The 57,671-nt window shown below is 34.1% G+C and carries 54 protein-coding genes (2 of these 54 running past the window's edge); 36 read left to right on the plus strand and 18 right to left on the minus strand.

Annotation, left to right across the window (positions count from 1 at the left end):
- From FOL89_RS09655 to FOL89_RS09680, 6 genes are all read right to left on the minus strand, one after another.
- Positions 1–337, minus strand: partial view of an SMODS-associated NUDIX domain-containing protein gene (locus FOL89_RS09655; protein ID WP_144282602.1) — the 5' portion only. It extends 431 nt beyond the left edge of the window; only the first 337 of its 768 coding nucleotides appear in the window; it begins with the start codon at positions 335–337; its stop codon lies beyond the left edge, outside the window.
- Positions 338–978: 641 nt separating this feature from the next.
- Positions 979–3,153 (minus strand): VapE domain-containing protein, encoded by a 2,175-nt coding sequence (locus FOL89_RS09660; RefSeq protein ID WP_144282603.1) that lies wholly within the window; start codon positions 3,151–3,153, stop codon positions 979–981.
- A 94-nt stretch (positions 3,154–3,247) separates the two neighbouring features.
- Positions 3,248–3,529 carry a helix-turn-helix domain-containing protein gene (locus FOL89_RS09665; RefSeq protein ID WP_144282604.1) on the minus strand — a complete coding sequence of 94 codons (282 nt, stop codon included), beginning with the start codon at positions 3,527–3,529 and terminating at the stop codon, positions 3,248–3,250.
- Positions 3,530–3,618: 89 nt separating this feature from the next.
- Positions 3,619–4,527, minus strand: coding sequence for a hypothetical protein (locus FOL89_RS09670; protein ID WP_144282605.1), 909 nt, complete (start codon positions 4,525–4,527; stop codon positions 3,619–3,621).
- 238 nt (positions 4,528–4,765) lie between these two features.
- Positions 4,766–5,983, minus strand: coding sequence for a site-specific integrase (locus tag FOL89_RS09675; RefSeq protein WP_144282606.1), 1,218 nt, complete (start codon positions 5,981–5,983; stop codon positions 4,766–4,768).
- Positions 5,984–6,314: 331 nt separating this feature from the next.
- Positions 6,315–6,413: a single-stranded DNA-binding protein gene (locus FOL89_RS09680; RefSeq protein ID WP_373708988.1), complete on the minus strand. Its 99-nt coding sequence runs from the start codon at positions 6,411–6,413 to the stop codon at positions 6,315–6,317.
- 358 nt (positions 6,414–6,771) lie between these two features.
- On the opposite strand from FOL89_RS09680, the gene FOL89_RS17560 reads away from it, so the two are divergent.
- The 3 genes from FOL89_RS17560 to FOL89_RS09690 all read left to right on the plus strand — a co-directional run bounded on the left by FOL89_RS17560 (position 6,772) and on the right by FOL89_RS09690 (position 8,108).
- Positions 6,772–6,939, plus strand: a complete 168-nt coding sequence (locus FOL89_RS17560) for a hypothetical protein (protein ID WP_185146956.1) — start codon at positions 6,772–6,774, stop codon at positions 6,937–6,939.
- 114 nt (positions 6,940–7,053) lie between these two features.
- Complete coding sequence (locus FOL89_RS09685; protein WP_144282607.1) at positions 7,054–7,344, plus strand: DUF6922 domain-containing protein; 291 nt, start codon at positions 7,054–7,056, stop codon at positions 7,342–7,344.
- Positions 7,341–8,108, plus strand: coding sequence for a nucleotidyl transferase AbiEii/AbiGii toxin family protein (locus tag FOL89_RS09690; RefSeq protein ID WP_144282608.1), 768 nt, complete (start codon positions 7,341–7,343; stop codon positions 8,106–8,108). Before FOL89_RS09685 ends, FOL89_RS09690 begins: the two co-directional genes overlap by 4 nt.
- On the opposite strand, the gene FOL89_RS09695 is transcribed toward FOL89_RS09690, so the two are convergent.
- Genes FOL89_RS09695 through FOL89_RS09725 form a run of 7 tightly spaced genes read right to left on the minus strand, consistent with a single transcriptional unit; the run spans position 8,100 to position 12,064 of the window.
- On the minus strand, positions 8,100–8,945 hold the full coding sequence (locus FOL89_RS09695) for a toprim domain-containing protein (protein ID WP_144282609.1): 846 nt from the start codon (positions 8,943–8,945) through the stop codon (positions 8,100–8,102). The genes FOL89_RS09690 and FOL89_RS09695 overlap by 9 nt on opposite strands.
- Before the next feature lie 59 nt (positions 8,946–9,004).
- Positions 9,005–9,307, minus strand: coding sequence for a hypothetical protein (locus tag FOL89_RS09700; RefSeq protein ID WP_144282610.1), 303 nt, complete (start codon positions 9,305–9,307; stop codon positions 9,005–9,007).
- A gap of 54 nt (positions 9,308–9,361) precedes the next feature.
- Positions 9,362–10,486, minus strand: coding sequence for a hypothetical protein (locus FOL89_RS09705; protein WP_024564044.1), 1,125 nt, complete (start codon positions 10,484–10,486; stop codon positions 9,362–9,364).
- Between the two features lie 50 nt (positions 10,487–10,536).
- Positions 10,537–10,764, minus strand: a complete 228-nt coding sequence (locus tag FOL89_RS09710; RefSeq protein ID WP_024564043.1) for a hypothetical protein — start codon at positions 10,762–10,764, stop codon at positions 10,537–10,539.
- A 51-nt stretch (positions 10,765–10,815) separates the two neighbouring features.
- Positions 10,816–11,526 carry a ribonuclease H family protein gene (locus FOL89_RS09715; protein ID WP_024564042.1) on the minus strand — a complete coding sequence of 237 codons (711 nt, stop codon included), beginning with the start codon at positions 11,524–11,526 and terminating at the stop codon, positions 10,816–10,818.
- Between the two features lie 2 nt (positions 11,527–11,528).
- Positions 11,529–11,780, minus strand: a complete 252-nt coding sequence (locus tag FOL89_RS09720) for a DUF3853 family protein (protein ID WP_024564041.1) — start codon at positions 11,778–11,780, stop codon at positions 11,529–11,531.
- Positions 11,780–12,064, minus strand: coding sequence for a DUF3853 family protein (locus tag FOL89_RS09725; protein WP_024564040.1), 285 nt, complete (start codon positions 12,062–12,064; stop codon positions 11,780–11,782). The genes FOL89_RS09720 and FOL89_RS09725 overlap by 1 nt, the downstream gene beginning before the upstream one ends.
- A gap of 133 nt (positions 12,065–12,197) precedes the next feature.
- Here FOL89_RS09725 and FOL89_RS09730 point away from each other — a divergent pair, with 133 nt between their 5' ends.
- The 4 genes from FOL89_RS09730 to FOL89_RS09745 all read left to right on the plus strand — a co-directional run bounded on the left by FOL89_RS09730 (position 12,198) and on the right by FOL89_RS09745 (position 14,999).
- The gene (locus tag FOL89_RS09730) at positions 12,198–12,647 is read left to right on the plus strand and encodes a hypothetical protein (RefSeq protein ID WP_123903499.1); all 450 of its coding nucleotides are present in this window, start codon (positions 12,198–12,200) and stop codon (positions 12,645–12,647) included.
- A 2-nt stretch (positions 12,648–12,649) separates the two neighbouring features.
- Positions 12,650–13,339 carry a hypothetical protein gene (locus FOL89_RS09735; protein ID WP_144282611.1) on the plus strand — a complete coding sequence of 230 codons (690 nt, stop codon included), beginning with the start codon at positions 12,650–12,652 and terminating at the stop codon, positions 13,337–13,339.
- 16 nt (positions 13,340–13,355) lie between these two features.
- Positions 13,356–14,621 carry a site-specific integrase gene (locus FOL89_RS09740; RefSeq protein WP_144282612.1) on the plus strand — a complete coding sequence of 422 codons (1,266 nt, stop codon included), beginning with the start codon at positions 13,356–13,358 and terminating at the stop codon, positions 14,619–14,621.
- 114 nt (positions 14,622–14,735) lie between these two features.
- Positions 14,736–14,999, plus strand: a complete 264-nt coding sequence (locus tag FOL89_RS09745; RefSeq protein WP_144282613.1) for a hypothetical protein — start codon at positions 14,736–14,738, stop codon at positions 14,997–14,999.
- Between the two features lie 525 nt (positions 15,000–15,524).
- Here FOL89_RS09745 and FOL89_RS09750 read toward each other — a convergent pair.
- Both FOL89_RS09750 and FOL89_RS09755 read right to left on the minus strand, forming a co-directional pair.
- The gene (locus tag FOL89_RS09750; RefSeq protein WP_144282614.1) at positions 15,525–16,994 is read right to left on the minus strand and encodes a contractile injection system tape measure protein; all 1,470 of its coding nucleotides are present in this window, start codon (positions 16,992–16,994) and stop codon (positions 15,525–15,527) included.
- Positions 16,995–17,012: 18 nt separating this feature from the next.
- Positions 17,013–17,255: a hypothetical protein gene (locus FOL89_RS09755; RefSeq protein WP_144282615.1), complete on the minus strand. Its 243-nt coding sequence runs from the start codon at positions 17,253–17,255 to the stop codon at positions 17,013–17,015.
- Between the two features lie 580 nt (positions 17,256–17,835).
- On the opposite strand from FOL89_RS09755, the gene FOL89_RS09760 reads away from it, so the two are divergent.
- The 15 genes from FOL89_RS09760 to FOL89_RS09825 all read left to right on the plus strand — a co-directional run bounded on the left by FOL89_RS09760 (position 17,836) and on the right by FOL89_RS09825 (position 38,435).
- Positions 17,836–18,423, plus strand: coding sequence for a DUF4255 domain-containing protein (locus FOL89_RS09760; RefSeq protein ID WP_144282616.1), 588 nt, complete (start codon positions 17,836–17,838; stop codon positions 18,421–18,423).
- A gap of 37 nt (positions 18,424–18,460) precedes the next feature.
- Entirely contained in the window at positions 18,461–18,967 is a 507-nt protein-coding gene (locus FOL89_RS09765; protein WP_144282617.1) for a hypothetical protein, read from the plus strand.
- 101 nt (positions 18,968–19,068) lie between these two features.
- On the plus strand, positions 19,069–20,640 hold the full coding sequence (locus FOL89_RS09770) for a phage tail sheath family protein (RefSeq protein WP_144282618.1): 1,572 nt from the start codon (positions 19,069–19,071) through the stop codon (positions 20,638–20,640).
- Between the two features lie 33 nt (positions 20,641–20,673).
- Positions 20,674–21,105: a phage tail protein gene (locus tag FOL89_RS09775; protein ID WP_144282619.1), complete on the plus strand. Its 432-nt coding sequence runs from the start codon at positions 20,674–20,676 to the stop codon at positions 21,103–21,105.
- Between the two features lie 2 nt (positions 21,106–21,107).
- The gene (locus FOL89_RS09780; RefSeq protein WP_144282620.1) at positions 21,108–21,575 is read left to right on the plus strand and encodes a phage tail protein; all 468 of its coding nucleotides are present in this window, start codon (positions 21,108–21,110) and stop codon (positions 21,573–21,575) included.
- Between the two features lie 202 nt (positions 21,576–21,777).
- Positions 21,778–21,939, plus strand: coding sequence for a DUF5908 family protein (locus FOL89_RS17565; protein WP_185146957.1), 162 nt, complete (start codon positions 21,778–21,780; stop codon positions 21,937–21,939).
- Positions 21,939–22,673, plus strand: coding sequence for a CIS tube protein (locus FOL89_RS09785; protein WP_144282621.1), 735 nt, complete (start codon positions 21,939–21,941; stop codon positions 22,671–22,673). The genes FOL89_RS17565 and FOL89_RS09785 overlap by 1 nt, the downstream gene beginning before the upstream one ends.
- 1 nt (position 22,674) lies before the next feature.
- Positions 22,675–24,420 carry a type VI secretion system tip protein VgrG gene (vgrG, locus tag FOL89_RS09790; RefSeq protein WP_144282622.1) on the plus strand — a complete coding sequence of 582 codons (1,746 nt, stop codon included), beginning with the start codon at positions 22,675–22,677 and terminating at the stop codon, positions 24,418–24,420.
- Positions 24,421–24,422: 2 nt separating this feature from the next.
- Positions 24,423–24,713, plus strand: coding sequence for a PAAR domain-containing protein (locus tag FOL89_RS09795; protein ID WP_228430046.1), 291 nt, complete (start codon positions 24,423–24,425; stop codon positions 24,711–24,713).
- A 184-nt stretch (positions 24,714–24,897) separates the two neighbouring features.
- Positions 24,898–25,308, plus strand: a complete 411-nt coding sequence (locus tag FOL89_RS09800) for a GPW/gp25 family protein (RefSeq protein ID WP_143884671.1) — start codon at positions 24,898–24,900, stop codon at positions 25,306–25,308.
- A gap of 89 nt (positions 25,309–25,397) precedes the next feature.
- Entirely contained in the window at positions 25,398–28,481 is a 3,084-nt protein-coding gene (locus FOL89_RS09805) for a baseplate J/gp47 family protein (protein ID WP_144282623.1), read from the plus strand.
- A gap of 24 nt (positions 28,482–28,505) precedes the next feature.
- A complete protein-coding gene (locus tag FOL89_RS09810; RefSeq protein WP_144282624.1) occupies positions 28,506–31,352 on the plus strand; it encodes a hypothetical protein in 2,847 nt (948 codons plus the stop codon).
- A 12-nt stretch (positions 31,353–31,364) separates the two neighbouring features.
- A complete protein-coding gene (locus FOL89_RS09815; protein WP_144282625.1) occupies positions 31,365–34,379 on the plus strand; it encodes a PKD domain-containing protein in 3,015 nt (1,004 codons plus the stop codon).
- 105 nt (positions 34,380–34,484) lie between these two features.
- Positions 34,485–36,785 (plus strand): hypothetical protein, encoded by a 2,301-nt coding sequence (locus tag FOL89_RS09820; RefSeq protein ID WP_144282626.1) that lies wholly within the window; start codon positions 34,485–34,487, stop codon positions 36,783–36,785.
- A gap of 141 nt (positions 36,786–36,926) precedes the next feature.
- On the plus strand, positions 36,927–38,435 hold the full coding sequence (locus FOL89_RS09825) for a hypothetical protein (RefSeq protein WP_144282627.1): 1,509 nt from the start codon (positions 36,927–36,929) through the stop codon (positions 38,433–38,435).
- Between the two features lie 70 nt (positions 38,436–38,505).
- Here FOL89_RS09825 and FOL89_RS09830 read toward each other — a convergent pair whose 3' ends face one another.
- On the minus strand, positions 38,506–39,168 hold the full coding sequence (locus FOL89_RS09830) for a S24 family peptidase (RefSeq protein ID WP_228444891.1): 663 nt from the start codon (positions 39,166–39,168) through the stop codon (positions 38,506–38,508).
- Between the two features lie 1,148 nt (positions 39,169–40,316).
- On the opposite strand from FOL89_RS09830, the gene FOL89_RS17570 reads away from it, so the two are divergent.
- The 6 genes from FOL89_RS17570 to FOL89_RS09855 all read left to right on the plus strand — a co-directional run bounded on the left by FOL89_RS17570 (position 40,317) and on the right by FOL89_RS09855 (position 47,615).
- On the plus strand, positions 40,317–40,475 hold the full coding sequence (locus FOL89_RS17570) for a hypothetical protein (RefSeq protein ID WP_185146958.1): 159 nt from the start codon (positions 40,317–40,319) through the stop codon (positions 40,473–40,475).
- Between the two features lie 62 nt (positions 40,476–40,537).
- Positions 40,538–40,903, plus strand: a complete 366-nt coding sequence (locus FOL89_RS09835) for a hypothetical protein (protein ID WP_144282628.1) — start codon at positions 40,538–40,540, stop codon at positions 40,901–40,903.
- 429 nt (positions 40,904–41,332) lie between these two features.
- Positions 41,333–45,406 carry a phage tail protein gene (locus tag FOL89_RS09840; RefSeq protein WP_144282629.1) on the plus strand — a complete coding sequence of 1,358 codons (4,074 nt, stop codon included), beginning with the start codon at positions 41,333–41,335 and terminating at the stop codon, positions 45,404–45,406.
- Between the two features lie 10 nt (positions 45,407–45,416).
- Positions 45,417–46,097: a hypothetical protein gene (locus FOL89_RS09845; protein WP_144282630.1), complete on the plus strand. Its 681-nt coding sequence runs from the start codon at positions 45,417–45,419 to the stop codon at positions 46,095–46,097.
- A gap of 371 nt (positions 46,098–46,468) precedes the next feature.
- The gene (locus FOL89_RS09850; RefSeq protein ID WP_144282631.1) at positions 46,469–47,215 is read left to right on the plus strand and encodes a hypothetical protein; all 747 of its coding nucleotides are present in this window, start codon (positions 46,469–46,471) and stop codon (positions 47,213–47,215) included.
- A gap of 82 nt (positions 47,216–47,297) precedes the next feature.
- Positions 47,298–47,615 carry a hypothetical protein gene (locus FOL89_RS09855; protein ID WP_144282632.1) on the plus strand — a complete coding sequence of 106 codons (318 nt, stop codon included), beginning with the start codon at positions 47,298–47,300 and terminating at the stop codon, positions 47,613–47,615.
- 31 nt (positions 47,616–47,646) lie between these two features.
- Here the strand turns inward: FOL89_RS09855 and FOL89_RS09860 are convergent, their stop codons facing one another.
- On the minus strand, positions 47,647–48,198 hold the full coding sequence (locus FOL89_RS09860; RefSeq protein WP_144282633.1) for a hypothetical protein: 552 nt from the start codon (positions 48,196–48,198) through the stop codon (positions 47,647–47,649).
- Positions 48,199–48,346: 148 nt separating this feature from the next.
- On the opposite strand from FOL89_RS09860, the gene FOL89_RS09865 reads away from it, so the two are divergent.
- The 8 genes from FOL89_RS09865 to FOL89_RS09900 all read left to right on the plus strand — a co-directional run bounded on the left by FOL89_RS09865 (position 48,347) and on the right by FOL89_RS09900 (position 57,513).
- Positions 48,347–48,757 (plus strand): 5-fold beta-flower protein, encoded by a 411-nt coding sequence (locus FOL89_RS09865; protein WP_144282634.1) that lies wholly within the window; start codon positions 48,347–48,349, stop codon positions 48,755–48,757.
- A 507-nt stretch (positions 48,758–49,264) separates the two neighbouring features.
- Positions 49,265–50,143, plus strand: a complete 879-nt coding sequence (locus FOL89_RS09870; protein ID WP_144282635.1) for a hypothetical protein — start codon at positions 49,265–49,267, stop codon at positions 50,141–50,143.
- An 85-nt stretch (positions 50,144–50,228) separates the two neighbouring features.
- Positions 50,229–50,960, plus strand: coding sequence for a hypothetical protein (locus FOL89_RS09875; RefSeq protein ID WP_144282636.1), 732 nt, complete (start codon positions 50,229–50,231; stop codon positions 50,958–50,960).
- A gap of 611 nt (positions 50,961–51,571) precedes the next feature.
- Positions 51,572–53,467 (plus strand): hypothetical protein, encoded by a 1,896-nt coding sequence (locus FOL89_RS09880; RefSeq protein WP_144282637.1) that lies wholly within the window; start codon positions 51,572–51,574, stop codon positions 53,465–53,467.
- Between the two features lie 457 nt (positions 53,468–53,924).
- A complete protein-coding gene (locus tag FOL89_RS09885; protein ID WP_144282638.1) occupies positions 53,925–54,533 on the plus strand; it encodes a hypothetical protein in 609 nt (202 codons plus the stop codon).
- Positions 54,530–55,093, plus strand: a complete 564-nt coding sequence (locus FOL89_RS09890) for an N-acetylmuramoyl-L-alanine amidase (RefSeq protein WP_144282639.1) — start codon at positions 54,530–54,532, stop codon at positions 55,091–55,093. The genes FOL89_RS09885 and FOL89_RS09890 overlap by 4 nt, the downstream gene beginning before the upstream one ends.
- Positions 55,094–55,204: 111 nt before the next feature.
- Positions 55,205–56,521, plus strand: coding sequence for an ATP-binding protein (locus FOL89_RS09895; protein WP_144282640.1), 1,317 nt, complete (start codon positions 55,205–55,207; stop codon positions 56,519–56,521).
- A 182-nt stretch (positions 56,522–56,703) separates the two neighbouring features.
- Complete coding sequence (locus FOL89_RS09900; protein ID WP_144282641.1) at positions 56,704–57,513, plus strand: glucose 1-dehydrogenase; 810 nt, start codon at positions 56,704–56,706, stop codon at positions 57,511–57,513.
- Here the strand turns inward: FOL89_RS09900 and recO are convergent, their stop codons facing one another.
- Positions 57,514–57,671, minus strand: the 3' end of a protein-coding gene (recO, locus tag FOL89_RS09905; RefSeq protein ID WP_144282642.1) for a DNA repair protein RecO. It continues 529 nt past the right edge of the window; 158 of the gene's 687 nt are visible here — the last part of the coding sequence; its start codon lies beyond the right edge, outside the window — the gene reads right to left on this strand; the stop codon is at positions 57,514–57,516.

Here is a 57,671-nt window from a genome sequence, read left to right on the forward strand (position 1 = left end):
TAGCGTCGTTTTCAATTCCTTTAGTTCCGCAATCAGGTTTATAACCCCAATCATCAAAAGCAGAAAATCCGTTGTATTTTTGGTATACACCACCCACAGGCTGAAACTGCTCCTTGATTCGATTTCCGCGAACAAGAAGAAATTTCGAAGAACCAGGTACTTGTATTCTGATCAGATAACTAATCGAAAATCTGACATCCTGATTTTTAATTTTGGTAAATTTGGACTTAAAATAAATAATGAAGTTCTCTCTGTTTTCAAGAAAACTTTCTGCGGCCTTTTTTATAATAACCTTGCCGACCGTTGGCAAAAAAATAGAAGTTGCAAACTCTCCCATAATTCAATTAATTTTTAAATTACACATTAATAATTTGCTTGAATTACAGTGCTGTACGGAAAGAAAATTTGCAAATACGAATAAAACTTCATATTTTTGCAAAACAAAACAACCGACAGTACTAAAATCATAATGAGGTGACCAGCCTCTAAAATGTACTTTCAAGCATAAGTACAGAATTTAGTAGTCAACAATTACATTTAAAAAATACCAACTTCAAGTGCAAATTGAGGTTGGTTTTTTATTTTCGAGTACAATGATACGAAAAAATAATGACATACGCAAGTTTTATCAAGAGTATTTACTGTACTTAAACTATAAACTATTAATTTTCAATTACTTAAATTTTACAGAACTTCATAAAAAATTTGATTTTTTTAAAGAAAAATAGAAATGGTAGGTAAGGTAACTGAATATTTATTAAACAAAAAGTAATTGATAATTTAGGATTATCGACCAAAGCAAATGCAGTCATCAGAAAGTAAATCAGAAACTGAATACAAAAACACTGCATTGTATAGCAGTGCTTTAATCATCAAAATTCTGAAAGAAAAAATAATATTTTTTTGTTGCCGTTTTTCCTTTACCCTACCTACCCAAACAAACTAAAGTATAATAGTGCATTTTGGAACCTAATTATTTTAAAATCTAAATGAGAACTGTTGAAGGTTTTCAGCTATTGGTTTCTCAACATCACTTTCACGATTTTCAGAGATAACATCATCATAAGACTTTTCAAAAACAGCGTAGGCATATACTCCTGATTTTTTCAAACGAAGGTAGCCGTGTTTTTTCAGGGCTTTGCCCAGTTTGTGAACTGTGCTGTCGGTAATGTTCATTTTAGCTTTTTCTGATAAAACTACAGCTATTTGAGTAGTAGTTAAAAAGTTATTCGCTGTTTCTCTGTCTGCAACATTGAACCAAGTAAGCAGCAATTCCTCTTCCGGACTTCTCAACTGATATTGTTCGTTATTGGTGTTAATTTCTTTAATCTCTTCCTGATTAAACCAATGGCGGAAATTTTCTTTGTAGAGATTTACAGCCTGTGCATAAACTTTGTTAATATCAATATTATGCGTGTATTCTATGTTTTCTACTTCAAAGCAGAGGAAGCGGCGTGAGCCTGTTGTATCATTCAGAAACTGGGCGGTGTTTACGCTTCCTGCAAAACTCGCGCGTCTTGGCATATTTTCATTGTTGTGGCCGTAGGCTTTTCGCATTCTGATATGGGTTTTTGTGATAATTTCTTTTAAGCTGCCGATTTCTGAGCGGTTTAGATTTTCGAGCTCGTCTAGATTGATTAACATACATTCTGCTAAGTGTATCAACGTATCTTTATTGTTGGGATTTATTGTTCCTGAAAAGATATATTCTTTCAATTGTGTAGGCATTAATTTTTCCATCCAGGTTGTTTTACCTAAACCTTGTTTTCCACTAAAAACAATTACTGTTTGGTTGACCTGTTTTTCATCAAGTACACAAGCCACCATAGCTACAAACCATTTCTTAAAGCAAGTACGCCAAAGGTCCTGTTTTGTGGTGGTTACTGTATCGGCTAACATTGTAATATAATCGGTTTCATCTTCATATTTAGGAAGGTTCTCAAAGTACACCTCGAAAGGATCATACATTGCGCAGTAGTCGGAATGCAGTAAATTCCGCAAGGAATTGATACTGCATTTCACTTTTGCTTTCAAAATTTCGCGAAGGATTGAATTTTCTGTGAAGTCGGTCATTGGTTTGTATTTGTAGGCTTTCAGCGTTTTAAATTCCAGTTTCCCTAAAACTTTATTATAGCGGAAATTGTAACGATTGTTTAGGAAGTTCTCCAATTTGTCAATGTATGAAGGTTGTTCTTCTTCTTCATCAGAAAAGTTTCCATCGGAAAGGATTTTCACGGACGATTCACCGGAATTACTTTTATCGCTCGCAGATCGCGCAGATTTTGCAGATTTTTCTTTTGGAATAAACTTATCTGTATTGTGTTCCGCAGTGTTGCTGTATGCACTTTGAACTGCTGTAGTTACTTCCTTTGTGTCGTAACCATAATCTGCCAGAATGTAGCCTAAAGCCATCGATTCTGAAATTCCTTTTCGATTGAGATTGTTGGCCAAAGCAAAAACGAAGTTGTTGCGGTTACCTTCTGTGAATTGGATTTTCTTCTCGGTAAATCTCACACTGTGTTCGTAAATGGTTTCCTGGTTGTTGGTTGTTGGTTTTCGGTTATCGGTCTTTTTTACAGTTTGGGAATCAGTTTGAACAGATTGCTTCGCTCCGCTCGCAAAGACTTCCGCATTTTCGTTCAGGTATAATTCAGGATCGTAGGAAAAGAAACAAAGCCTGGTTATGTCTTTTCCTGATTTGTCTATTTCTACCGACAATAAATCTTCAAAATATCGCTGAAGTTTCAAAAAAGTTTCTTTGTGCTGTTCTTTATCCGTCGAAACTTTCACGAAAATTTTCAGTCCGTTTCCGGAAGGACTGACAAACGAAGCAAATACAAAATCGTCCATTCTGATTTTTGTCTTGCACTGTTGAAGTTTTTCTTTTTCGAGTTTGTCGATATCCAAAACCATTAATCCGTTGTAATTGGTAAGGAATTCCATTTTTCTTCCTCCGTTGAATGTGGCACTTGGTGTGAATGCCGGAAGTGATTTTTTGGCTCTTTCTGCTGCTTCGGTTTTATTATCTGCAAGGGATTTTCTTAAATAAGTGATTGCGTTTTGATATACGCCGGTTTTGATATCGGAAAGGATTTTCAGAATTTCTTTTTGTTCTGTCACTTCGTTGAAGTTTTTAAATATGGTGGATTTCATTTGTTTAGAAGTTAGATTTTAGAAGTTAGATTTTAGAGAAAAGCCCTCACTGAATTTGAGGGCTTAGAGGTTTCAGCGTTTGGAACATTGTCAGTCACTTTTTCGCGAAGGATTTGTTGTAGTGATCCTGCATTGTCTTTTCAACATCTGACAGTTTGTAGTAGATTTTACTGCCTACCTGTGAGAAAGAAATTTTACCTTCATCGCGCCAAGTTTGTGCTGTTCTGCGTGAGATTTTAAGCATTGCGATGAGTTCCTCATTATCCAGGAATACTTCCTGTTTCGGTGCTGACTTTGAATTTAACTTTTCGTTGATTTCTTCGATTTTTGAAATTAGACCATCAAACTGCTCTTTGGATAAGATAATTGCTTCCATAATATTTTTGGGTTTAAGATTATGAAGCAAAGTTGCAGGAACAAAAAAAGTCTTTTGGTCTTTATTTAGTCCACGTGGACTAAATAATTTTAAAAATGTTTGCTAATGTCCACAATATTAGATCCTTTAGGTCGCTTCTCGGGTTTTGAAGGCATCATTATCGTTTTGACAGTCTGTGGACTTATCGGGTTTCCGTCTTTATCTGTGAAATTATTACATATCAACTGCACTATTTCGCTGTTTTCTGCTTCAATGGCAGGACGTGAGTCCACGAAGTATTCTCGTTGCAACTGAATAAAAATATCTACCAACTGATTGACTTTCAGATTAGTTTTTACTTTTTTAAAAAAGTCCACTGTGGACTTTTCTGATAATTCGGTGGACTTTTCTTCTTCCTGTAGTTTTGCCAATGTTTCAATTTCATTGATCAGTTTATCACATTCTTTTGGAAACAGTGGTAATTGAAGGTATTGAACTGTTATGATTGCACGTTCGTATGCAAATTTTTCTCTAGTCAGAAATAATATTTTTTCCCGATCTGTTGAAATACGGTCCACTTCTTTTTGGACTTCATAAAATGAAAAATAACGTTCCTCACTTTCAGCATTGATATATTTTTTGGCAGGTTTGATTTTGTTTTCATCAATATCCTGGGATTCCAATTTTTCTCTTTTGGTTTCAAGACAGGTATAAATTTTTAAAAGTCTGCTTTGGTTTCTGGTGCCCGAAAAGAGTTCGATATTCAATTCTATTAGTTTCTCAAATTTATTGAGCCACAAAAGAGGTTTCTTCACCAAATTACAATGGTGTGCAATAAATGCTGGTATGTTTTTTAAAGGAAGGGAAAAAATTTTGTTTAGAATCTGTTGGCAATAATCTTCCAAACTTTGTTTTGGTATGGCTTCTATATCAAATAAATCGTTAAATGCATCCGTAACTTTTACGGACGAAAATTGCACGAAAGGTGCTGTTTCCTTTAGTTGATATTTTTCCGACATAGCCGAAAATATTATTTAGTTCACAAATTGCTTGATTATTGCAGATTAGAAGCATCAGAGTTATATTTGGCAAAATTTTTCAATTTTTTTTGCGTTTTTATTTACTTTTTCTGTGTTTTTCATCATAATGCTAAATTAGGAAAATGAACGCAAATTTTTTTAGTTGATTTTAATATCTTGATAAAAAAAATATGCTCCGTATTGAAATACAGAGCATTGAGTTATCAACATTTTTTTTCTAATTCATATACTTTTCTACAGCCTCGTCCAATTCCTGGGAAATGATTTTTGCATAAATCTGTGTGGTGCCAATATCCGTGTGATCCATCAGTTTTGAAACGTGTTCAATTCGCATTCCGTTGTTCAGTGCCTGTGTCGCATAAGTGTGTCTCGCAAGGTGGAAAGAAAGAGGAAAAGGAAGTTTCATCTTTTTTCCGATTGCGGAAAGATGCAGTGAGCAAAGCGAAGTGCATCTGCCAACTTCCGCTAATCTGTAAGCATCGTTTTCGAAATAAGGCGAACCGTTTTCAAGCAAAGGAAACACGAAGTGTTTTGGATTGATTTCTTTGGGTTTGTATTTGTTGAGAATTGCCAATGCCGAGTTTCCAAATTTAAAACTGTGCGTTCTGCCTGTTTTTCTGATTTGTTTTCTGATTTTATTTTCCTCAAAATTTACATTTTCCCATGTCAATTCAATAACATCGCTTAATCTCAAACCTCCTGCATTTGCAGAAAATAAAAACATATCCTGTACAATCGGTGCTTTACTCTCTTGATTTACTTCATACTTTTTAAAATCTTCCAACTGGGTTTTGCTGAGGAAACTTCTTTTGCTTGGATCTCTTTTGATACTTATTTTACTGAACGGATAAAGGTTTGCATCTACCAATTCCTCGTTTATGGCTTCTTTGAAGAAAATCGCCAAAATCACCAACGAATATTTAATCGTAGTATTTGAATTTTTTAAGGTATTACTACAATAATTCACATAATCTTTCAGCATTGTCACTGTGATATCATCAAAATCTACATCTTTGGTTTTGGTAAACTCTTCAAATTTTTTCAGACTGCTTTTGTAGGCTTTGTAGGTTCTTGCAGAAACTGTCCCCTTGATTTTTTCGCATCTGTCTTCGGCATAAGCAAAGTAATTCTGTGCTCCTTTCCCCTTTACGGCTTCTTTGAGTTTTCTTGCTGATACAGATTTTGACTTTCTTTCCATATCGGCAACAGTTCCCGAAGCATCTGCTAATTTCTGTAAAAGAAGTGCGTTTGTTCTTGCAGAATTTGGGAAGTTTTTTCTAACCTTTTTCTGTTCGTCATCCCATTGGCTTTCCTTTGCTTTAATTCCTGTTGAAACATACTTCTTCTTTCTGTCCTTAATGAGGATGATGTAAATCGGGCAGTAACCGTTATTGTCGGTTTTGTCGGTTCGAAGAATAAATTTTACTGATGCCATAAGATTTGTGTTTTGAAAAGTTTAAACTAAATTTGAAAACGGGAGCAAGGGAATGAGAGGTCTTGAAAAGTGTTCAAAGTATCTCAGTGCAACCTGATACAAAGGTAGAACTTTTGGTAGAACAAATCGTTATTTTCTTTACTTTTTTTTACTTTAGTTTGCAGAAAGAAAAAACAAAAATCTTTATTTAATAGGCATTACAGAGAAATTCAACCAACAGAATTGAAATATTGTGATAACATTGTATTTGCAAAATGCGGGATGAAGTCTTGAATTGAAAAGCCTAAATATTTAGCCGCATATGCTTTTCAATTCCACTTTTTTTAGTAATTTAGTCATTGGTTGCTACCGAAAAGTTTACGACCTGTTGATCGTTTTTCAAGGTGTTGATTTCTGCATTTTTGGTAATTCTACCTACGATTGTGTTCATAATCTTAAATTTTAAGATGTTAATATTTTGTTAATTTTTGTTTTGTCAAAGGTCAAATGTTGGGAGTGAATTGATTTGGTATCGAGGACACTCGGCATTTTTCTTTTTTTATATTAAGGTAGAAAACAGTATTTTTTGCCGGATTTTTATTGTTTTTCCGTTGATTTCAAAGAACGTCTATGGTTGATTTGATTCGTACAACTGAGGTTCCGGCTTTTTCTTTGCCCATGAACATAGGACGGCACCATCCATACAAAACCCGATTCGGTTCCGCTGGATAAAGGCAGAAAATTCCGAATCGGGCTTGAAATCTTTTTGTCCGAAGGATTAGGAGTGTCTGGAAAAATTATTGGAGCTCGTGGAAAGAATTTTTGTAGATACCCAAAAAGATTTTTTGGTATGGCTGATGCCGTCCTACATTTGCAAACGTAAAAACCCAACCGCAGTAGGGAAATTATTCAATTGGCGTTTTGTCAATGGAAAATTATTGGAATTTATTGGGGAAATCGTTTTTTGGACGTTCTAAAAATTATAGTTTTTTATGCTGATTTATCTTGTATACTCAAAAAAACAATATCCATGAGTCTGGAATAATTTTTGAACCTTATCATAAATATCAAATTTTAATTATATTTGTACTGTGAAACAGAAAGTTAACATAGCGTCTATCTTCCCAAAATACCTATTTTGGGATATGGATTATAGTAAACTAAATTCGGAAACGGATAAGGATATTATAATCCCGAGGGCGATGTATGCAACAACTCTTGAGTCCTTTGAAAACGATATTCTTAAATTGGAAAGTATCTATTCTAAAAAAGATATTCTCAATCACCTAAAAAACACCAAAGAACTTATTAGTAACGAAGTTTGTACAATGGTATCCCAAAGATACAATGTGGCTTCGTTTTCTCGTTTCAAAAAAGTATGAATGCTGTAAGTTCCGAATTAAGAAAAACCATTATTCAATTACAAAACCTTCCTTCTGTATCAAAATTTGCATTGGGAGGCGGAACCAATTTAGCATTGAGTTACGGACACCGTATCTCTATTGATATTGACTTTATTTCTTCTGAAATAATTGGCAAAAAGGCTTTTAATGAAATTATTTCTGAAATACAGGAATATTTTGGAGAAAACTTGGTTAAAGCAATTCTCATCAACCAAGATTTAGGCGACCAGTTTATATTTTTGAGAATGTTTCTCAGTACGGAAAATGAGGTCATTAAGGTTGAATTTCTACAAAATATGAAGTGTCTTTTTGAGCCTGAAAAAATGGAGGAAATCAGACTCGTTCATAAAAATGATATTGGTCTTTTCAAAATGATGAGTGCCACCAACCGTTTTGCCAAGAAAGATATCTATGATTTGGATTTCATCACAGAGGAAATATCGCTGACAACCTTGTTCCGTCAACTCTTAGAAAAAAGAGATAAATTCAGTCTTCCCGAGCATCAATGCCTTTTTGATTTGGATATAGAAAGAAATGTTTTAGATGAGCCCGAACTGCTTTTGGAGTTTGATGAATCCCAAAGTTCAAAACTGCACCGTCCATCACATACCCACGATAGAATTGACATTATTGAAGGGAGCAAGTCGTGGACTGAGGCAAGGTTGAGCTGGCGAATGAAAGTACGAAAATTGTTTTTGGATTTAGGCAGAGATTTCCCAAAACCAAAAGGAAGATCAATTTGAAGCACAGCAGAACCACTCATTCAAATCCTTAAACTCATGGTAAATCAACGAGCAATCCTCTACATTTTTGTATTGACTTTGGATTTTTGATTTGGCAGATTTACCGTTGGAATCATTGTCCAGAAAAAGTGAAATTTTATCGTACTGCTTCAGTTTTTCTTCAACTTTGAAAAGCATTGCAGTAGAATTTAAAATCAAAAAATCACAGGTTATACTATTTGATTTGTCTAAATTTCGGTAAGTCAGATAATCAAAAAAGCCTTCAAAAATGACGATTTCGTTTTGGGGATTGTCTTCGTTACCTATCAAAGTCACATCTTTTTTACCTATACAAATTTTAGCATAAGTATTGCGAATCTCAAAGCCACCGGAATTATTCTGAAACCCAATCCCGAAATACTTTCTTCCTTTCAATTCGTAGTGAATCTCCTTAACCAAATGCTTTTGCTCATACACTTTTCGGAATTTTAGATACTGAATCAAAGCAGGATGCTGGATTTCTTTGATTTCTAAAATCTGATTGCTTGTTTGAGCAGTGGTTTCGTGATATTTTGATTCATTTTGAACTGTAAAATCCAATGTTGAAAGGTATTTCAATGCTTCTGAAACGGAACATTTCTTTATCTGTTGGACAATTGAAATCACATCGTAACTTTTTCCATTTCCAAAATCGAACGCCTTGTTTTTGACAAAATCGACCGCCAGACTTGGAATTTTTTCCTCCCGGTCCAACGCAAAATAAAACGCAGTTTTCGGATTTTCTTTGACCGGAAACAGCCCGAACGACTCCAAAACCGCCCGAATTCCGACGTTTTGCTTGACTTTTTCGCAATTCATTTTTTTTCTTTTAATGCAAATTACTTATCCACATTTCCCTTTTAAATAAAAAAAGACTTTTAATTTACTTTTATATTACTTTTAGCAAACGGCATTCTTCTTTTGCCACAAAGGATTTGATGGTGTTTTTCGGTGAGTTCAATTCCGAAAACTAGTGAGTTCAATTCCGAAATCTGGGTGAGTGCAATTCCGAAATAAAGCCTGTTTTGGGGTGAGTGCAATTCCGAATCGATTTTTCCATTTATTCTGATAACCGTAGTTATCCACAAAACAGCTAGGTTATCCACAATTTTTGTGTTTTCTAAATCTTCGGGTGAGTGCAATTCCGAATTCGATGCTGTTATTTTGTTTATTTTTAACATTTCTTTAACTTTAGTGAGTGCAATTCCGAATTGGTGGTGAGTGCAATTCCGAAATCAGACAATCATCGGATAGCCATTAGGGAATATTTCTCCCATTTTTGTATTTCTATACAAATGCTTGATGTGTGCCTGAATTTCAATAAGAAATTTTTGACCTTTAAAGTCGGTCGATGCTATCTTTCTCATTCTGCAGTTCCTAATAAATTCCTTGAAGGCTCTTTCAATCAGTTCCCTGGTCTGCGGTATATTTTCGTATTGATGGAAAAACTGGACTGTTTCGGCTTCGTCTAATCTATATCGTTTTTTGAAATAGAGCAATCTTCGGTTAATTTTATGACTTTGGTTAAAATTCTCTTGGTTTGATTCTATAAGTTTTTTTGCTTCTTCAAATGGATGAGAAAATCCTTTGGTTAAGATAGGAACAATAAATATGGAATCCTTTTCATACCTGTATTGGAAAGAAAAACTATTGTATCTGTCGAGATTGATTTTGATGGGCTTTAGAAATTTGAAGCAGAAATCTTTGGTATTTTTATAATTTAACCCAAACTTTTTATTGAAATTACCCAGCTTCAGCATTGTTCCCGATTCGGGAATTTTTGAAAGCCAGATGGAGAAAATAATGTGTTTGTTGTTTCTGATATTATACACCAGATGATAGAGTACATAATTATATTCGGGAATAACCAATAATTTTTTCAGCCAGTAACTGCTAATTAGAAATGTGGTAAAACCTCTTTGGTCATAGGTTGGCGTAGAAATAAGTCCGCCAAATGTTTTGATTTCTTTCCCTTTTGAATTAAGCGATTTGTACCATCCCATCTTAAATTTGGCGAGAAACTCATAGGCATCCACAACCTGCTTTGTGGAACCACTCGGAGAAATTTTACTGTTCCGGATTTTGATGGAGGCGAAAATGTTATTTTCTGTTTCAAATTCTTCATCAAATAGGGAAAGTTGCTTCGGACGGTCTTCGGGACGAAACTGTTCATTGCCGATAATTGCAACGATATTGAAAATGACTCGAAGCGCATTGATTGGGATGTCCGCCGCTTGTTGGTCATCAAAAATAAAGTCGTCCACGAAATGGTTTCCCAGCCGAATCTTGTCGGGAACTTTTTCTCCCTTGTCCTCAAACTTCTTTCGGACATGGCGCAAATCTTTTTCAGATAAAGACATTTTCTATTCTTAATGTTCCTGATTTCTTATTTCCTGATTTCAGATGGTAGTTATTTGGTTCGAACAGTTTTCTTTACTAGTTTTATTTTCTCACTTTTCAGTGTTTTGTCTCCATCAATGAGATTGTAGTGTTTGTAGGAATCAACACCAGTTGCTTTGAACACCCTTTTTTCGGCTTCTCCTATATTGGGGATCCTCACTTTCTGGATACCCAGATATTCGTAAGATATTTTATTGATGGTTACTTTTTGACCAGGTTTTAAGTCAGATATTTTCATTGTTTTAAGTTTTTACGATTTGTTAGAAATGAAATCGACTTTTTATTGATTTCATGATGTTTTCGGTCGTTTGATATTTGGAATGGAATCGACGGAAACTGTATCATCATTTTGACTATTCTTCAAATAGGGCAGGATACTTTTTAATGAGGATTTCCAGTTGGAAATGGGTCTTCCAGAACTATTCCGCCAGTCGTTTTCTAACCACGAATGATATTTTTCTTCAATTACAGAGTCCAAAAGAGGCTGATAATCCTCTAAAGTTGTTGCAAACTGAATAAATTCTTCCAATTCGGGAATAATTTTTGACTTGCTGCTTTTGGAAGTATCAGTAATGGAAACTTTATCACTAGATTTACTGATTTTGGGAACAACTTCCTTGGACGAATCGCTTCTCTTTAAAGTTTCATGTTTTTCAACAATTTCCAAACTTGGTACTTTTTCGATTTTTTCCTTCTCTATTTTCTCCAGTATGGGAATATCAGATAAGTAATTTAACAGAATTCTGTAATTACAAGGAAATCCACTTTTGGACTCAAATTCAACAAGACCCAACTCGCGAAGTTTATCTTTGGTCGGTTTTACGGTTTTTCTAGTTATTCCCAATGCATTACCGAGTGCAACATCGGAAATAACGACCTTATAACTATCGTTGTCCTTTCCTAATTTCAAAAGGTACAGATAGAGCGAAATTGCCGAAGAGCCAAGTCTTGCCTTGTGATTGAAGTCCCAAAATCGGTCGATAAGTTCCAAGTAATACATTTCTAACTGCTTGCAAAAAGTTCTATAGCCTTTTTCTTGTCGATGATGATGATGTTTCCTTTCTGAATGATGGCTTCATCCAAAATTCCTGAAGATTTAATCTTGGATGCTTTTGAAATGGAACAGCCCAGAATTTTTGCCAAACCTTTTAAACCGTATTCATACATATTTTCAGAATTTAAATTTTTAGATATCTCTAAAAATTCTTTTACGGTCAGATTGCAAAGAGGTGTTTGTGGGGTTATGTTTTCCATCAGCTGTTATCTTTAAAAAGTTCTAATGCTTTTTCCGAATCAATGATAATTTTTCTCCCATTTTGAATGATGGCTTCATCAAAAATTCCCTTACTTTTCAATTTTCCTGCATGATTTTTAGAGCATCCCAATATTCTTGCTAATCCAGAAAGACCGTAAACATACTTTTCATTAAATACCTTTTCTTGTGTGGGGTTTTCTGATGATTCTTGTTTTCTGGCATCTAAAATTTCCACAAATTCTCCTATGGTCAATTGCCAAATTGGTCTATTATAATCTTCCATTTTGAAATTTTTATTGTAATTTATTCTAAAAAAATACTTATTTGTATATATTTAACTATATTTGTATTGCAAATATAGAGTAAATATTGAAACATATCTATATTTTAATCTCAAAAACAAAAAAAAATTAAAGATGACTATAACTGAAAGATTGCAAAGTTACATGACCTACAAAGGGTTAAACCCCAATAAAATCACTGTTGAAGCTGGTTTGTCTGTTGGTTTAATTGGCAGAGCTATAAAAAACAACTCGGGACTCAACTCAGATACTATTGAAAAAATACTATACACTTATCCCGATTTGAATCCGGAGTGGTTTATTTCGGAATCTGGTGAAATGCTAAAAACCAACAACCAAAACATTAATAATAATGGCTCAGGAAATAATGTAAACAGCAACATTAATGGAAATATTAGTGGAAATGTTACTATTTCGCATAGCGAGTTTTCTAATATGATAGAACTTCAAAAAGGCTATCAAGAAATACAAAAAGAACTAACAGAAAGATTGAAAACCAGTCAAGAGCAACTATCGGATAGCATGAGACAGGTTACTATACTTCTTGAAATTTTAAAAAAATAACTATGAAAAGGATTTTGATAATTAGTGCTATTTTATTTGGGGGAATCGTGATTGCTCAGCAGAAGAAAAATGCTTTGAATAATTGGAAAAGTAGAGATGCAGAAATCGCACAAAAGGTTTTTTCAAAATATCAGGAAAAAGAAAATAAGAAATTAGAAGATGAAAAAGCAGATTTGATAAAAATTCAAAGAAAGTTGAAAATTGAGATAGTAAATGCGGGGGACTTTGAGAAATACAATCAAAATATGTGGCTTGGTATTGTAAAAGTGAATAATGGAAATTTAGAACAGATTGTTTGTAAAAGTAATACGGAAATTTCAGTTGTTACAAATACTATGGGAACGAATAATTGGAAAGATGAAGCGGGAGGCTTAAATTATAAATCTTTCAATGAGTTAATGAAGATTTCCCAAGAGTTTACAAATTATAGAAATGAAGCAGGAATATCAGAAAATTCATTAAAGCCCATTGAATTTATTGAAACCAGCGAACCTGTTTTATATTTCTCTTTAAAAATCTACACCCATAAAGGCGGTTCGGAGCAAACAACTTCTTCAGCATTGTCCAAAACAATAAATATCTATGCTGACAATCAACTTATAAAAACTTTAAAATACTCCTTAGATGACTTGATTAAAGCAGAAGGAGTGTCAATACGGGACTTTAAATTGGGCTCTATTGAAGTTCAATAATTCAAATTTTTCTAATATGAATATAAAGTATCATGCTCAATTTCTTCTTGATAGGGAAAAAGACAACCCTACTGCAAAACTGCGATATCGCATTAAGTGGGATGGCAACATTGTGGCTTTCAATTTGGGATATAGAGTAGAAGTACAAAAATGGAGCACAGAAACACAACGCTGTAAAGCAAATACAACTCACGGGAACAAAAAAGTCTCGGCAAGTGTTATAAATAGAAAGATACAGTTATTTGAATCAGCTTGTGAGAGAACTTTTCAGAAATACGAAATTGATGGTGTGATACCTAACCAAGACCAGTTTAGGGAATGGTTTAATGTTGAGATTGGAAGAACGCCCAAGGAAGAACTGAAACCTGAAAAGAGTTTTTTTGAGGTATATGATGTGTTTGTTAATGAAGAATCAATTAACAGTCAATGGAATTTCAGGACTCTTCAAAAAATGAAAACGCAGAAAAAAGTATTGGAAGAATTTGACCATGATATTTCGTTTGAGAAATTTAATGAGCAATATCTTTCAAATTATCAGCGATATTTAGAAGGGAAGAATCACAAGAATTCAACAATTTCAAAAGAGCTTGCTGCATTGAAGTGGTTTTTGAAATGGGCTATGAAGAAAGGTTATACAAAAAGTGGAGAGTTTGAAAAGTTTAAACCAAAAATTAAAAATGTTCAAAAGAAAATCATTTTTTTGAACAAGTCTGAGTTAAAGAGATTTACTGAATATGAAATACCTACGGATAAAAGCTATCTTGAAAAAATAAGAGATGTTTTTTTATTTCAATGCTTTACGGGATTGAGATATTCGGATGTGTTTAATTTGAAAAGATCTGATGTAAAGGACGGTTACTTAGAGATAACAACACTCAAAACAGCAGATAATTTGATAATAGAATTGAATAGTTATAGCCGAAAACTTCTAAACAAATATATCGATGTAGAATTTGAGCATAATAAAGCTTTGCCTGTAATCAGTAATCAAAAAATGAACGATTATTTAAAAGAACTAGCTGAATTAGCTGAGATAGATGAACTAGTTACCCAAACTTATTTTAAAGGTAATGAAAGGATTGAAGAAGTTTTACCAAAATATTCACTTATTAGTACTCATGCAGGAAGGAGAACCTTTGTTTGCAATGCTTTGTCTTTGGGAATTCCACCTCAAGTGGTTATGAAATGGACAGGACATAGTGATTATAAGGCAATGAAACCATATATTGATATTGCTGATGAAATAAAAGCAACAGCTATGGAGAAGTTTGATTCTTTTTAACGAAAATCTTTCTCGCCTAATAAGTGAATGAACAAAAATTCCTTGAAAGAATAGTCTTTTTTTTAGTAAGTTTAAAGTATCTTTGGAGATTGTGTACTAATTGTATGTAGTAATATGGCAGCACTTGACATTCTTGAATTTCTTGATTTAGGTAGGGCAAAGTCTATTCAATCCGATAGTGAAAAACTATCGAATGGTGAAGCTGTTATCCTAAATGAAGTAAAAGAAAAAGATTTTGGTGTTGATTTAATTTATTTCAATACAGACGAAGAAACCAATAATAGTTTTCCTGCTGTTTTTCTGAAAAAAGTTGCAAATTTTAATGACGAAATATATTTAAAAGACATTGCTGAAACACACCGTAAAATTTGGAACTAAAAAAAAGTATTGTTTCTGTATGTATATTCGGAAACAGAAATCCGTATCTACAATTGCTCTGAAACTAAAAACGGGATTAACTCTCTTTTAATAAAAGATAAAAGAAATTCTGAGGTGTTGAACCTTGAATCTCACAATCTAATAAATTCCTATTATGAATCCAACCACACTAAAATTGGAATTCTCAAGCATCTTATTTTTGACTTTACAAATAATCTCAAATAGTCCCTTCTTCAAAAATCGGGGACTAAATGGGGGATTATCTAATAATATTAATTGGGTTTTGTTTGGTTGTAAAATTTCATAAATTGCTAATAATCTGTTTTTTAATTATTTATTGGGATTTATTGTGTTATAAAGATACTTCCGTCTTCGCTACAATATAAAATCCGTATCATGTTCATAAACATCATACGGATTTTTGCTTTTATAAATTTTCTGATAATTTTAATGAGTAATACCAAAATTTTACATTTTTTACAAAAGTTTTTTCTACAATTAACTTCTTTTTTTCTAATTAAACTATTACCAGTTGATAAAAATAAATTTTTCCTGCCAAGGAAGTTTCACAAGGCCAATTCCCCAACCGAGTTTCTCCAGTAGAATATCCTGTGTTTTTCGTTCTACTGTGAGAGTATAATCATGGTCAATGACCAGTTTACCCGGACGCTGGAAAAATTCATTTTGTAATAGTGCTATAGATGATTTCTTCATTGCACTCCAATTGTGCTGAACACTTTCTATCACATTTTCAGCTTGTGTTTTGTGTTTACGGGTAAGCTTAATGTGCCTGTTGATAGTTTGATGAGACGGAATATTACATAAAAATTTTTCAAAAGCCATATCATATTCTGGAGCATTTGTTTTTCCGGTGGCAATATAATGTAGTAAATGTGCGCAGAGTTCAGGATTTAGAAGTCGATTGTTTTTCGAGTCGAAAAGATCACAATGTTCAAAAAAAGTTTTAAGAAAAGGATGTATCAGAATGAGTCCTGCATTCTGAATATATTGCTCGTCATTCGATATTAAATCATCTTTTTGATTCAAATATTCTTCGGTTTTCTTTAATTCATCCTTAATAACTCTATTTTTTTGTTCTGTTGAAATTAATGCACTTTCAGAGTTGCTTTCTCGACTATTTTCAATGCTTTCAAAAGACTCATCTTCTTTAATGAAAGGAAATATCTCAACTATAGTTTTCCAGGTTTGCTGAATTTTTTTTGATAGCAATAAATCTGATGAAGTCTTTTCCTGTATCTGTTGCAAAAGATATTTTTTAAGATCACTGCTGGATGATTTCAGATATTCAGATAATCCATTTAAAACTATCTCCCAAAGGAGATTTCTATTATTGTAATTAAGCTTTGAAATAACTTTTACGGCATTTTTTTCCAGATTAATTTTAAACTCCGTATCCTTTAAAACGACCAAGCATAATTGTGCAATTTGCTCATTTGATAGCTGATTGATGATTCTCTCTTTCATGTTTTGATCTGAAAAAGCAGGAATGATGTTTCTTTTAAAATTTTCAGCCAGAATCATGCGGTTAAATACTTCTGGTTCTAAAAAAGAAATACTGTTTTTTCCCGAGTTCCACCAAGGTATTGACCCTGTGGTTAAAAAGTAAATAAAAGTCTGAACAATCTTTTCCTGATTTTCTATTAGATAAGCTTCATATTTATTTTCTGTTTTCTGATCTGAATTTAAAATTGAATTTGTAATTTCAGAAAATTCTTCTTCAAAAACCTGAAGGATCTTATCTTTTAGCTCACTATTTAATGCACTGTTTTTTGTATTCAGATTCAATTCTAACTTAGGAATCTGAAGGGTAGAATCATCAAATTGATGTTCTAAATCATTGATGTATTTTTCTATTTTCGGAAATACATCCATAGACAAAAAGTTATTAATATCATCCTTTATACTCAATGCTTTTTCCTTGTTATTTACTGAAATTTCGATAAAAACTTTCTGAATGATATGATCTTGCTTCACATTAAATAGTTTTAAATGTTATTTTCCGTCAAATTCTCCGCCCCAGAAACCGGCAGGACAAAGACTTAGTTTTGATCTCTGTTTTGCGCTTAGCCTGCATCCGCAACCTCTCACAAACCCGTCTTTTGGAGAGTCTGCTATCTCAAGTGTGTTAGGATTCATCCATTGAAGAGCGTTACAGTTATTTCCGTTCTTTAACGGACAGGCATTACAAATTTCTGTTCTCACAGCGAAAATATATTCCTCATTTTGATTTGACATGCCCAATTTTGAGCGTAATTCGTTGAAATGGCCGCCAATAATCTCATTGCGCTTACCAAAAAGTTTTTTGATGTTCATATGATTAAGTTTTAAAATTATGAGGTCAAAATTAGACGAACAAAAGACATTTTTACGAATTTTGAGGTCTCTTCATTCTGTCTTTGCAGTAAAAGACAAAAATTATATCCTGATGGCGGCGTTTATAAATAATTGATTGTTTTTATAAGAAGAAGATCTTATAAAATATTTTGTGATTAGGTCGGTTTTTATTTTCAAAAAGTAATTAAAAAGGTATCGTTAATCTATGTTGAAATAAGACAAATTTTTAATAATAAATTTTCAATTTTTAAGAGCTTAAATTTCACTATATTTAGATTAAGGAGATTTTTGATGTGAAATATTATTTTTATATTAAATTTAATTATCTTGTTTTCAGTATTTTATATTCTTATTTTTTATTATCTTGTTAAAAGTTTAAAAATTCTATTTACTGCAAAGACAGGTTTGAACCCATAAAATATTTGTCTTTTGCTTGCGTGTAATTGTATGTTTGCACCATAATAATTTAAGAACAGAAATTATGATTAATAAAGTATTAACAGTTTTAAAAGATCGGCTGAATGTTGCGGATGGTTTACAAGATACAGTTGTTGTTGAAAACATATCAAAACATGATGATGGAGCAGCAGGTCTTGATAATAAGGTGGTTATCACTTTGCTTAATGTTGAGGAAGAATCAACGCTGAAAAATAAAACAAGGTATAACAAAACGAAAATAAGTACCACTCCGCTGAAATATGAAATGAAAGCGGAAAACCCTCCCGCTTATGTCAACCTTTATGTGATGATCTCTGCCAACAGAACTTCCTATGAAATTTCTTTAGCCAATATTTCAAAAGTTATTGAAGTACTTCAGGAAAGCAATATGTTGGAATATAATGATATTGATCCGCAGAAGAATTTCAAATTCAGAGTCGAAATGCACTCTATCCCTTTTGATCAGCTAAGCTACATTTGGGGATTGTTGGGAAGTAAAATAATGCCATCTGTTTTGTATAAAATAAGTGTCATAAAAATTGTACGTGAAGGTGAAACAGAGATTGGACTCATTGATGAAGTTAATATAGAAACCAATATAATTAATACCGAAAACATTGTAACTGATTAAACAAAAACTAATACCATTTTAATTTAAACTTTTAACCATGCCAAATCAAACACCATCACAGATTTCTGATGATTTCTATCCTGTCTATAATCACTCAAAAACTAAGATTGAGCAGCTTCAGAATAGATTTCTAACGAATACTTATACCGAAAATTCTTTTAAAACCATTCAAAATACATTACAAAATGCTGCTATTAAGTATGCTGGAGAACTTGCTGCCCTGAATGAACTAAAAAACCTAGCAAGTGAAGAAATCTCAAATAAATCTGTGAAGCCTATGGTACTTGCAGATCTTTTGGAGCAGGCTATTGCTATTGCGGATGAAATTAATCAAAGTGATAGAAAACCAATTCTAACAGAAGCAATTTATGAAGCAAAAGCTGTCTTAGAAGCCATATATGATGGGACAATTGATGATTTTAAAATGCCGGATGCAGATAAAAATACTCCTTCTTTTAGTGAAGAATTTGAGGTGTTAAAAATTGCAATTCTCAGTACACAAGATCAAAATCTCAACGCAGAAAATATAATCTATAAAAATTAAACATTCAATTCTGCAATAATCATGAAAACACAATCAATTATAAATTAACACTCAAAGTTCCACTTTGGGCAATAATTAAACATTAACCTAAAATTTTAAAAATGAATTACAAAGCTCCTGGAGTCTACGTTGAGGAAATTACAAAGTTTCCTCCATCTGTAGCACAAGTAGAAACGGCTATTCCTGCTTTTATCGGATATACAGCAGAAGGGCCAAAAAATGAACCAACAAGGATCTCATCTATGTTGGAATATGAAGCAATTTTTGGAAAAGCAAAATCAGAAACTTTCGCTGTCGCTTTCAAGGATGGAGTTGCTACAGCAATTCAGCCCAACGTAAGCAACTTCAAAATGTACTATGCCATGCAAATGTTTTTTGCAAATGGTGGTGGACCTTGTTATATTGTTTCTGTAGGAAATTACAATGATACGGTAACTGTAGGAAGCCCTACAGCGGTGGGAACCTTATCGTATGGTTTAGATTTACTAAAAAAAGAAGATGAACCTACCCTTATTGTTTTTCCGGATCTTCAAGATTTAGTCGCTACTGCTGATGATGTTGCTGCTGCAAATGTTGCCAAAAATGCTGCTCAGCAAGCGGTTGTTATTGCAGACGAAGCTGTTGATGCCGCAATTGATGCCGTTTCTGAAGCAGCTTCAGGTTCATCTGAAGAACAAGCACAAGCTGCGCAAAATTTGGCAGATGCTGAAGCAGATGCTGATACGGCTGAAAAGATTTTAGATGCAGCTGAAGCAAGTTTAATTTCTGTTACTGCTGCAGCTACTTTTGAGACAGCTACTACGGTTTACTCTTTATATCAAAGTGCTTTGGATCAGGCAGAATTACTGAAAGACAGATTTGTCATTATGGATGTTTTGGGCAGTACAGATATTTTTGAAAGCGCGGAAATCAACAATAATTTAAAATATGGAGCAGCGTATTACCCAAACTTAAAAACAATTTTGAGCTATAATTTTAAAGATGCTGATGTTTTTGTTACAGGAGTTTCCGGTGCGACAACTTTGGCTGAATTAAAATCTATAAGTTCCGAATTGTACAACAAAGCCAAGCAGGCTATTGAAGCTAAGCAGGTTGTATTGGCTCCATCGTCTTCAATGGCAGGAGTTTATGCAAAAGTAGACAGTACTTCCGGTGTGTGGAAAGCACCGGCTAATATTGGGCTGAACTATGTAGTTGCACCTATGGTGAAAGTTTCTGACAGACAACAAGACCTTCTTAACGTAAACCCTAACACAGGAAAATCAATCAACGCGATCAGAAATTTTACAGGAAAAGGAAACTTAGTTTGGGGCGCAAGGACTCTGGACGGAAACAGCAACGAATGGAGATACATTTCGGTACGTCGTTTCTTCAACATGGTGGAAGAATCGGTGAAAAAAGCAACAGAGCGTTTCGTTTTTGAACCGAATACTGCGAATACATGGATTCGTGTACAGACAATGATCGAAAATTTCCTTAACCAGCAATGGCAGGACGGTGCATTGGCAGGAAGCAGACCCGAAGAAGCGTATTATGTAAGTGTTGGTCTGAATAAAACAATGTCTCCGGAAGATGTGTTGGAAGGAAGAATGATTATCGAAATCGGGATGGCTGCAGTACGTCCGGCAGAATTTATTGTGCTTCGTTTTTCACACAAATTACAGGAAGCATAAAAATTAATTAATAATAATAAAATATAAAAAATTATGAGTACATATCCATTAGTAAAGTTTGCCTTTGAAGTAGATTGGGGTGGGACTAAAGTAGGATTTCAGGAAGTAAGCGGACTAAATGCTGAAGCAGGTTTAATTGAATACAGACACGGAGCAAGTCCTGATTTTAGTAAAATGAAAATGCCGGGACTGAAGACTTTCAGCAACATTACTTTAAAGAGAGGAACTTTTAAAAGTGATAACGAATATTTCGAGTGGTTCCAGACGATTCAGATGAATACGGTAGAGAGAAGATCCATCACGATTTCTCTTTTAGACGAAAACGGAGAACCTGCGGTAACATGGAAAGTGAAAAATGCCTTCCCGCTTAAATTGAATGCAACCGATTTGAAAGCTGAAGGTAATGAGGTAGCGATTGAAACCTTGGAAATTGCACACGAAGGACTAACTATTGAAAATAATTAATCATGGCAGTTTTATATCCTCCCACCAGTTTCTCTTTCATTGTTAACGGGATCTCGACAACAGAGGGTATTGACTCCAGATTTCAGTCTATATCTGGTTTATCTACAGAAATTGGAACCGAAGAATATGCCGAAGGCGGCGAAAACAGATTTACTCATCAGCTTCCTTTAAGACCCAAATACCCCAATTTAGTTCTTAAACGCGGATTGATCGTAAGTTCAGGATTGATAAGCTGGTGTAGAAACGCCATGGAAAACTTCCAGTTTGAACCCAGAGATCTGATCGTTTCTCTTTCGGGAGGTCTTCAGTCTACTGCACCTTTAATGGTTTGGAACGTAGTCGGGGCATATCCTATAAGATGGGAAGTATCAGAATTCAACGCCGAAGAAAGCAAACTTGCTATTGAAACAATAGAGCTGAAATACAGATATTTCACAATACCTTCATCGTTAGCAAGCTTAGGCTTGTAATTTCTAAATCATATCTAAGCACATATCAGTGTATTAGTTTTCTGATAACATTCAGCAAAAATAATTTTTCATATAAAGAATAACAGATTGGTCTATCACAAGGCTGAACGCACTCTTTATGTGCTTAGATTTTTATAAATAAATACGTTAAATAATTGGTTTTAAGTTTTTTACGTATAAAAAATAATTAAAAATAAACGAAATGCCAATAGAAATAAAAGAACTTCACATTAAAATAAATGTGGATGAAAAAGCAGCAGCAACGACGACAGCCACATCGGTAGATGAAGGAAAAATCATGCAGGCAATAACTGAAAGCGTAGAGCAGGTAGTAAATATTGATAAACGTAAAAAAGAAAGGTAATGAGAGGAGAAATAAAAAAAATAACCATAGGTACTTATGAAGATTCTGGTTACAAAAAAGTAGTTAAAAGCAAAGCTTTTGAAGCTCTTATTAATCCGACAGGTTTTTCTTTTACGCGAAAAAACGATTTTAATACTGAACAAGCAAGTGGATCAAGCGCTGGTGAGCAAAAGTTTGAAAAGACATCTTCTCCTACATTACAGCTGGAGTTTTTATTCGACGGTACAGGAGTAACCAAAGCAAACTCGGGAAATAAACTCATCAATAAAATAAAGGAGGGTTTGGGAAAAAGAGATCCTTTTAGTAAAAAATCTGTTACGGATCAATTGTATGATTTTTATGAGGCAACCGGAGACTATAATGGTTCAATTCATAAACCTTATAATGTAATTATTATTTGGGGAGAATTTGAATTTAAAGGAATTCTCAACGAGTTTACAATAGACTATAAATTATTCAATAATGACGGAACTCCTTTAAGAGCGATTGGTAAAGCAACATTTGGTGGATCAATCAGCAAGGAATTAGCTGCAAAAATCGCCAAAACATCTTCCCCAGATCTTACCCACAAAAGGATTGTACAAGACGGAGACACACTTCCCTTAATGACCGAAAGAATTTACGGAGATTCTAAATATTATCTGGAAGTAGCTAAAGTGAATGGTTTAATCAATTTCAGAGAATTAAAACCAGGAACTGAACTTTACTTTCCACCTATAGAAAAAATAGCATAACATGAACAATAGCGGATACATACAGACGGCAAAAAATTCTGATCTGATCACTTTTAAAGTAATGTCAGAAGGAACAGAACTGCCCGGAAAGTACGGTGTGAAAAGCATTGTAGTGGAGAAAGAAGTCAACAGAATTCCTTATGCCCGCATTGTTATTTTGGATGGAAGCGTACCTGAACAGGACTTTAAACTAAGTAATGAAGAACTGCTGATTCCCGGAAAAGAAATTGAAATCACAGCCGGTTATCATTCTGAAGAGGAAACTATTTTTAAAGGAGTGGTTGTAAAGCACAACATAAAAGTGAGAAACGGCTCTTCTTACCTCATCATAGAATGCAGAGATAAGGCGGTGAAAATGACTTTGGGAAGAAAAAGTAAATATTTCTATGACAGTAAAGACAGCGATATTATTGAGGAACTGATTGGTAATAACGGGCTGACTGCCGATGTTGAAGCCACTTCAAATTCACATAAAGAATTGGTTCAGTATCAATCTTCTGATTGGGATTTCATGCTTACAAGAGCACAGGCAAACGGAAAACTTTGCTTTACAGAAGACGGAACAATTACAATTGCGAAGCCTGATTTTAGCAAAAAAGAAGTAGAAACGGTTGTTTACGGATCATCAATACATGAGTTTGACGGAGAAATAGATGCAAGAGATCAGTTCAAAAAAATTACAGCCAAAACCTGGAACTATTCCGATCAGGAACTTACCGAAGTGGAAGCTCAGGATCCGGCGGTAAAACTTAACGGAAATCTTTCATCAGATGATTTAGCAAAAGTTTTCGGAATTGAAGATTTACAATTGAAACACGGCGGAAATCTTACGCAAAATGAACTACAGGATTGGAGTGATGCCAAAGCAACTTTCCAACAGTTGGCAAAAACCAGAGGAAGAGTAAAATTCCAGGGAATTCCGGCGGTGAAACCGGGAGTAACATTAACACTTCAGGGAGTCGGAAATCGCTTTAACGGAAAAATATATGTAACAGGAGTTCGTCATGAAATTGCGGATGGAAACTGGCTGGTTGATGCACAATTCGGGCTTTCTCCAACTTGGTTTTCAGAAACGTATGATGTAAGCGAAATGCCGGGTTCAGGAATTATTCCATCAATTAGCGGTTTGCATATCGGGAAAGTTTCTCAATTGGAATCTGATCCGGATGGAGAAGACAGAATTCTGGTACAAATCCCGATTATCAATAACGAAGAAGAAGGAATCTGGGCGAGAGTAGCCACACTTGATGCAGGAGAAAACAGAGGATCATTCTTCAGACCTGAAATCGGAGATGAGGTAATTATCGGATTTATTAATGATGATCCCAATGATGCTGTGGTTCTGGGAATGCTGAACAGCAGCGCAAAACCGGCTCCCATTGTCGCTTCAGATGACAACCATGAAAAAGGATTCGTTACCCGAAGTGAAATGAAAATGATCTTCAATGACGATAAAATTTCTTACACCCTAGAAACTCCAAAAGGTAAAAAACTGATTGTAAATGAAGATGAAGATATAATCAAAATAGAAGATGAACATTCTAATATTCTTACGCTCAATAAAGACGGGATCAGTATGGAAAGCGGAAAAGACATTAAAATCAAAGCGAAAGGAGATATTACGATGGAAGGAAAGAATATTAATGTAAAAGCATCTGCACAGTTCAAAGCAGAAGGAAGTTCAGGTTCAGAACTTAAATCAGGAGCAGTAACTGTAGTAAAAGGATCTCAAGTTAAAATTAATTAATCATGAAACCGGCAGCAAGAATTACAGATATGCATACCTGTCCTATGGTAACGGGAACTACGCCGCACGTTGGCGGTCCCATTATTCCGGCAGGAGAACCCACCGTATTGATCGGCGGAAAACCTGCAGCGAGAGTAGGAGATAAAGCAATATGCACAGGTCCGCCAGATACTATTGCGGCAGGATCTTCCAGTGTAATGATTGGCGGAAAACCAGCCGCAAGAATGGGAGATTCTACAGCTCATGGAGGCGTGATTACCGCAGGTGAAGCTACTGTTTTAATAGGCGGATAATTCTGCGAGATTAAAAAAAGTAAAAACATAACAACAGAAACGGTTAAAAGCAACTCTATGTTACCGATGCAGGATGCTTCCAATAAATATATACAATAATGTATGAAATCGCTACGATTGATGTTCAGACAAAATTCTCCAGAAAATCAGCGATTGCATATCACTAAAAACAATTGATACCTATATGAAAATAAATACAGATTTTTTAGGAACAGGCTGGAGTTTTCCGCCTGAGTTTAATGAGACCGAAGGAAAGCTGATCATGACCACCGATGTGGAAGACATCAACAACAGTTTGATCATTTTACTTTCGACACGTCCCGGAGAACGCGTGATGTTCCCGGACTACGGATGCGATCTGCAGGAAATGCTTTTTAAACCTTTGAATTTAACGCTCATCACCCAGATGAAAGGAATTATCGAGCGTGCCATTTTATACCACGAACCCAGAATAAATATTTTAAGTATTGATATAGATTCTCAGGAGGAACTGGAGGGAGAAGTGTTGATAAAAATAGATTACGAAGTAAGGAATACCAATACAAGAAGCAATATTGTTTTCCCTTTCTATAAAGGAGAAGCTACTGAAATATAAATAATTACGGGATGTCTGTAACCATTTTGAATACACCAAAACATTACATTAAGTATTGCATCTGACCATAGAAAATTAAATATAAACAAATGAAAAAAACAGATACATTTTCACATTATCGTGAAGGAAAATCACAAATGCAGCGCTTTTTAGCAGAATTAGACCCCGGCAATCTCGAATTGCACGATTTCGATTTGTTTGATTGGCTGTTATTCGCAAACAACTTTGCAAAACATGTAAATTTTTTTGACAAAGATGATGCAGCAACACCACAGGGAAATTGGGGAAATTTCTTCTTTGGTGATGATGCCAATGCAATTCCGCGCAGAGAAAGCGTAGAGTACAAAAGCATGAAAAAACAGGTTACAGATCTTATTTCCCAGTTCGAGCAAGACAGTAACTTGACGCCCCACCTTACCTTATTTGTCTGTTTCCTGAAATTATTGGATTTTTCAAGAAATGCTTTCAATAATTTAACGAAAAGACATTTGGATTTTTATTACAACGAAATCCTTCAGATCGAAAAGAACGATGCTAAAGAAGACAAAGTATATGTGATTTTTGAATTAGCTAAAAAAGCAATTCAGGAAAGAATTCCAGAAGGAACACTTTTAGACGGTGATAAAGATGTCAACGGAAAAAAGCGTGTTTACAAAACTGGAAAAGAACTCATTGCCAATCAGGCAAAAGTAGTTGAGATTAAAAGTTTTCTGAATGATGCCGAGAAAAAAGAGCTGAAAATTGCTCCTGTAGCCAATTCTGTTGACGGACTAGGCGAAAAACTGCCGGAAGAAAGTAATTATTGGTGGCCTTTCGCGTATAATTCTGATGAAACACTTCCCAATAAATCTATTTTTAAAGAGCTTCCGAAAGCAAAATTAGGTTTCTCAATAGCGTCATCATTATTCGATTTAAAAGAAGGTGACAGAACGGTAAACATTACCATTCATTTCCAAAATAAGTTTTCCCAAAAACTGAAAGACCTTAAAAATGAGGATATTAAGGACACAATTAAAGTACTTTGCAGCGGTGAAAAAGAATGGTTATCTGGTGTAGAAGAATTTAAATGCGTAAGGCTTGATGAAAATGGCAGAGCAGTATCAACAGCAGTACAACAACCGGTTTCGTTGTCATTGTCATTTGTATTGCCTAAAAATTTTCCTGCTGTTGTCAATTACAATAAAAAGGTATTATTAGAAAATTTCCAGACCAATTTACCAATTGTACGATTTATCATTGAGGGTAAAAATGACTATGATGTGTATCAGGCTCTTGCGGAAAATGACATTAAAAACATAGCAATATCGGTTGATGTAAAAGGAATAAAATCTGTTCAGATTGAAAATGATAATGGTGAATTAAATGCAGAAAAACCTTATTATCCGTTTACTGCACAACCGATTAAAGGATCTAATTTTTATATCAAATGTCCTGAAATGTTTTCTAAAAAATGGAAAAAAGCAGACATTACCATCAATTGGAAAAATACACCGGATTCTATAAAAGATTTGTACAATGGATATATCATTCAGCCTAATCAAAACATCAGTTTAAGTGCTTTTGGAAGTTTAGAAAACCCATCCATTGTAACTTCAGATGCATATTTTAAAGCAAATACTGCATTACTGGAAGAGGAAATCTGGTATCCTAAAGCGCAGGATATTAATTTATTCAGTAAAGGAGAAGATGGTTATAAGACTCAGTTTTCCATCAGCAGCAATGAGTCCGGAACGAGCGAAGCGATCCGTTTGACACTGAACCAGTCTTCATTACAGGATGTTTATCCTAAATTGTATACACTGGCTTTATCAAGTGGTTCAGAAAAAAATAAACTTATTCCTAATGAACCTTATATTCCTTTTGCTGAAGATATAGAGCTGAATTACAGCGCACAGGAAACTGCCTATTCTTATTTAAGAAAAGACGCAGACGGCGCAGCTTCAAAAAATGACGGAGTACAAATATATCATGAAGATGTTTTCGGACAGTACGAAAAAGATGTGGATACAAGAAGCATTGTACCTGTACATCAGTACGGAGGCGAATTGTACATCGGTCTTGATGCAATACCACAAATGACGGTTTCTCTTTTGGTTCAGATGTTGGAAGGAAGTGAAAATCCTTTGGCAAAAACATTTTCGGAAAAAGAATATATAGAATGGAACATTCTTTCTGGCAATACATGGATTGATTTGTCTAAATCGATGCTGCAAAACGACACAAGAAAATTCTTAGAATCTGGGATTGTAAAGTTTAAGATTCCTAAAGATATTAACATCAATCATACAAGATTTACCGATAAATTGGTGTGGATAAGAGCAAAATCAAGAAGAAGTTATGATGCGGTCTGCAAAATTCAGGGAATTTATACTCAGGCTGTTTTGGCAACATTCCAGAATCAGGATAATGATCTTTCTCATTTGAATAACGGTCTGGAAGCCAATACAATTTCTAAACTGATCACGAGAGTTCCGCAGGTAAAATCTGTGAGTCAGCCCTACAATTCATTCGATGGAAAATACAAAGAAACGGATGCTGAGTTTTACAGAAGAGTAAGCGAAAGATTGAGACATAAAAACAGAGCTATCACACAATGGGATTATGAACACTTGGTTTTGCAGGAATTTCCGGAAGTCTTTAAGGTAAAATGTTTGAACCATACTTCTGAAAAATCATACATGGCTCCGGGACACGTCACTTTGATGGTCGTTCCGAATCTTAAAAATAAAAATGCTTTTGATATTTATCAGCCAAGAGTAAGCAGAGCCACCCTGAATAAAATTGAAAATTACGTGAACCAACTTAATACAATGCACGTAAAAGCTCAGGTAATCAACCCGAATTACAAAGAAGCAAAAGTAGAAACTAAAGTGAAATTCTTTGAACAGTATGATGAGACATTCTATATCAGACAGCTGGACGAAGATATTAAAAAATACATTTCACCGTGGGCATTTACAGATACTAAAGATATTGATTTTAATATCAAATTAAATGTCAATCAGTTGATTAACTATCTGGAGCAGTTGTATTATGTAGATTACATTGATAGCGTAAAGATCCTGGTGAATGATGTTTTACAGAGACAGTCACTCATTGAAGTAGATCCGAAATCTATTCTGGTGTCTGCCAAACAACACAGTGTTACCATTGCAGATCATGTATGTATTTAATAATAAAAAGAAGAAAATATAATTATGTCAGAAAATAAGCACATTAGTATACCCAAAAAGGTAGAAACGGAAGATCAGACCGATTTTCATTTTCTACGCAGAACAGGTGTTGAATACATAGAAAAGTTAGGCGGAAAACTATGGACCGATTATAATTCCCATGATCCCGGTATCACCACTCTGGAAGTTCTGAGCTACGCCATTACAGATCTTGGAATGAGAATGAATCTGAATATGGAAGATATTTTGGCATCGAAAGATGATAAAAAAGATATTCATACACAGTTTCTGAAGGCAACAGAGATTTTACCTTCAAGACCTTTAACTGAGCTGGATTACAGAAAACTGTTCATAGACATCAGTTTCAGTTCCGGTCACAAAAGACCGGTCCGTAATTGCTGGCTGGTTCCTAAAACCGAAAAACTGTATGTTGACTGCAAAACAGGAACACTTGATTTTAAACCAATCGGAGAAAAAACAAGCGATTTTAATGTAAAAGGATTGTACGATCTGTATGTCGATTATGCAGAAGATATTGATGCTGAACACGGCGAATGCGATAAATCTTCAACCAGAGTGAAAATTCTGGAACGCTATCATGCCAATAGAAGTCTGTGCGAAGATTTGGTGGATATTAAAGAAATAGAAACCCAAAAAGTTGCCGTTTGTGCCAGAATCGGTCTTGAAAATAAAGCAGATGAAGAACTGGTACACGCCAAAGTAATCAGAACAATTAATCATTATCTGGCTCCGGAAGTTCATTTTTATTCGCTGAAACAAATGCTGGATAAAGGTCTTGCTACAGATCAGATTTTTGAAGGTCCGCTTTTGGATAACGGTTTTATTGATGATGTAGAACTTAAAAACAGCCAGTTGAGAAGAGAAGTTCGTCTTTCAGATCTTATCAGCGAAATCATGAAGGTTGACGGAGTGAAAGAAATTCATGAAATTTCTATTGCAGGCTGCGACAGCGTGGTAAAGCAAAACAATGATTGGCTGATCTGCATCGAAAAAGGTAAAAAGCCGGAGCTTTGCGAATTGAGTTCTTTCAGTTACAGTAAAGGTGCGCTTCCGTTAAATATCAATGAAAAAAAGGTTCAGGATTATTTAGAAACGCTTAGAAAAGAAGAGCAAGCGTTGAGAGAAGATGCGAGACAGAATAAAGAATTGCTTTTGCCGAAGGGAACTTCTTACGACATCGGAAACTATGCTACTATTTTAAATGAATTTCCGGATACTTACGGAGTAGGAATTTCTGGAATTATAGGAAATCCGACACCGGAAAGAGAAGCATTAGCAAAACAGTTGAAAGGGTATTTACTGTTTTTTGATCAGATTCTTGCGAGTTATTTTAAACATTTGGAAAAAGTAAAAGAAGTATTAAGTATTCATGGAGATTTAAAAAGAACGTATTTCACGCAGACTCTTAAAAATATTAAAGGTTTTGATGAATTGGTTTTAAATTATGATGCTGATGACGACAAGCTTACAGATGCATTATACGAGGAACTTGATAACAGTGTAGAACGCAGAAATGAAGTTTTAGATCACCTGATTTCCCGTTTTGCCGAAACTTTCAGTGATTATACTTTCCTTATGAAATCTCTGTACGGGAAATCTGCAGATGAAATTGTTTTAAGCAACAAAGAAAACTTCTTAAATGAATACAAAACATTAAGTAAAGACAGAGGAATTGGCTACAATTATACATTAGATGATGTAGGAAATCTCTGGAATACCAAAAATATTTCGGGTGTACAGAAAAGGATTGCGCGTTTGCTGGGACTTAAAAATTATACCCAACGAAACTTATCTCAAACTCCTATTGTGATTATCGAAACACAGGGAACCGACGGTAAACCAATCTACACTTGGAAAATAAAAGACGCAACAGGGAATATTACTTTATCATCTGTAAATACTTATAAAATAGAATATGCCGCCACCAAGAATCTGCACGAAGCGATTTATCAGACCATACAAATCGATCAGGAAGATCTGGATAATGCATTAGAGAAGCTGGAAGAAGCTCAGCCAACGTATGATTTGATAGGGAATATTCAGATTCGCTTTTCATCGGGAGGCAATTATTATGTGGAGATTGTAGATGATTCTGAAACTAAAAAAGTAATTGCTACCCATAAAAAAACCACTCCTTACTCTTCGCTTGACGAGTTGAAAGATGGAATCATTAAAACAGTAAATTATTTTAAATATGATTTTACTGAAGAAGGAATTTTCCTTGTAGAACATTTACTGCTGAAACCTGCATTTAAAGATTATAAACTTATTGGCGGTATTGGTTGTATGTCGGTACAGGATACCTTTAAAATCTTTCAGAATATGGAGGGAATCGGTTATATGACAATCGGAGATACGTTTGAAGTATTTTCTCCTGAAGAAGATGAAGAAATTCCTTCTACCCCTATTAAATATGCCGATGCGCTGATGTCTTCGTGCGAAGAAGACTGCGAAGATGATGTTTTTGATCCTTATTCTTACCGGGTAAGTGTTGTTCTTCCGGGTTTTGCGTATCGTTTTCAGGATCCTGATTTCAGGCGTTATGCCGAAACAGTCATCAGACAGGAAATTCCGGCTCATATTTTAGCAAAAATTTGTTGGGTTGGAGACAGAATGAGCGACAAACAGACTGCTCAGAACGATTTGGCGGGATTTGAATCTGCCTTTAAAAAATATCTTTCAGATAAAGCTAAAAATAATCTGGAAAACTTAGGCAACAGTACTGATAAGCTGCTTACAGCTCTTTCTCATCTGAATAATATTTACAGACCGGGAAGGCTCTTAGATTGCGATATAGAAGATAACGACAGCCTGGACGGAAAAATAATTTTAGGACAATCAAACATATAAAATTGAAAAACAATGAATGCTAAATTAAACAATATAACAACCCAATATAGAAAGTTTAACGAAAACCAGGTGTTAACAGAAGGGCAGCTAAACGAGTTTATCGACTATTTTGAAGATCAGGACAGACTCTCCAGAACCCGATTGAGCGGAGTAGGAATTGTATGTGGCTTTAAATCTATATTTTTTAATGCTGCTGCAATTAAAGATGCCGATGTCATCAGACAAATCTTCAAAGGAAAACAAATAAATCCTGAAGATTACCTGGATACCATTGTGATCACACAAGGAGCAGGGGTCACAACAGACGGAGATTTGATGACGCTGCGTAGAAGAATAGAAAAAGCTGTAGCCAATTCGGATGAAAAAGTCATTGAAACGCTTATTGATTTTGACACCAATGCTTACAGGTATTACAGAAGTTATGAAAGTGATGTACAGTACAATCACTTTAATATCAACAAGAAACAGATTCCTCTTTTAGAAATTATTACACAAGGGGATTATGAACTGTTAAAATCTCAAGGTTTAAAACTTGATGATTTTAAAGAAGTAAAAGATATTGATACATTAAGTGATAAAATCGTCATTCTCTATTTAGAATCTTATTCTAACGAAGAGTCGCCTTGTGAAGATGCGGATTGTGATAATGCAGGAGCAGAGCAGGTTTCCAATCTTAGAGTGCTTTTAGCAGATTCGCAAGTTGCTAAAGATCTTTTAAGCAAAGGAGATGCAAAGGATGCTGTTTACGAACTTCACAATGAGTACGGAAAACTTCATGACAGGCTTCCGAGAATAGAAGCCAAACGAGTGATTTTGGATTCTTCCATTACAACGCCGTCACAGTTGAAGACAAGATTCTACGATTCTATCAATACTGTTCCTGCTTTAGTTGATGGTTTTAATGATATTGCAGCAACCTTTAGTTTAAATGATCCTTCGCTAAATGCAAAAATAAACTCATTGCTATATACTTCTACACTCAATCTGGGTGATTATCAATACCGATATGATTTGTTTAAGGATTTAATTGATACCTACAATGAGATCAAAGGATTGCTATTGCATCTTGATGCTGAATGCTGTCCAAATATTAATTCTTTCCCTAAACATTTGATGTTGGGAGCTTTAGGAGATGCATTGGAATTGGGAGAAAAAGCTGATTTACGTCACAGTTTTTATCATTCACCGGTAACTACAAATGATGATGAAAATTATGAAAGAGTGATCATGCTGATCAAGCGTTTTATTGAGAAGGTTAATAAATTCAAAACTCACAACGGACCGGTCAAAATTACACCTTCCAATTTGTATGTAAGGCTGGGTAACAAAGCGGTACCTTATTATTATAATGTAGATCAACCTTTATTGGCTCAATGGAATTTTGAAAAAGCAAAAACCGACAGAGAAACTTACAATCTAAGCTATCATACAAATAATTTAGCAGGAGACGATTATGTTCAGAATCCGCTGAATTATAATATTGATAATTACGACTTCTACAGAATTGAAGGACACTTAGGATTACCTTATGAAACTGCTGTACAAAACATCAATGATCTCAAAGTAAAATATGGGTTGCCTTTCGATGTCGGTGTATTGCTTTTAAATAAAGGTGAAAAAAAGGATAATAATTTACCTTCCGAACCAAGGAAATTGTCAATAGAAGATCTAAGAAAGCAATTGGTTTCAATTTCTGATGACATCAGCAAAGAAAAAGGAGATTATAAAAGCACTTTGTTCAATTTGTCTAAATTAGACAGTGACTTAAAATTGTTAAATAAAGCTGCGTTCACAGCTCCGGGATCAGATAAGGAAGTGGTTATTGTGAAAGAAGATCCGAAAAAAGAGGAGATTTCTACAGAGCTTTTAAGTGATTTCTTAGAGCGTAAATCAGGCTTAGAGCATTTGGCAGGTGTAGAACGTGGTGGGTTATTTTTATTAATCGCAGAATCGGAAGTAAATAATCAGGTTCTTGCAGATTTTTCATTACCTTATTTGTGTTGTTCCAAAAAAGACCCTGTATTTTTGGTATTACCGGCAAGCCAGCTTTGTCAGAATGATGCTCCGATTTCCATGACTATCGTTCCATTGGATGGTGAAGTAAAAGCATTTGTAAATGGTTCTACTCCGATACCTGCCATTATGCAATCAGCAGGTCAGAGTTTCTTTGATCCAAGTCTCGTTAATGCAGCTTATTTTGGACAAACCATTACATTTACCGTTAATGATGATCCTGTGGATGTACAGATGGTAGTGTACAAAAAACCGGAAATTATATCTGTATCTGCAGGTGACATAATCTATGATACTCCTACTACAGATGAAAATGCAAACAACCCTGATGCAACGGTTGAATTTAATGTTGTGGGAGATTTTACTGGTCTTACATTTACTTGGAATTTTGGTGACGGTTCTCCAATAGTAAGCAATGAGGCGCCAACCAACAAAAAAACTCATGTGTACAATCTTGTTGCTGGTCAGGAAGATATTTATAATCCTACACTTACAGTAACCAATAGTAATGGCTGTAGTACTATTTACCGATTGGCACCATTAAAGTTAACTGGACAGTCTACTATTGCATGTCTTAGCGGTATGAGAGTGGTCATTCAATACAGACATGGTATAGATCCAGGTCATACTTGTAACAGAGCTAGTTTTAATTTATTAGGAAACGGACAAATAATAGATGGTCAAAATCCATTCGATCAAAATGGTGTTGTAAAAGGAAATATTCATTTAAGTAATACCGGTGGAAACCAAGATAGACATAATTATCCTCCAAATGTTAATAGTGGATATAGTAGATATAGTGAAATTATTATAACTCAAGAAGAAGCAGAACAATTAGCTTCAGGGGCTTCTGATGGGTATGTAAGCTTTTCTCTTGAATGTGCATTAGGTTCTTGTCATACAGGGGTTGCGTATACTCAATTATTCCTTGCAAACGATCCGGCGCCAATTTATTCTGGTTATCCAATTGGTAATTTTTTACAAATAAATCCTTGTACAGGAGCGACAAGATAATTATTCTATACAGGATAAATCAGCGAAACAACTTCATAGACATACTTAACTGTCTATGAAGTTTATCACAGCATTTTTAATAAATTATTAAAAAAATGAATAACAATGAATAATCAATTAAGTAATATCTCGACTCAATACCGAAAATTCAGTAAAGGACAATATATAGAGCATACGCAGTTCAATGAGTTTTTAGATTTTTTCGAAGATCAGGATCGTTTGTCCAGAGTCATGCTTCAGGGGGTAGGTATTGTGTGCGGACTAAAGCCAAAGCTTGTTTATAAAGACAGGTTGTTGAAAAGCATACAGTTTTCTCAGGGAGCAGCACTCACGACAGACGGAGATTTACTTACCTTAAATAAAACCAATAAGGTAAGTGAAGAACTATATGTAAGTGATTTAAAAACCATTAACATAGACCAGAAAGAATATACCCATTTCAAAGGATATGATAATTTTAAAGCAAAATATCCGGCGTTTTATAATGAAGAAAAGCAGATTGAACTTTGGGAATTAGCAACAGATTTAGAGAAGAATTCAGATTTCCAACCGATTGAGAAGCTTTCTAATTTAGAAGATAAATATTTGCTGCTTTATTTAGAAAACTATGAAAAAGAAGTAAAACCTTGTAGAGGAGTTGATTGTGATAATCACGGAATTCAGCAGGTCAGAAATCTCAAAGTGTTGGTTACCACAGCAGATGGAATCAAGTATATTCTGGAAAAAGATAAGATTCAGCCTCATCCTTTGTTTTTAAAAGATATTTTGAAGGATGAAAAAATAGAGCGTGTAATTATAGATCATCTTATTTCAGAAAGAGGAATTGATGCAGGTTTTTCTTCGCTTGATTTAAAAAATATGTATGTCTCCGTTTTAGAAAAAAACGAGTATGGTGCGGGTATTTTTGCAAAAATCAATGCAATCTCCAAAATTATTGGAATGCCGGAAGTTGATCATGAAATTTTTGAAGCAAAACTGAAAGAACACCTTGATAAGTCAGTAGGATTTCAATATGTTTACGATGTCGTAAAAGATTTATCGGATACTTATTCTGAAATTACGGCGTTGCTTCCTAAAGCATTTACCCAATGTTTTCCGGATCTGGTTTCTTTTCCAAAACATATTATGTTGGGGAAATTAACATCAAACATACAGCTGGATCCATATCGACATCAGTTTTACAATTCTCCGGTTTTAGATGATGATAAGGCGTCAAAAAAACTTAGATTATTAATCAGTCGTTTTGCACAGCAGGCAAAAAGTTTTAGGTACTCTTTTGATTTTGAGGCTAAAACAGAGATTAAAATTACGCCGTCACAAAAACTCAATTCTCTCAGCAACAAAGCAATTCCTTTTTATTACGAAGTTTCAGAAGAATTTTTAAAAACCTGGAGTTTTGATAAAACAAACAATCGTTCGTCCAAAGAAAATTTAGGATATGACACAGATTTGCTTTCACCTGATGCTCACATTCAGAATCCTGTGAGTTTTAATATAGACAGAAATTCTTTTTACAATATCGAAGGGCATCAGGGAATGAATTATCAGGAGGCTTTTGAGCAAATAAAAAAGATCCGAGATGAGCAGCAGTTAGGATTTGATATTATGTTACTTTCTTTTACAGAATTATTGAGAAATAAAGACTTGTCAAAAGCTTATTTTAATGATTATGTAGAAAAAAACTCTGGTTTAGAACATTTACATGGAGTTGAAAAAGGCGGAACCTTTGTAATGGTTTATGAAGCTAGCGGTAGAGTGACCACAATTGTGGCAGATTTTTCACTTCCGTACATCTGTTGTACACCGAAAGTCAAAATTAATCTGAGTTTACCTAGCGCTACTATTTGTGCAGAAGCAGATCGTATTCCTTTTACGGTGCTTCCTTTCAATGGAGTGGTGACTGCAGATGTAGATCCTAAATTCAATGGAGGAGTAGAACTAGTCAACGGACTTTATTTCTTCAATCCTCAATTGGTAAGCTCAGAATTACATGGTCAGGAAATTACTTTTTCAGTCAATGGAAGCCCTGCAAATTGTAGTATTAAAGTTATTGCCCAGCCAAAAGTAAAAGTTGAAGTCATTTCTATCGAATATCCAGAAGGAGATTCGATTAAAACAACAGTTGACTTCAAAATTTCAGGAGATAATGTTGCAGATTACCAGTACAGTTGGGATTTTCTGGGTAACGGATCTTTCATTACCCTAAATCCTGACGCAAACGGACATATAAGATATACTTTCTATAATCTTTATCCGAAACGAATCCCGACGATAAAGGTAAATGTAATGAGCGAAGGATGTACTCAAAATCTAGTGATCAGCGATTGGTATGAAGAAGTTCCTGTTGTAATAAATAGTATCAACTTTCCGGAAGGCGGAGATTGCTGCGAAGGTGTGGCTGTGTAATTATTGCTATTGATGAGACGATAGTAGCAATTACAGGTTTACTTTCAAGCTTTAAATAGGATAAAGGGTGTATAAAAATCCAGCAGATTCATAAAACACCCTTTAAATTCAAAAATTAAAATAATAATAAAGAATAAAAAAATGGCAGTAGCAAAATGCAGTATTTCATTTGATGTAAATTATACATCTTCCTCGCCAGTAACAAGCGCAATTGCATCTTATAAAATAAGTTCGGCTGGTTCATATACAGACTTCCCAATTCCGTTACCAACAGTACCTTATGTTGGAAGCAATCTTTCAGTAAGTCTTCCGGAAATTCAAACTTACGGCGATTATCATCTAGTTGTTACATTGAATACCCAGGATGGAGCTGTTGCGAGAAAAGAAAGTTCCTTTAAAATAGGGAATTGCCCGGGAAGAAATCCGCCAACAGTTTCCTTAAAATGGAATGATGGCGAATTAAACGCAGACAGATCATGCACACAATCGGCTTGCAGTTACACTATTGATGTCAATGCAACTGATCCTGATAATGATATTACAAATATTAGAATCCAGAAAAGTACCGATGGCAGTACATGGAACACATTTACTGACAATCTTACTATAGGAAATTTTACAGATTCTATCAATACAGAGGGTAAAAATTATTATAGAGCAGTTGTTATTGACGCAAAAAATCATTCAGTCATATCAAATACACTTTCTTATACTAAAGAAAAAGCAGAGGTTCCTGTCTGTGATCATTTATCCAATACAAAAGATGCAAGATTAGATATAATTGAGCTGTCTAATTCTCCTGATTGGGTAATCGCAACAGTAGATGTCGCTCAATCGGCAGTTGGGAAACAAATGAACATGTCTCATGAAATATATTACAGAAGGTGTAATGATATTTTTAAGAATAATGTAGAAGTTGTGGGAACAGATAATAAAATCATACAGACTTTCGAGATTCCCAATGATTTGCCAAGCGGAGTAACGGGGCATCAGTCTTTACCAATTGTTTACACCCCAAATCAGGCCGGACAAATTATGCTCAGAATTAGTGAATATTCATCTTTTACGACAAATGAAAAAACACCTGCTCATTTGCATGTAGAGTCTCAGCTTCTGTTTTTAGATAAAGAAATTGAATGCAGCAGAATTTCAGCAGAACATAATTTTTCAATATATCGTGGAACAGATTGCACAGAACCTGAATTTAAATATACGGAAATCGCAAGAGATGAGCCTTCTGATCAATGTAAACAAAGCAAGTTGTCTTTTATGTTAGAAGGAGACAGATCAGATGTTCCGATGACGTTTTATCTGGACGGTAATCCTTCCGGTGCAGTAGCAAGCATCTATATAGAAGGTGACGGAGGCATTGTAAAGCAATCAAACCTTGCTCCGCTGAATATGGTAAGGCAGACTCCGGATGGAGATCCTCAACGTACCGAAATTCCGGTTTTTGTAACGGTGAAGGGAAAGATTAATGTTGATATAATCTTAGATGCAAGTCAATCTGTGAGGGTTAACGGAGATATCTCTCTTGCAGCATGCGATACCAGCGGCGGAAAAACTCCTTTTATCCAAAATGCATTGGCAGAAATGAGAAGTACTTCAATGAGTATATATTTAAACAATACTAAAACAGTTTATATTTAAAATATTTCAGACGAAGCTTTAAAGATAAAAATCCTCAAAAAAAATGAGGATTTTTATTCAAAAAGATGTTTTATCTTCTGTTGTTTTTGCGTCTTGTACTGATGATGTTGAAAAGTTTTGCAACGTCTTTCAGGTGGATGTCAAAATCATCATAATATTCGTTCAGAGAATGAACTGTGATAATGCCTTTCTCAACATCATGGTTGATGATGCGTTTTACTAAAATTCCTTTTTCTTTATGCACGATCACAAAATCCCATTTGTCATAATGCAGTTTGCTCATCCAGTAATCTTGTCTAATGTTTCTGCATAAAATAATGTCGCCTTCCAGGTAGCTTTCGTAGGAGCCGTTATCCATACTGTCTCCTCTTACTTCAAAGCACATATATTCTCCACGGTGTTCTACATCGTCACTAAAAGGAATTGTTGGCAGACTCTCTATATATTCTTCATCTGCAAAGCGGCTCAGGTAGCCAGCCTGTGCGTATTGATTGGCAAGAGGAACATACATGATTTTCAGATCTGAAAAAACAACGGGAGACGCAGCTTCATTTTGTTTTTTCTGTTGTTCCTGCAGCAAATTATTGACAAAATAGGCCGTTGTTTCCGGTATTTTGCGTTCGCCTTTTTCCCAATATTGTACAGCTCTGGTACCAACTCCTATAGATTTTGCTATATCAGATTGCTTCATTTTGAGTTTCTTTCTGATTTCTTTAAATTCTAAATAGTTCATTTTGATACGGTTATAATTGGTTGTTAAAAAAAATACGCAAAATATTCATTTTTTATTTTGAAAAACGAACATTGTTCGTATATTTGTCTCGCTATTAAGAAACAACAATGCAAATATACGAAAATATATTTATTAATTGATTTTATTTTAATTGTAAGAATTTTATTTCAATTTATTATATTCTTATAATCAGAGTGTTAAGTTATTGGTTTTTATTGAATACTATTTGTAATCAAATTTTTCTTTATTAGTTTTATTCAACTGCAATCAAAGCTGAAATGAAAGTTATAATTAGATAAATTCAAGATATATGAATATTTTACACTTTTTAAAATGAATTTTGTTCGTAATATATTTTTTATGAATGATAAAATTGCGTTTTATAAAATGAATTATTGTACAAAACAGAAAGATTTGATCTTTTATTTCCTTAAAAGAAAGAAAATAATTCTGAAGGTAAACCCAAAGAATGTTGAGTAGGTAAAATATCAATTAGTTGCGTTGTTATATATCTGAATAAGTAAGCTCACTGATATTTGAATGTTGATCTTATTTACTCATAAATTGTGGGAATTAATCTTATTGTAATATGTATTAATTACTTTATCAGCAGAACAAAACGAAACAAAATTAAAACTAAAAAAGCGGGTATGTCATCCTTTATGGAAATACCTTTCAAGCTTAAACACAAAAATTAAAAATATAGTTAGTCATCTATTCAAAGGCGGAAAAGTTGCCTTTGCGGGGGTTCTTATAAAATTAAACGGTAAACAGTAAAAATTAAAAAACTAAAAAAACAAACTAATTCACAAAAACTTAAGACATGAAAAGAAGTAAAGAATTAATAGAGAAAAGGAAAAATTTTGTTATTGAGTATGTAAAACGCAACCAAAATAAACAGATGAAAGTCATTGTAAGTGAACTAACGGAAATGTTGTTTTTGTCCGAAAGAACCATTTATAACATTATTCTACAGGGTTAATTTTCAATGATAAAAAAGGTAAAGATTAAATAAGGATTAAGAGCCCCCAATGACTAACATAAAAAAACTGCTTTTAAAACGTATTTTGAATCTCTTCTTAAATTATAGAATCAATTTTTTAGAAGATTAAAAAAAACATGACCAATTTAAAAAATTAATTATAACCATGAAAAAGGATAGAAAGAAAAACAACAAAGAAAAACAACAAAAACCACATAAGAGAATTGATGATCTGATTGACGAGCTGGCTTATGTGAATGAAAAAGAAAATATTCGGAAAAGCAAGAAGTTTTTAGATGATATGTATATCCTCAGCCAAGAATAATAAAATCTAAAAAGCTTTGAAAAAAATCAACATTTTAATAAGTAACAGCAAAACCTGTAAGAATGAATCTGGATAGTATAAAAGCCTTGGTAATCGGAACTGCAATTGCGTTTTCAGGAGGATTATTAAGGGTATTGATCTCAATACAGAACAAAGAAAAAAAACAGCTGTGGGAGCATTTTGTCACATTGCTGATCGTGATGATAGTCGGCTTTACAATGAGCTATCTGATGAATAGAGCCGAACTGGATAACAAATGGTATTCAACGGGAGTATTGTTTGTATTAGGCTACGGATATGATAAGTATCTCAAGATGATCACGACCAATCTTCCTGAATGGATTGACAGAGCGGTGAATCTTCATATTGGAAATCATGATGGCTTCAAAACAGATAGGAAGTCCGGAGAGGAAGAAAAAGAAGACTGATTTATAAAATCAAAAAACCATGAAACTATTACATATAATTTTCAATTATAAATAATGAGAAGATTCTGTTGACTGAACTGATAGGTTAAATTTACCTCTATCGGTAAATCTTACATCAGTGCAGTAAAAAGCAGTCTGGAAAATCATTTACTGCAGCTACAGAATCCATCGCCTAAAATGCAGGTAATTCTCACAAAAAAGATTGAATTTTGAACCAAGGAAACTAATAAACATGAGAACTCAATACCGGAAGCGGCTAAGCGCGCGTGTTTCTCATCACATTGCTAATGCCGCTTCCGGTTTTTAATTCTAAAAAAAATCATTATACACGGTCTGATTTTTCAGATTCGGTGCCTAATATAGAGTGCAGCAGTATGAGTTGTGCTTGTATACTTTTTAAACTATGTATAATAAAAAAACACTAAGTCCATGAAAGCAGCAAATACTGTAGAAAAAGACAACAAAGCCCATCAAAGTCAGGGTAAAAGGCAAAAACCGCAAGAATCTGTGGTTATTCCGTTACCTGAAAGAGAAGTGATGGATGCATCAATACAAAAACAGGAAGCTCATCATCGTAATGTTGTAAATTCTGAGGGTAATAAAATCAGTCAAAACGGGCGTGTTGTACCGGTACATGGCTCGCAGACTATTTATGATCAGGGATCTGAACTCATGTCTGGAAAACATCAGGAGAGTCTTGCGCAAACCGGCGATATCAATCATCCCGATACCAAAGGGATGGAAAAAGGATATATAACGACCTTGAATATCAATCAGGCACGCGATTACAACGACCTTAAATATGGAACTTATCTGCCAAAGACGGTACAGGAACAGGCGATTATGACTCAGAGTGCTAAAGACAATTCTGAAACCATAGTTCCTGGAATAGCAGAATCTGTTGATTCTGTAGAAATACAGGCTGTTCAGGGTTCTGTTGCTGCATCGGATATGAGTGCAGAATTTGTTTTATCTGGCGAGCAGGAAGATGCTGTGAGAACTACACCAACAAGTCCGAAGAGTGATCCGAACTTTAACCAGACTGTAGGTTTGGTAAAAAATACGGCAAAAGCAAAACGAGTTCATAATACTAAAGAAAAAGCTGAAATTCATGCAAAAGCAGCAGCAGCAGTACCGGATGGAGAACGCAAATCGAGAGCAAGAGGCCAACAGGTAGAACAACTGGATCAGCAAAAATCAGGCTCTTTCACCGCATTTGGATTCAAGGCGAAATTGAAAGAGAGAATCAAAAACATCAATTTACCTGAAAAACAAGGAGACGCTGACAATTTTGAAAAACGTAATAATATTAATAACGTTAATGAAAATATTAAAAAAGATGTGGTAACATCTAAAAATAGCGTAACAGGAAGTATACAAGCTGTTGCTAAGAAAGAACCTAATGAGGCTGAAATTGCACAGCGTAAATCAACGGCGTTACCTGATCCGAAAATAGGCTCAAAAGTCAATATAAAAGCCACAGATGCTATGCCACCTAAACGAGGCGATTCCGAGTTAAGTGAACCTATTGCTAAAAGTTATAAAGCGGTTGAACAGCAGTTTGCTAAAAATAATATTACAGATGAACAGTTGGCAAATTCGAATGAGCCAGATTTCATTGATGCACTCAATGCTAAAAAAGCCGCCAAAGAAAATGCAGAGAATGCTCCTAAAGAATTTAAAAATGCTGAAAACAAAAAACTGGAAGCTTCTAAACAGGCAGCACAAGGTAAAACCAACAGCACGATGGAGGGAATGCATCACAGCAGAAAGGAGTTGCTGGATAGTGTTACCAACAAACAACATAAAGCAGGTAAGGAAGATACAGCTAAACACAAGGATGTTGTTGGGAAGTTGAATACTATTTATGAAGAGACGAAGAAATCTGTCGGTGAACAGTTGAATGATCTGGAGACTAAAGTTACCCAATTGTTCGATGCTGGTGCTAAAAAGGCCAAATCTGCTTTTGAAAAGGAAGTGACCCAGAAATTGGAAGACTACAAAGCAAAACGTTATGGTAAATGGTATAGTGTTAACAAATATAGTGAACGGTGGGAAGATTTCAGGAATGGAAAATTGCCGGATGAAGTAGATAAGTTCTATAAAAAAGGAAAAGAAAATTTTATAACTGCAATGGACGGTGTTATTGGGCAAATTGCAGAATTGGTAACTACACGATTAAATAAAGCTAAAGCTTCTATTACTTCCGGACGTCAAAAAGTTGTTTCGTTTATTAAAAATCTTCCTGCAGATGTAAAAAAAGCCATCAAAGGAGATATTGATTCAATCCAAGGGCAGTTTAAAGAGCTTGAAAGTTCTATCAGCGATAAAGAATCTTCATTAATCGATACATTAACAACCAAGTACAATAATGCTCTGAAGGAAGTTGACGAACTGATTGTTGATATTAAAAAACGTAACCTTGGATTCTTATCAACTTTAGAAGAAAAAACGGTAGGTGTTTGGAAAACAATACAGGAGATCAAAAAAACGCTTACTGAGCTACTTTCCGGAGCGGTAAGTGCGATAATGGCAATTGTTGCAGACCCAATAGGATTTTTATCGAAACTTATTGACGGTGTTTCGCAAGGGTTTATCAATTTCGGAACCAATATCTGGACACACCTTAAAACAGGATTCTTTGGATGGTTAACCGGAGCAATGAAAAATATTTCGTTCACCATGCCGGAAGATGTATTTTCTTTAAAAGGTATTTTCTCTATCAGTACTCAGATGCTGGGTTTAACCTGGACGAACATCAGAAGTATTGGAGCTTCAGTAGTTGGAGAGCGTGCGATGAAGGTTCTTGAAGGAGGTTTTGATATGGTAATGATTGTTCAGAGGGACGGTTTTGCCGGGCTTTGGGAACATGTGAAAGATCAGTTTGCTGATATTAAAAATACCGTAATGGATACCATTATTGATATTATTAAAACACAGGCGGTACAAGCAGGAATTAAATGGGTAATGGGCTTACTTACTCCGGCGGGAGCATTTATAAAAGCAGCTATGGCAATTATAGATATCGTGAAATTCTTCATCCAAAAAGCATCCCAGATTATGGAGCTTATAAAAGCTTTTACAGATGGAGTAAAAGCAATTGCCAGCGGAAATGTAGGTGCTGTGGCAAAAGCAATAGAAAATGCTTTAGGTAAAGCTATTCCTGTAGTGATTGGGTTTTTAGCTTCATTGGCAGGTCTTGGTGGAATAACAGATAAAGTTGTTAGTGTAGTACGAAAAATAAGTAAGCGTATTGAAAACGCAATTGTCAGATTCTGGAATTTTGTAAAAGTTAAGGCTAAAGGCTTGCTTGGTAGAAAAGATATTAAGAAAAAAGGTAAGTCGGATAGTAAAGGAGTAGAGAATGATAATGTCGATAATGGTAAAATAGATAGTTTTAAATCTATAAAGGTTGAGTTTGAAGATGAGGCAGATAAACATACGCATCATGCTTATTACAAAGGAAAAGATTTAATTATTGAAAGTACCCCTACAAGAATTGAACATTTATTTATTAATAAAAATAGTGAAGCGCGTGAAAATAATAATGAAGAATTACTGAAAAATCTTAATTTAGCAAAGTCTTATTATTACAGAGTTCTTAAACCAAAAGAAGAAGCTTTAAGAGAAGCTGATTTAGAAGATACTGAAAATAGTAGGGCTTCAATATCAAGGCAGAAAAAAGCAAAAAGATTTGATAATAATAGAGATTTAAAAGTCGATTTAGAAAAAGAGTTAAGACATTTCTCTCAAAAATATTTGAAAAAACTATTTAATATTGAAAATAATGAATATCCGTTGCCTAGATTGCCTATTATGTCTGATAATGTAAAAGCGCATAGTTTTGTAGCTGATTATTTGAATGATCAAGTTCTTGATGGATCTGAAGCAAGTAAACATAAAGGAAATTTAGAAGGATGGCCAGAATTGGCTGGTCAGAGACTAAGAGATCGATCAAAATGGGTTAGAATGCACTTGCTACCTCATCAATTAGGCGGTAATGCAGTAGATTCAAACTTAACACCTGCTTTAGGAAGTATTAATGTGTCGTTTTCTCAAAATTTGGAACGTGCTGCAATTGATTTGGCTAAAAAAGCTCCTATAGAAGAAAGGAAGGTAATATGGTACAAGTTTAATATTGAATATTATAACGGAAAAGTTTTCCCTAAATTTTTATTTGCAAGTTATGGAACCTATTCTAAAGCTGGAAAAGATTGGAAACGAAACAGTCCTATTAAAGAATTTCATATAAGTCCGGATTATCCAGAGATGGATTTCCAACCTTTTGATATGAAAGCGAATAATTGGGATACGAAAGAAATGTCAGCAGCGTTAGGCATGAATCAAAAATTTGTTAATGTTTTAAAACAAAATGGAGGATATAACAATATTAGAGATTTAGAGATTAAATTAGGAACTAAAATAGACTTGAATACTAGTCTAAATCAAGAAAACTTAGCGATATTAAATAGAGCTGAAATTAATAATTTAATAATATTTTAATATAAAACCAATGGAATTCAAAATCACCGAAGAATTTAAAAACTTAGAGAACATTCTCAAATCAAATTATTTTGAAGATATATCAATCAAATCTAATATTTTAGAAACTGATGAAGAAGAGGCTAGTTTTGTGATTAATAAATTTACTAAATTAGGTTACGATCAGGTAGCTAATAGATATTTGGATATTCTAAATATAGATAAATATTATTTTCATGCTTGGTTTCAAGTAGATGACTTTGCTTCTCAAATAGAATTTAACATTGAAAAACTGTATTCACGATTATCTCTGCTAGATTTTGATGAAAAACTTTGGTTTAAAGGTCAAACACCTGAAGAGATATCTCTGTGGAAGACATTCCGTATTTTAGATACTCGTCCGGAGATTGGTGATGGTAAATTGACCGTTTTCAGTATTCAGAATGGGATAGCCCCACCTAATGAGCCGGCTATTTATTATATTAATAGAGCCTTAGCTTATAAAACCAATCTCACTTTTAATGGATATTATGAAGCTGTTTTAGATATGCTGGGTATAGCCGATTGGCAATATCTTTTTACTGAAGTTTCATTAGAAGATTTAAAAGCGGATGGTATCTATAAAAATTTAAAAGAATCATTGGAAGCTCTGCAAAAAGCTTTTCCGGATAAAGACTACAGTCATTATTTTAAACTTTTAGAAGAAAGATAAATAAGCATTTAGATATTAATTATAAAAGCGAAGTTTCTATTTTCAGAAGCTTCGTTTTTTTGTATTCAAAAAAATGAAATTATTATTTTTGATTAAATATAAACCTTGCTGCCGCACGAATCCTTTCGTGTGGCATTTTTATTTCTCAGACTTTCTTAAAAGCTTTTATCTTTATGAAAACATAATTGATGAGTTGTAATTACAAGTTCTACAATCCTGAAAGATTATATTTCATAAGTTTTAGATTGGGTGTAAGTTTTAAAGAGCTTTAATTATATTTTTGTTTTTAGAATGTTTGATTTATAATAGTAACCACACGATGCAATCGTGCGGCAGCGGGGTAGTAACAAATTATTATATTAAAGATAATTATGATAGATATTTGGAAAAAATTTGGAGATAGAAAGAATAGTTTATCTACAGAAATTTATGACTCTGGTTATTTAACTTCTTCAGGCGCAGTAGATAAACCAAATGATGCTATGCCGAATAAAGAATTAGAAGCAATATTAATGGAAAAAGGGTTGATTTTTCCCAAAAGTTTAATAGATTTTTATAGTCAAGCTGGTATGCTTTCCTTAATTTGGAAAATCGTTGATGAAAGTTTTCAAAATGGCAAAGAACGAGAAGCGCTATTCAAAGAGGATCCGTGGATAAAAAAAGAATATTTAGATAATGGTTACAGTTGGGAAGCAGTAAAAATATTGTTGAGTGGTAATTTAAATATTTCTGAGCTAAAAAACATTGTTGATATTGAGGATGTCAAAGCTACCGGTATGTATAATGCAGCAATAAGTGTAGGTCTAAAGGGAGGAGATTTACGACCAATAGATTTCAATGAATATGCTGTTGCTTGTATGAAAGTAGAAGACGGTAAGTTAATAGACAATATGTATTTATATACAGGTTTCGGAGGCTTTCCGGAAGCATTGCACGACATGAAAGTTAATTTTGAGCAATACTTGGAATTAGCCTATAAAGCAAAATGTTTTAATTATTGGAATTTAACTTACTGTTTAAAAGAAAAATCACCGAGTTACGAACTTATGAAACGATTTTTTTCTGTGATCTTTCCTCATTTAAAACCGGATTTGGAAGAATTTGGAATAGTATATTAATATTTTAGAATAATCAAATAAAAAGCGGAATCTTAAAAGGGTTTTCGCTTTTTATTTGAATGAAAATATCATTTTCAAAATAGTGCAAATCGTTCGTAAAGGAGGCGTTGTCGGACTTTGGGAACATCTGAAAGATCAATTTGCTGATCTGAAAGCTACGGTGATGGATACCATTATGGAGATCATTCAAAAGCAGGTTATTCAGGCGGGTATCAAATGGATCATGGGCTTGCTCACTCCGGTTGGTGCTTTTGTAAAAGCGGCAATGGCAATTATCGATGTGGTGAAATTCTTCATTCAGCGTGCTGCGCAAATCATGGAGCTGATAAAAGCATTTACCGACAGTGTTGCAGCTATCGCCAGTGGAAAAGTTGGCGCAGTAGCCAAATCAAAAAATTAAATATTAAAAATGACTATCTGCTAAATCTTAATTAATTTTTTGCATTAGTATAAAATGAATAATAATAAAAGATAGGATACTTTTCAAAAGTTTCTGATTTGCCCATCGTATATGCATCACTTTCATACATTTTTGAAAAATCCAGAATAAGAGATTTTTTTTCCGGGAAATTGCAGATAATTTTTATTAAACTGGTGGCTGCAGTTTCCGTTTCATAAGTAAATAAAAGCTGCTTACCGTCCGGACTATAGATTTTCTTATGATAGATTCTGGCTTTTAGCTTTGGGTCAACTCCCGTATCATTAGATTTTGCCTTGTACATCAATGTTTCTTTGCCGTTTTTTATGATGTATACATTTGCATTTTTATAACTTTCATCATACTTGAAGACAACGATTTCGTTAATTTTAGAAATCATCGTATTGAATTTTTCATCATTAGGTATCACTTGCGTTTCAGTGTTTGCAGGCATTTCTATGGGTCCTGATTTGGACGATGCTGCCGGTTTCTTTTTTTGTGCATTTACAGTAGTTCCGAAGAATACCAATACGATAACAATTGAAATAAATTTGAAAATTTTCATGGATTTTTTTGCAATGTTATGTAAATTATTTTGAATTTTCTACTTCTTATTAAAATTTAATCATCATTGTATGATATAAAAATTCAAAATTATAATGAAAATTGATACGATATGTGTAATATTTCATATATTTAATTAAATTAAAATCATGAAAAAAATCCTATTTATTTTTTCAATTTTCTTCAGTTTTTATCTTGCCAATGCGCAAACCATAGAATCGGGAAGCCATGGCACGAAAGGTTATATAAAAAGTGACGGCACCATAGAAAACAGGAGTCATGTTACAGCAGGTTACATCAAGAGCGATGGTACTATTGAAAACAAAAGTCATTATACAATTGGCTACATCAAAAGTGACGGAACTATAGAAAACAGAAATCATACGACGGTAGGCTATGTTAAAAAAGACGGAACAGTAGAAAACAGCAGCCACGTAACTATCGGCTATATTAAAGATGATGGAACGGTAGAAAACAGCAGTCACAATACCATTGGTTACGCAAGAGGAATCAGAAAAGAATGGGCAGCTGTAGTATATTTCTTTTTTAAAGAGGATTAGTTCTTAAATAAATTTCTATAACGATAAGAAAATTCCGCAAAGTAGAATACTTTGCGGAATTTTTATGAAATATGACTTGTAGTTCGGAAAATTATTTTCAAAATCTATCTGGTTGATCATTAAATATAGAACTGTTATAGTCTAAATGTTCCTTAAAAAAATCACTCTCAGACAATTAAAAAACAGTTACTGCAACTACAGTTTAAACGTATCCAAAAACTTTCAAATCAACGACAAAATGATGAGTTTTGTACACAGAAAAGCAAGCAGTAATAATTACATTTTCCGAAAATTTAGACTTACTGCAACTACAGGACAGACTCCTCTAAAAATTTTCAGATAACCAAAAAAAGAGGGAGTTTTGTACTCTGAAAAATAAGCAGAAAAGTAACTGCAAATTCTGAATATAGAATCCTGACAATTTTTATTGAGAAAAAGCCTCGTTTTAAAATTAATAATAAGTTACCAATAATAAATTACTAACAAGAATACAGAAGCATTTAAATTATGGAAGAAAATAAAGTAACCTCAAGAGAGGAATTAAAAAGTTATTTTGAAGCAGGAGATTATCCTACTCAAGGTCAGTTTGGAAAATTGATAGACTCTTTAAGACATAAAGAAGATATATTGACCAATAAGGAAGCAGCAATCCTTGCCAATACTTTGGTAGATATAGAAAATGGATATATCCAGTATTACACAACCAATGTCGAAAATCAAAAATTTTCGCTTGTTGTAAATCAGCAGGACGAAGAAGATCAATTGATTGAAATAGGTGAAACTAGCGGTGGTTCTTTAAGAAAATATTTCTTTGGTAATGCACCTTATACCATTAAAGCAAAAAAGTTTCCCGCAGAAGGGTTAAAAGAATATGAATACTATCTTTTACAATATCAGATAGATCCCAGTTATTATGTGTATAAATTATTTGGAAATAATCTGCCAACCATAGAAGAAGGGTTTGAGTTAGGAACACTAAAAGGGAAAGGATTTTACTTTCAATTGCAAAGGAATAATATAGGACAAAAGGTGAGTATAGTAAATACCAAAATCAATTTTGAAAATAATACTGATGCAACTGTTTTATACAGAGCTGAGGCAGGTAATTGGAGTGATAGATATAAATCTGAAGACAGTATTACAGATCATTATGATGCATGGGATTATTTGTCATTCCGCTATAATGCAGATCTTCGAGGAATAGACAAATCAATAGAATGTAATGCTTATAATGCAGATAACGGGGAATTATTAACAACCGGTTACCTATATGCAGAGCAAAATAACGAAAACATTTGGAGCGGGCAAATCTCAGGAGTGAGAAATATAAGAATAGAATGTAATTATACATCTTTGCCACCCCAAGAAACAGGTTTACCTTCATAGCTAAGATGAATGAAAAAGAGTTAAGAACTTACTATTGATAATCAGAGCTAAAAGTTTCTGATAGACTATAACTAATATGCAAGAAATGAACAAACTAACTACAAGAGAGCAGCTAAAATCCTATTTTGAAACAGGAGATTTTCCCACTGAAAATGAGTTTGCGGAATTGATAAACAGTTATGCCCACTTAAATGAGTTTAATTTTGGATTATCAATAAGATCATCAGGCAATACTTCATCCAGATATTATGATTTTTATAAAGCAGATGATATCATGAATTCTGGCGCCGGTCATAAAATTGTAGAAAGTTCACCAGAAAATATAGCGGCAAAAATAGAAGGGTACTCACACGTTCTGAGCAGAATCGTATGTTATAAAAGCTTAGATATAAAACTGATCGGGGAAATAGATATAGAAAAGCATCAGCCCAAAATTATCATAGAACGATATAAGCAGAGAAAAAGAATGCCCAATGGCAATACCAAACCTGCCGGATTCTATCAGGAAAAAATGTCTGATGCTGAACTTTGGAACAGAAAATCAGAATATCTAATAAAATCAAATGAAACTGTCATTGATATAGAACCTATACATTATTTCAGGCCTGCTGCAAATTTTAAAGAATTTTTGCCTTCAGGAAGCATCAATAGACCTGGTTCTTTTAAATATACGAAATACAGAAAGCCCTTCACGGTTATACAGGCAACATTAGAAATAAATATTAACGGAACTGCGTACCGATCTCGTCCTGTAGGAATAAAAATTATATTGGGATCTTCCGGTGAATATGATGCAGTAAACTTTGTTTTTAACTAAAAACATCATATATCTTAATTCTTATTTTTTTCACTTGCAAACTAGGGATAGAATTTTACAGTTTTATTTTATTCATCCGGTCATTATTTTCTAAATAGGATACTCTTTCAATGAGCAATCCTTCTTTCAATTGACTTTATTCGCTCCAAAAAAATTAATAGTATTTTTAATCAATAAGCTGTTGACCTTTAAATTGATAACTCAAAACTATTTTCAATAGGATTAAAAACGGACAATCATAAAAACTAACTCCAAGAAAACTTTTTATATATGAAATACAGATTTTATTTTTTAATTATAATCTTCATTCAAGCGGGCAGCTATTAGCCGGAAAAACCTTGCTTTTTTGAACCATTCAAAAATAGTGTAGGATTTTCTTTTGAGAGAAACTCTGGTAAATACTCCTCACAATTTATCAAGAGATTCTCCTTTTGTGAGCAGCCTTTGGTAAGATTTTTTAAAAGTAAATTGATAATTATTTCTAAAAGTTTCTGTAACCAATCAAGCAGTTACATTCCGTAGAATTGGCAAATCAAGTCAGAAGTCTAATCTTCAAAAATCTCTCAATTTCAATCAATCTTCAATTCATAAAAACACAATTTTTAAACACTATGGCAAACTTAGAAACAATATTAAGCTGGTTTGAGACCGGCGATAAACCTACACAGGAAGAATTCAAACAAACCTTTTCTTCATTCAGAAACAAAGACACAAAAGTTCCGATTGCAGAAGTTGACGGATTAGAATCTTCATTAAATAACAAGCTTAATGTTGATGATCTTCCTTCCAATATGGCATTGGTAGATGAAGGTCAGCCTGCAAATGTCTTTAATAAAGAACAGATCATGGTAATGGCAATGATGCTATCCGATTATGTAAAAGACGGAAAAATCCGTGCGGATAAAATCGAAGCGTTGGGTTTGACTGATTTAATTCAAGTAAGTGAAAACACTTTGACGGAATTTGCAAAAAATGCTGATAAGTATGAGTTTCAGCAAAATGATTTTATTGCTGTTCCGGACGATAAAGGGAATTTTTCACTTTTCATATTTAAAGGTGAAGAGAAAAGTGACACAAAGAATTATCTTCCAACCGGACTCACCAATATTACAATGGGTATGGTGGAAGGTTTACAGAGTGCTCTCAATACAAAACTTGATAAGCCCGAGATAAACGGAAATTACTTCGTTAAGATGAATGGAACAGCCTCTTATCAGTCCATTAATCCGGGATCTGATCATTTGCTTTTCTGGAATGGCTCTGAATTCAAAAATTCAAATATTTTTCGTGAAAGCAGCGGCTTAAAATACGGTATAGGAACGACAACACCTTCTGAACAATTACACTTAACTTCAAGAGCAAGAATGTCGGGATTGGTTTTAGAAAACAACAATGAAACATTACCACAGCAGTTTACTTACAACGACAAAAAGTTTTTTGGGACTGACGACAGCGGAGTAAAAAGACCTTTGATGTTTGCCGATAATGCAGATTTTCTTTCTTTAGCGAATAGTTTAACTGATACCCAAAAAACAGCTTGGAAAACCGCCATGAATGGAGGATGGACGACTAACACAATGAGTGTTGCGGCTATATTACCCACGATTGTTGATAAACAGGACAGGAATTTTTATATCACTTTAAAAGGTGCAAATCTAAATTTAAATCCGGCAAATTTTTCTATAGAGATTATGAATATTACGGGAACAACTGTTATTGCAACGATACCTAATTCACAGATTCAGCTTTATCAAAATGGCGTTGATTTAGTATTCTACTATAATTTTAAAAATTTTCCAATTGGAAATTATAAACTTAGATTGTGGAATGGTGTGGCCTATTATGTAACAAATACTACAATTAATATAATAGATTTATTAACACCGATTAGTTTGTCTGGATTAAACTGGAGTATGCTGAATAATCCCACAATTTGCCCTACTGTTGATGTCACGACTGCTATCGGAACATCCATACATAGAGGTAGAAATACAGATGAAAAATTTGTAGGAACAAATCTAGATGCTGTTTCTTATAAGAGTTCTGTTTTAATCCCTGCAGCAATTGCTGATGGAGATTTTTATCTTGAATTAACAAATGTAACATTTGGCGTAATTTACTATGATGGTGCGTATGGTTATGATTATGGTTTGGTTGATGCTTCTCAGCCAATATCACATTCTATGCAAATTTTAGCAGGAGTAAGAAGAAATCTTTTCCTTGAAGAAAAAATTCTACCGGATAATATTACAGTAAATGGGAGTAATATAAATACATCTATAGCTATAAACCGTTCCTCTAAATTATATATTAATAAGAAAGGTAATGTCGTAAGTATTACCAGCATCAATAATGGTCAGCTTACTACCTCTGTTTCTACATGGTTTCAACCTAACGGGATAGATTTGGCTTTTTTCGTAAACTTTAATTCTTACAGTAATAGTAATTCTAATAACGGGGCGAACATTCAAACAGATATATATATAAATTCACTAATACAATTATAAAGCAAAACAGAAAGAATAATTCCCACCAAATCAAGCATTTTTAAACTTACTAGAAAACACAGATAAAATGTGGTTTGAAAATGCAATTACCAGATCATCCATTTTTATTCACAAATTGCAAGGAAACTTGTGTAATTAGTCTCAATATTCCTGATATGGGAAAACGTTACAAAATATCTAATTCTTAAAGATGGCAACGAAATTTACAAAATAGTAGTTGTGCCAAATTGGGAAATTTATCAGGATCAGGGCAATGTTGAAGAAATTATGCATGCAAAACGGACAACTGCTCACACAGAAGATGATCAAGGATTGTCAACAGAATAAGTAAACAAGCTCAAAGCATGCAAAAGATCTTGATTAATCCTAAATCAGTTCATTTGGCTAGTATTTAAGAAAAGTTTATAAGCTTTTACACTAAATTACTTAAAGACAAATCAATTAAGAAATTTAAACCATGAAAAAACTAATAACCATTTTAATCATTTTGCTGATTTCTGCATGCACATCAAGCAGACAGAAGTCAAAAGAAAAGCAGGAGTCATTCACTGAAACTGATTTTACAAAAGAAACTAAAACTTCTGTAACTGAATTAGAAAATTCAAAACAAAACTCAAAGGATTCTGTCTCTGCAAAAACAAACTATACTATTGTGCGGGATAATCTCTTAGCATCACAAAACTTCCAGCTGAAAAACAACGGAAAATGTGCAGATCCCGGAACAATTAGAAATGTTGAATTTACTGATGCTTTTGGCAACAGAACAACTATTCCTGTTAACGATAATACAGAACTCAATTTCATTAATGAAACAGATTTAAAAAATGAGATTGAATCTTTAAAGTTAGAAAACAATCACCTTTTTGAGACCAGTCTAAGTACTCAGAGAAAATATGAAGACTTGGAGAACGAGTACGAAGTTTTCAAGCAGAATTTAAAGTCAAAATCGGTAAAGACAGATACCAAAACTGAAAAAAATACAGTTTGGCAGTTCGCTTTAGTTGCCGTTCTGGCTGTAATTGTTTGGGAAACAAGTAAAAAACTCATTAAACGATATATACCATGATACAATTTTCACCATTAAGAACCTTTTTGTCGGCAGGTCATCATGACGAAGATCCTGGAGCGGTTGCCAATGGATACAAAGAAGCAGACATTACAAAGCTGATTCGTAATTCTATTGTAAAAAACAGCGATGATAAAAATATTGTCATAGATAAAGACTGGGAAACCAACAGGCAATACCAAAACAGAATTAAACCCGGAGCAGGATCTGTTGTTTTTGATATTCATTTGAATGCTGCTGGAAACAGTACAACCAGAGGAGTGGAGTCTTACGTCAACAGGAAAGATTTTGCCAATAAAAATTCTGCTTCCTACAAAATGGCAGATGAAGTAAATCTCTTTCTGAGCAAAGAATTAGGAATTAAAAACCGCGGCGTAAAGCCCGAAAACAGTTCTCAGCATTCCACCATCGGAATATTAAATTTAGGTTCCGGAATCGCTGTTTTGGTTGAGGTAGATTTTATCACAGGAATAGGAGCTGTAGAAAATATTACGGCTAAAAAAGATATCATTGGAAAAGGTCTTGCTAAGATTCTGAAGAAATATGATGATCTCGTGTAGTGACTAATAGTACTGCAACTACTGAATAAACAATCCCCAAAAACATTCAAATCAATCAAAAAAAGCCAATTTTGATTTTCAATACATTTTCAGAAATAACAAAAACATATCATGGAATCAAAACAATTACATAAACTCTTTACACATCTAGAACAGGTGATCACTTGGCGTATAAACAATTCGTCCGAAAACTTTGCTTCTGATGCACCGGGATTTACTAGTTATGATTATAAAACCTTTCATTTAGGGAATTTTATTTCTGAGAAAAGATTGACTCATCAGGAAGTCATTATTCTTTTAATGGCTTTATTGCCAAGGCTGGAACCATTACTGCTTAAACGCATTTATTTGGAGTTTCCGAATGCATCATTTTTTGATTTTTGTTCATTGAATGATAATGGAAGGCTTTTTCATCCTACAATTCAGGCTGTACAGTACATATTAGGCGGAGAAAATATTTCAGAAAGATTGAAAGCATTGGATTATTTTAATCCTGAATCGGTTTTGATGAAAGATGAGCTTATTGTTTTTTCAGGTTCAAATCACGAACATTCATCAGCGAGCAGCCAGATTAATATTCATCCTGAAGCTTTTAATAAAATCATTTTAGGAGTGGAACTATTGCCGAAAATGAGTAATGATTTTCCTGCGGAACTATTACAAACTCACAGATCCTGGACAGATCTTATACTTCCTGAACCCACTTTAAACGAAATTCAGAGTATTGAAGCGTGGTACAACAGCAGCCGGATTCTTATGGAAGACTGGGGAATGCAGAAAAAACTAAAACCGGGATTTCGTGTTTTGTTTTACGGAGAACCGGGAACAGGAAAAACTCTTGCAGCAAGCCTTTTAGGGAAATATATTCAACGTCCGGTTTTTAGAGTGGATGTTTCTATGCTGGTCTCCAAATATATCGGAGAAACAGAAAAGCAATTGGCCAAATTGTTTGACAAGGCCGAAAATAAAAACTGGATCTTATTCTTTGACGAAGCTGATGCTATTTTCGGAAAACGAACCAATGTACGTGATGCACATGATAAATATGCCAATCAGGAAGTTTCTTATTTGTTGCAGCGTATCGAAACATTTTCAGGACTCATCATTCTGGCATCCAACTTTAAAAATAATATGGATAAAGCATTTACGAGAAGATTTCACAGCTGCATCAAATTTGGTAATCCAAAGTATGAAGAGCGCCTTCGCATTTGGCAGCAAAATTTACCCGAACAGCTGCAGCTGGAGGGTATTAGTTTAGAACAGATCGCTAACCGCTACGAATTAACCGGTTCTAATATTATGAATGTCATACAGGATGTAAGTTTGAAGGCCATTTCATTACAAGAAACAGACTACCAAGTAACTTTAGAGATGTTATTGGAAAGTATCAAAAAAGAGTACATCAAAGAAGATAAAATTTTTGCTTAAAACGGATTGATTGTAAATATTTGTTTAATTAATGAATTTTTAATCCTTAAACGCACTTTGAATATTAAGATGGAATTTTAAGAATTGCTAAAAAGGTCGATAAAAACAAAAGCTCTTTTTTACAACAATAATACTTTGGCTTAAAAGTTTCAATTGGTTTTAATAATCATCAAAATCATTGTATGGAAATTTCACTTAAAAATCAGGTTGCCATCGTTACAGGAGCATCCAGCGGAATAGGAACCGGAATAGCAAAATCGCTAGCTTCCGCAGGAGCAACGGTAATCATCAATCATTCATCAGAAAATTCTGCCGGAGAAGCCCAAAAAGTCTTAGATGAAATAGAATCAGAAGGCGGAAAAGGTATGGTTTGGCAATGTGATGTATCCAAAGAAAAAGAAGTTATTGCCATGTTTCAGGAAACTATTTCCAGATACGGAACGGTGGATATTCTTGTTAATAATGCAGGCATTCAGAAAGATGCAAAATTTGTAGAGATGACAGTAGAAGAGTGGGATGAGGTAATGTCGGTAAATCTTCGGGGACAGTTTTTGTGTTCTCGTGAAGCCATCAAAGAATTTCTCCGTCGTGGGATAGATAAAACAAGATCTGTTGCTTGTGGTAAAATTATTCATATCAGCTCGGTACATGAGATTATTCCGTGGGCGGGAAGAGCCAATTATGCAGCAAGCAAAGGAGCAATCAAGATGCTGATGCAGACTTTGGCTCAGGAGCATGGCGCAGATAAGATCAGAGTAAATTCTATTTGTCCCGGAGCGATTCAGACACCTATCAATAAAGAAGCCTGGGAAACTCCTGAAGCTTTAAAGAATTTAATGAAGCTTATTCCCTATAACAGAATTGGTCAGCCGGAGGAAGTTGGAAATTTAGCGGCATTTCTGGCAAGTGACCTTGCAGATTATATTTCAGGAACAAGTATTTTTATTGATGGCGGAATGACAAGTCTCGAAAGTTTTGAAGATAACGGATAATCATTCGAAAATCTGCTGAAGTACTTCCAAAGAATCTGGAGTACGGAAATCTGAAAAATGATAATGATAATATACCAATACACTATCTAAAAACTTTTTTCTCAAAGTTTTGGAAATCGTAATTTCATAAGGATTTGGTGCGCAAAGTATAGCTTTCC

This window comes from Chryseobacterium echinoideorum (genome assembly GCF_007474535.1).
GTDB lineage: Bacteria > Bacteroidota > Bacteroidia > Flavobacteriales > Weeksellaceae > Chryseobacterium > Chryseobacterium echinoideorum.

What these genes read in the sequence shown, in the direction of transcription:
- FOL89_RS09660 (WP_144282603.1), bottom strand. Translation starts at nt 3,153, where the DNA reads ATGAAATCCACCATATTTAAAAACTTCAACGAAGTGACAGAACAAAAA.
- FOL89_RS09665 (WP_144282604.1), bottom strand. Translation starts at nt 3,529, where the DNA reads ATGGAAGCAATTATCTTATCCAAAGAGCAGTTTGATGGTCTAATTTCA.
- FOL89_RS09670 (WP_144282605.1), bottom strand. Translation starts at nt 4,527, where the DNA reads ATGTCGGAAAAATATCAACTAAAGGAAACAGCACCTTTCGTGCAATTT.
- FOL89_RS09675 (WP_144282606.1), bottom strand. Translation starts at nt 5,983, where the DNA reads ATGGCATCAGTAAAATTTATTCTTCGAACCGACAAAACCGACAATAAC.
- FOL89_RS09680 (WP_373708988.1), bottom strand. Translation starts at nt 6,413, where the DNA reads ATGAACACAATCGTAGGTAGAATTACCAAAAATGCAGAAATCAACACC.
- FOL89_RS09690 (WP_144282608.1), top strand. Translation starts at nt 7,341, where the DNA reads ATGAATGCTGTAAGTTCCGAATTAAGAAAAACCATTATTCAATTACAA.
- FOL89_RS09695 (WP_144282609.1), bottom strand. Translation starts at nt 8,945, where the DNA reads ATGAATTGCGAAAAAGTCAAGCAAAACGTCGGAATTCGGGCGGTTTTG.
- FOL89_RS09700 (WP_144282610.1), bottom strand. Translation starts at nt 9,307, where the DNA reads ATGTTAAAAATAAACAAAATAACAGCATCGAATTCGGAATTGCACTCA.
- FOL89_RS09705 (WP_024564044.1), bottom strand. Translation starts at nt 10,486, where the DNA reads ATGTCTTTATCTGAAAAAGATTTGCGCCATGTCCGAAAGAAGTTTGAG.
- FOL89_RS09710 (WP_024564043.1), bottom strand. Translation starts at nt 10,764, where the DNA reads ATGAAAATATCTGACTTAAAACCTGGTCAAAAAGTAACCATCAATAAA.
- FOL89_RS09715 (WP_024564042.1), bottom strand. Translation starts at nt 11,526, where the DNA reads ATGTATTACTTGGAACTTATCGACCGATTTTGGGACTTCAATCACAAG.
- FOL89_RS09720 (WP_024564041.1), bottom strand. Translation starts at nt 11,780, where the DNA reads ATGGAAAACATAACCCCACAAACACCTCTTTGCAATCTGACCGTAAAA.
- FOL89_RS09725 (WP_024564040.1), bottom strand. Translation starts at nt 12,064, where the DNA reads ATGGAAGATTATAATAGACCAATTTGGCAATTGACCATAGGAGAATTT.
- FOL89_RS09730 (WP_123903499.1), top strand. Translation starts at nt 12,198, where the DNA reads ATGACTATAACTGAAAGATTGCAAAGTTACATGACCTACAAAGGGTTA.
- FOL89_RS09735 (WP_144282611.1), top strand. Translation starts at nt 12,650, where the DNA reads ATGAAAAGGATTTTGATAATTAGTGCTATTTTATTTGGGGGAATCGTG.
- FOL89_RS09740 (WP_144282612.1), top strand. Translation starts at nt 13,356, where the DNA reads ATGAATATAAAGTATCATGCTCAATTTCTTCTTGATAGGGAAAAAGAC.
- FOL89_RS09745 (WP_144282613.1), top strand. Translation starts at nt 14,736, where the DNA reads ATGGCAGCACTTGACATTCTTGAATTTCTTGATTTAGGTAGGGCAAAG.
- FOL89_RS09755 (WP_144282615.1), bottom strand. Translation starts at nt 17,255, where the DNA reads ATGTCAAATCAAAATGAGGAATATATTTTCGCTGTGAGAACAGAAATT.
- FOL89_RS09760 (WP_144282616.1), top strand. Translation starts at nt 17,836, where the DNA reads ATGATTAATAAAGTATTAACAGTTTTAAAAGATCGGCTGAATGTTGCG.
- FOL89_RS09765 (WP_144282617.1), top strand. Translation starts at nt 18,461, where the DNA reads ATGCCAAATCAAACACCATCACAGATTTCTGATGATTTCTATCCTGTC.
- FOL89_RS09770 (WP_144282618.1), top strand. Translation starts at nt 19,069, where the DNA reads ATGAATTACAAAGCTCCTGGAGTCTACGTTGAGGAAATTACAAAGTTT.
- FOL89_RS09775 (WP_144282619.1), top strand. Translation starts at nt 20,674, where the DNA reads ATGAGTACATATCCATTAGTAAAGTTTGCCTTTGAAGTAGATTGGGGT.
- FOL89_RS09780 (WP_144282620.1), top strand. Translation starts at nt 21,108, where the DNA reads ATGGCAGTTTTATATCCTCCCACCAGTTTCTCTTTCATTGTTAACGGG.
- FOL89_RS17565 (WP_185146957.1), top strand. Translation starts at nt 21,778, where the DNA reads ATGCCAATAGAAATAAAAGAACTTCACATTAAAATAAATGTGGATGAA.
- FOL89_RS09785 (WP_144282621.1), top strand. Translation starts at nt 21,939, where the DNA reads ATGAGAGGAGAAATAAAAAAAATAACCATAGGTACTTATGAAGATTCT.
- vgrG (WP_144282622.1), top strand. Translation starts at nt 22,675, where the DNA reads ATGAACAATAGCGGATACATACAGACGGCAAAAAATTCTGATCTGATC.
- FOL89_RS09795 (WP_228430046.1), top strand. Translation starts at nt 24,423, where the DNA reads ATGAAACCGGCAGCAAGAATTACAGATATGCATACCTGTCCTATGGTA.
- FOL89_RS09800 (WP_143884671.1), top strand. Translation starts at nt 24,898, where the DNA reads ATGAAAATAAATACAGATTTTTTAGGAACAGGCTGGAGTTTTCCGCCT.
- FOL89_RS09805 (WP_144282623.1), top strand. Translation starts at nt 25,398, where the DNA reads ATGAAAAAAACAGATACATTTTCACATTATCGTGAAGGAAAATCACAA.
- FOL89_RS09810 (WP_144282624.1), top strand. Translation starts at nt 28,506, where the DNA reads ATGTCAGAAAATAAGCACATTAGTATACCCAAAAAGGTAGAAACGGAA.
- FOL89_RS09815 (WP_144282625.1), top strand. Translation starts at nt 31,365, where the DNA reads ATGAATGCTAAATTAAACAATATAACAACCCAATATAGAAAGTTTAAC.
- FOL89_RS09820 (WP_144282626.1), top strand. Translation starts at nt 34,485, where the DNA reads ATGAATAATCAATTAAGTAATATCTCGACTCAATACCGAAAATTCAGT.
- FOL89_RS09825 (WP_144282627.1), top strand. Translation starts at nt 36,927, where the DNA reads ATGGCAGTAGCAAAATGCAGTATTTCATTTGATGTAAATTATACATCT.
- FOL89_RS09830 (WP_228444891.1), bottom strand. Translation starts at nt 39,168, where the DNA reads ATGAACTATTTAGAATTTAAAGAAATCAGAAAGAAACTCAAAATGAAG.
- FOL89_RS17570 (WP_185146958.1), top strand. Translation starts at nt 40,317, where the DNA reads ATGAAAAAGGATAGAAAGAAAAACAACAAAGAAAAACAACAAAAACCA.
- FOL89_RS09835 (WP_144282628.1), top strand. Translation starts at nt 40,538, where the DNA reads ATGAATCTGGATAGTATAAAAGCCTTGGTAATCGGAACTGCAATTGCG.
- FOL89_RS09840 (WP_144282629.1), top strand. Translation starts at nt 41,333, where the DNA reads ATGAAAGCAGCAAATACTGTAGAAAAAGACAACAAAGCCCATCAAAGT.
- FOL89_RS09845 (WP_144282630.1), top strand. Translation starts at nt 45,417, where the DNA reads ATGGAATTCAAAATCACCGAAGAATTTAAAAACTTAGAGAACATTCTC.
- FOL89_RS09850 (WP_144282631.1), top strand. Translation starts at nt 46,469, where the DNA reads ATGATAGATATTTGGAAAAAATTTGGAGATAGAAAGAATAGTTTATCT.
- FOL89_RS09860 (WP_144282633.1), bottom strand. Translation starts at nt 48,198, where the DNA reads ATGAAAATTTTCAAATTTATTTCAATTGTTATCGTATTGGTATTCTTC.
- FOL89_RS09865 (WP_144282634.1), top strand. Translation starts at nt 48,347, where the DNA reads ATGAAAAAAATCCTATTTATTTTTTCAATTTTCTTCAGTTTTTATCTT.
- FOL89_RS09870 (WP_144282635.1), top strand. Translation starts at nt 49,265, where the DNA reads ATGGAAGAAAATAAAGTAACCTCAAGAGAGGAATTAAAAAGTTATTTT.
- FOL89_RS09875 (WP_144282636.1), top strand. Translation starts at nt 50,229, where the DNA reads ATGAACAAACTAACTACAAGAGAGCAGCTAAAATCCTATTTTGAAACA.
- FOL89_RS09880 (WP_144282637.1), top strand. Translation starts at nt 51,572, where the DNA reads ATGGCAAACTTAGAAACAATATTAAGCTGGTTTGAGACCGGCGATAAA.
- FOL89_RS09885 (WP_144282638.1), top strand. Translation starts at nt 53,925, where the DNA reads ATGAAAAAACTAATAACCATTTTAATCATTTTGCTGATTTCTGCATGC.
- FOL89_RS09890 (WP_144282639.1), top strand. Translation starts at nt 54,530, where the DNA reads ATGATACAATTTTCACCATTAAGAACCTTTTTGTCGGCAGGTCATCAT.
- FOL89_RS09895 (WP_144282640.1), top strand. Translation starts at nt 55,205, where the DNA reads ATGGAATCAAAACAATTACATAAACTCTTTACACATCTAGAACAGGTG.
- FOL89_RS09900 (WP_144282641.1), top strand. Translation starts at nt 56,704, where the DNA reads ATGGAAATTTCACTTAAAAATCAGGTTGCCATCGTTACAGGAGCATCC.